50 protein-coding genes and 1 riboswitch (2 of these 51 running past the window's edge) are annotated in these 57,671 nt (G+C 52.8%); of the genes, 32 read left to right on the forward strand and 18 right to left on the reverse strand.

Annotated features, from left to right (window positions below; translation table 11 throughout):
• From ccoG to K7P01_RS31320, 7 genes are all read right to left on the reverse strand, one after another.
• Positions 1–844 carry the 5' portion of a cytochrome c oxidase accessory protein CcoG gene (gene ccoG / locus K7P01_RS31290; RefSeq protein WP_267298537.1) on the reverse strand. It extends 620 nt beyond the left edge of the window, so 844 of the gene's 1,464 nt are visible here — the first part of the coding sequence; it begins with the start codon at positions 842–844; its stop codon lies beyond the left edge, outside the window.
• An 11-nt stretch (positions 845–855) separates the two neighbouring features.
• A complete protein-coding gene (locus K7P01_RS31295) occupies positions 856–1,803 on the reverse strand; it encodes a cbb3-type cytochrome c oxidase N-terminal domain-containing protein (protein WP_267298538.1) in 948 nt (315 codons plus the stop codon).
• A gap of 4 nt (positions 1,804–1,807) precedes the next feature.
• The gene (locus tag K7P01_RS31300) at positions 1,808–2,002 is read right to left on the reverse strand and encodes a hypothetical protein (RefSeq protein WP_267298539.1); all 195 of its coding nucleotides are present in this window, start codon (positions 2,000–2,002) and stop codon (positions 1,808–1,810) included.
• A gap of 12 nt (positions 2,003–2,014) precedes the next feature.
• Entirely contained in the window at positions 2,015–4,159 is a 2,145-nt protein-coding gene (gene ccoN, locus K7P01_RS31305) for a cytochrome-c oxidase, cbb3-type subunit I (RefSeq protein ID WP_267298540.1), read from the reverse strand.
• Between the two features lie 296 nt (positions 4,160–4,455).
• The gene (gene hemN, locus K7P01_RS31310; protein WP_267298541.1) at positions 4,456–5,826 is read right to left on the reverse strand and encodes an oxygen-independent coproporphyrinogen III oxidase; all 1,371 of its coding nucleotides are present in this window, start codon (positions 5,824–5,826) and stop codon (positions 4,456–4,458) included.
• Positions 5,823–5,987 carry a cbb3-type cytochrome oxidase assembly protein CcoS gene (gene ccoS, locus K7P01_RS31315; RefSeq protein WP_267298542.1) on the reverse strand — a complete coding sequence of 55 codons (165 nt, stop codon included), beginning with the start codon at positions 5,985–5,987 and terminating at the stop codon, positions 5,823–5,825. Before ccoS ends, hemN begins: the two co-directional genes overlap by 4 nt.
• 10 nt (positions 5,988–5,997) lie before the next feature.
• Positions 5,998–8,400: a heavy metal translocating P-type ATPase gene (locus K7P01_RS31320; RefSeq protein WP_267298543.1), complete on the reverse strand. Its 2,403-nt coding sequence runs from the start codon at positions 8,398–8,400 to the stop codon at positions 5,998–6,000.
• A 481-nt stretch (positions 8,401–8,881) separates the two neighbouring features.
• On the opposite strand from K7P01_RS31320, the gene K7P01_RS31325 reads away from it, so the two are divergent.
• From K7P01_RS31325 to K7P01_RS31345, 5 genes are all read left to right on the forward strand, one after another.
• Positions 8,882–9,304, forward strand: coding sequence for a hypothetical protein (locus tag K7P01_RS31325; protein WP_267298544.1), 423 nt, complete (start codon positions 8,882–8,884; stop codon positions 9,302–9,304).
• A 17-nt stretch (positions 9,305–9,321) separates the two neighbouring features.
• Positions 9,322–10,134: a tRNA pseudouridine synthase A gene (locus tag K7P01_RS31330; protein WP_267298545.1), complete on the forward strand. Its 813-nt coding sequence runs from the start codon at positions 9,322–9,324 to the stop codon at positions 10,132–10,134.
• Positions 10,135–10,184: 50 nt separating this feature from the next.
• The gene (locus K7P01_RS31335) at positions 10,185–10,595 is read left to right on the forward strand and encodes a hypothetical protein (protein WP_267298546.1); all 411 of its coding nucleotides are present in this window, start codon (positions 10,185–10,187) and stop codon (positions 10,593–10,595) included.
• 81 nt (positions 10,596–10,676) lie between these two features.
• Positions 10,677–13,079 (forward strand): TonB-dependent receptor, encoded by a 2,403-nt coding sequence (locus K7P01_RS31340; RefSeq protein ID WP_267298547.1) that lies wholly within the window; start codon positions 10,677–10,679, stop codon positions 13,077–13,079.
• A gap of 13 nt (positions 13,080–13,092) precedes the next feature.
• Positions 13,093–13,734, forward strand: coding sequence for an SRPBCC family protein (locus K7P01_RS31345; RefSeq protein WP_267298548.1), 642 nt, complete (start codon positions 13,093–13,095; stop codon positions 13,732–13,734).
• 58 nt (positions 13,735–13,792) lie between these two features.
• Here the strand turns inward: K7P01_RS31345 and K7P01_RS31350 are convergent, their stop codons facing one another.
• On the reverse strand, positions 13,793–14,779 hold the full coding sequence (locus K7P01_RS31350; RefSeq protein ID WP_267298549.1) for a hypothetical protein: 987 nt from the start codon (positions 14,777–14,779) through the stop codon (positions 13,793–13,795).
• 131 nt (positions 14,780–14,910) lie between these two features.
• Between K7P01_RS31350 and K7P01_RS31355 the strand changes: the two genes are divergently transcribed.
• From K7P01_RS31355 to K7P01_RS31445, 19 genes are all read left to right on the forward strand, one after another.
• Positions 14,911–16,212, forward strand: coding sequence for a peptidoglycan DD-metalloendopeptidase family protein (locus K7P01_RS31355; protein ID WP_267298550.1), 1,302 nt, complete (start codon positions 14,911–14,913; stop codon positions 16,210–16,212).
• Between the two features lie 55 nt (positions 16,213–16,267).
• Positions 16,268–16,654 (forward strand): hypothetical protein, encoded by a 387-nt coding sequence (locus K7P01_RS31360; RefSeq protein ID WP_267298551.1) that lies wholly within the window; start codon positions 16,268–16,270, stop codon positions 16,652–16,654.
• A 9-nt stretch (positions 16,655–16,663) separates the two neighbouring features.
• On the forward strand, positions 16,664–17,416 hold the full coding sequence (locus K7P01_RS31365) for a DUF481 domain-containing protein (RefSeq protein WP_267298552.1): 753 nt from the start codon (positions 16,664–16,666) through the stop codon (positions 17,414–17,416).
• 158 nt (positions 17,417–17,574) lie between these two features.
• Positions 17,575–17,790, forward strand: coding sequence for a hypothetical protein (locus K7P01_RS31370; RefSeq protein WP_267298553.1), 216 nt, complete (start codon positions 17,575–17,577; stop codon positions 17,788–17,790).
• A gap of 96 nt (positions 17,791–17,886) precedes the next feature.
• Positions 17,887–18,106, forward strand: a riboswitch (cobalamin riboswitch).
• Between the two features lie 228 nt (positions 18,107–18,334).
• Complete coding sequence (locus tag K7P01_RS31375) at positions 18,335–20,020, forward strand: T9SS type A sorting domain-containing protein (RefSeq protein ID WP_267298554.1); 1,686 nt, start codon at positions 18,335–18,337, stop codon at positions 20,018–20,020.
• A 30-nt stretch (positions 20,021–20,050) separates the two neighbouring features.
• Entirely contained in the window at positions 20,051–22,489 is a 2,439-nt protein-coding gene (locus tag K7P01_RS31380) for a T9SS type A sorting domain-containing protein (RefSeq protein ID WP_267298555.1), read from the forward strand.
• A complete protein-coding gene (locus tag K7P01_RS31385) occupies positions 22,486–24,477 on the forward strand; it encodes a TonB-dependent receptor plug domain-containing protein (RefSeq protein WP_267298556.1) in 1,992 nt (663 codons plus the stop codon). The genes K7P01_RS31380 and K7P01_RS31385 overlap by 4 nt, the downstream gene beginning before the upstream one ends.
• Positions 24,474–25,574 (forward strand): YncE family protein, encoded by a 1,101-nt coding sequence (locus K7P01_RS31390; protein ID WP_267298557.1) that lies wholly within the window; start codon positions 24,474–24,476, stop codon positions 25,572–25,574. Before K7P01_RS31385 ends, K7P01_RS31390 begins: the two co-directional genes overlap by 4 nt.
• Positions 25,575–25,839: 265 nt before the next feature.
• Complete coding sequence (locus K7P01_RS31395) at positions 25,840–26,487, forward strand: TetR/AcrR family transcriptional regulator (protein ID WP_267298558.1); 648 nt, start codon at positions 25,840–25,842, stop codon at positions 26,485–26,487.
• A gap of 93 nt (positions 26,488–26,580) precedes the next feature.
• Entirely contained in the window at positions 26,581–27,900 is a 1,320-nt protein-coding gene (locus tag K7P01_RS31400; RefSeq protein ID WP_267298559.1) for a TolC family protein, read from the forward strand.
• Between the two features lie 21 nt (positions 27,901–27,921).
• Entirely contained in the window at positions 27,922–29,112 is a 1,191-nt protein-coding gene (locus K7P01_RS31405) for an efflux RND transporter periplasmic adaptor subunit (protein ID WP_267298560.1), read from the forward strand.
• Positions 29,113–29,145: 33 nt separating this feature from the next.
• Positions 29,146–32,319 (forward strand): efflux RND transporter permease subunit, encoded by a 3,174-nt coding sequence (locus tag K7P01_RS31410; protein ID WP_267298561.1) that lies wholly within the window; start codon positions 29,146–29,148, stop codon positions 32,317–32,319.
• Between the two features lie 118 nt (positions 32,320–32,437).
• A complete protein-coding gene (locus K7P01_RS31415) occupies positions 32,438–32,995 on the forward strand; it encodes a dihydrofolate reductase family protein (protein ID WP_267298562.1) in 558 nt (185 codons plus the stop codon).
• 29 nt (positions 32,996–33,024) lie between these two features.
• Complete coding sequence (locus tag K7P01_RS31420; protein WP_267298563.1) at positions 33,025–33,282, forward strand: hypothetical protein; 258 nt, start codon at positions 33,025–33,027, stop codon at positions 33,280–33,282.
• 326 nt (positions 33,283–33,608) lie between these two features.
• Positions 33,609–33,848 carry a helix-turn-helix domain-containing protein gene (locus K7P01_RS31425; RefSeq protein WP_267298564.1) on the forward strand — a complete coding sequence of 80 codons (240 nt, stop codon included), beginning with the start codon at positions 33,609–33,611 and terminating at the stop codon, positions 33,846–33,848.
• A gap of 241 nt (positions 33,849–34,089) precedes the next feature.
• Positions 34,090–35,277, forward strand: coding sequence for an MFS transporter (locus K7P01_RS31430; RefSeq protein WP_267298565.1), 1,188 nt, complete (start codon positions 34,090–34,092; stop codon positions 35,275–35,277).
• A gap of 36 nt (positions 35,278–35,313) precedes the next feature.
• Positions 35,314–35,787, forward strand: a complete 474-nt coding sequence (locus K7P01_RS31435) for a Dps family protein (RefSeq protein ID WP_267298566.1) — start codon at positions 35,314–35,316, stop codon at positions 35,785–35,787.
• A gap of 31 nt (positions 35,788–35,818) precedes the next feature.
• Positions 35,819–36,055 (forward strand): hypothetical protein, encoded by a 237-nt coding sequence (locus K7P01_RS31440; RefSeq protein ID WP_267298567.1) that lies wholly within the window; start codon positions 35,819–35,821, stop codon positions 36,053–36,055.
• A 250-nt stretch (positions 36,056–36,305) separates the two neighbouring features.
• Positions 36,306–37,727 (forward strand): glycoside hydrolase family 125 protein, encoded by a 1,422-nt coding sequence (locus K7P01_RS31445; protein ID WP_267298568.1) that lies wholly within the window; start codon positions 36,306–36,308, stop codon positions 37,725–37,727.
• Between the two features lie 109 nt (positions 37,728–37,836).
• Here K7P01_RS31445 and K7P01_RS31450 read toward each other — a convergent pair whose 3' ends face one another.
• Positions 37,837–38,064, reverse strand: a complete 228-nt coding sequence (locus tag K7P01_RS31450; RefSeq protein WP_267298569.1) for a hypothetical protein — start codon at positions 38,062–38,064, stop codon at positions 37,837–37,839.
• 232 nt (positions 38,065–38,296) lie between these two features.
• Between K7P01_RS31450 and K7P01_RS31455 the strand changes: the two genes are divergently transcribed.
• The 5 genes from K7P01_RS31455 to K7P01_RS31475 all read left to right on the forward strand — a co-directional run bounded on the left by K7P01_RS31455 (position 38,297) and on the right by K7P01_RS31475 (position 43,654).
• Positions 38,297–39,340 (forward strand): GNAT family N-acetyltransferase, encoded by a 1,044-nt coding sequence (locus K7P01_RS31455; protein ID WP_267298570.1) that lies wholly within the window; start codon positions 38,297–38,299, stop codon positions 39,338–39,340.
• On the forward strand, positions 39,337–40,209 hold the full coding sequence (locus K7P01_RS31460) for a hypothetical protein (RefSeq protein WP_267298571.1): 873 nt from the start codon (positions 39,337–39,339) through the stop codon (positions 40,207–40,209). The genes K7P01_RS31455 and K7P01_RS31460 overlap by 4 nt, the downstream gene beginning before the upstream one ends.
• Before the next feature lie 43 nt (positions 40,210–40,252).
• Positions 40,253–41,290, forward strand: coding sequence for a serine hydrolase domain-containing protein (locus tag K7P01_RS31465; protein ID WP_267298572.1), 1,038 nt, complete (start codon positions 40,253–40,255; stop codon positions 41,288–41,290).
• A 100-nt stretch (positions 41,291–41,390) separates the two neighbouring features.
• Complete coding sequence (locus tag K7P01_RS31470) at positions 41,391–42,317, forward strand: DUF1684 domain-containing protein (RefSeq protein WP_267298573.1); 927 nt, start codon at positions 41,391–41,393, stop codon at positions 42,315–42,317.
• Positions 42,318–42,328: 11 nt separating this feature from the next.
• Positions 42,329–43,654 (forward strand): amidohydrolase, encoded by a 1,326-nt coding sequence (locus K7P01_RS31475; RefSeq protein ID WP_267298574.1) that lies wholly within the window; start codon positions 42,329–42,331, stop codon positions 43,652–43,654.
• Positions 43,655–43,841: 187 nt separating this feature from the next.
• Here K7P01_RS31475 and K7P01_RS31480 read toward each other — a convergent pair whose 3' ends face one another.
• Entirely contained in the window at positions 43,842–44,519 is a 678-nt protein-coding gene (locus tag K7P01_RS31480; protein WP_267298575.1) for a DinB family protein, read from the reverse strand.
• A gap of 247 nt (positions 44,520–44,766) precedes the next feature.
• Between K7P01_RS31480 and K7P01_RS31485 the strand changes: the two genes are divergently transcribed.
• Entirely contained in the window at positions 44,767–45,471 is a 705-nt protein-coding gene (locus tag K7P01_RS31485) for a dioxygenase family protein (protein ID WP_267298576.1), read from the forward strand.
• Between the two features lie 9 nt (positions 45,472–45,480).
• On the forward strand, positions 45,481–46,164 hold the full coding sequence (locus K7P01_RS31490) for a pirin family protein (RefSeq protein WP_267298577.1): 684 nt from the start codon (positions 45,481–45,483) through the stop codon (positions 46,162–46,164).
• Between the two features lie 21 nt (positions 46,165–46,185).
• Here K7P01_RS31490 and K7P01_RS31495 read toward each other — a convergent pair whose 3' ends face one another.
• From K7P01_RS31495 to K7P01_RS31510, 4 genes are all read right to left on the reverse strand, one after another.
• A complete protein-coding gene (locus K7P01_RS31495; protein WP_267298578.1) occupies positions 46,186–48,798 on the reverse strand; it encodes an ABC transporter permease in 2,613 nt (870 codons plus the stop codon).
• Positions 48,795–49,145, reverse strand: coding sequence for a PadR family transcriptional regulator (locus tag K7P01_RS31500; protein ID WP_267298579.1), 351 nt, complete (start codon positions 49,143–49,145; stop codon positions 48,795–48,797). The genes K7P01_RS31495 and K7P01_RS31500 overlap by 4 nt, the downstream gene beginning before the upstream one ends.
• Positions 49,146–49,240: 95 nt before the next feature.
• Positions 49,241–49,906, reverse strand: a complete 666-nt coding sequence (locus K7P01_RS31505) for an energy transducer TonB (RefSeq protein WP_267298580.1) — start codon at positions 49,904–49,906, stop codon at positions 49,241–49,243.
• 69 nt (positions 49,907–49,975) lie between these two features.
• Entirely contained in the window at positions 49,976–50,401 is a 426-nt protein-coding gene (locus tag K7P01_RS31510) for a hypothetical protein (protein WP_267298581.1), read from the reverse strand.
• 319 nt (positions 50,402–50,720) lie between these two features.
• Here K7P01_RS31510 and K7P01_RS31515 point away from each other — a divergent pair, with 319 nt between their 5' ends.
• Positions 50,721–52,511 carry a cache domain-containing protein gene (locus K7P01_RS31515; protein WP_267298582.1) on the forward strand — a complete coding sequence of 597 codons (1,791 nt, stop codon included), beginning with the start codon at positions 50,721–50,723 and terminating at the stop codon, positions 52,509–52,511.
• On the opposite strand, the gene K7P01_RS31520 is transcribed toward K7P01_RS31515, so the two are convergent.
• From K7P01_RS31520 to K7P01_RS31535, 4 genes are all read right to left on the reverse strand, one after another.
• Entirely contained in the window at positions 52,508–52,930 is a 423-nt protein-coding gene (locus K7P01_RS31520; protein ID WP_267298583.1) for a hypothetical protein, read from the reverse strand. The two genes, K7P01_RS31515 and K7P01_RS31520, sit on opposite strands and share 4 nt — an antisense overlap.
• A gap of 110 nt (positions 52,931–53,040) precedes the next feature.
• Positions 53,041–54,609 carry a M61 family metallopeptidase gene (locus K7P01_RS31525; protein ID WP_267298584.1) on the reverse strand — a complete coding sequence of 523 codons (1,569 nt, stop codon included), beginning with the start codon at positions 54,607–54,609 and terminating at the stop codon, positions 53,041–53,043.
• Between the two features lie 300 nt (positions 54,610–54,909).
• Positions 54,910–57,366 carry a glycoside hydrolase family 95 protein gene (locus tag K7P01_RS31530; protein ID WP_267298585.1) on the reverse strand — a complete coding sequence of 819 codons (2,457 nt, stop codon included), beginning with the start codon at positions 57,364–57,366 and terminating at the stop codon, positions 54,910–54,912.
• A 166-nt stretch (positions 57,367–57,532) separates the two neighbouring features.
• On the reverse strand, positions 57,533–57,671 hold part of the coding region annotated (locus tag K7P01_RS31535; protein WP_267298586.1) for a hypothetical protein (this coding region is incomplete at its 5' end). Its footprint extends 1,003 nt past the window's final position; 139 of 1,142 annotated nt are visible.

The raw sequence follows: 57,671 nt of genomic DNA on the forward strand, positions 1-57,671 counted from the left end.
CGGTAGGGCAGACGTGAACACACAGCTTACAATCCACGCAGTCGCCTTTCGGCGCTTCCACCGTTTGTTTCTTGCGCAGCTGTCTGCGCGGCTCACCCCGCAGCCAGTCGTACGCCACGACAATCGACTCTTTGGTCAGAAGCACGCTTTGCAAGCGGCCGTAAGGACACACCGCTATACATGCCTGCTCGCGAAAGCGTGCATAAACCCCATAGAAGATTGCCGTGAAGGCCACGAGCCCAAGAAAGCCCGCCAGGTTGTTCATCGGCGACTGGCTCGCGATGGCCAGCGTTTGGTTCGTGCCGATCATGTACGCCAGGGCGGTATGCGCAATGATGACAGAAATGATAAGAAAGATCAGGTGCTTGGACGTCTTCTTCCATACCTTCTGGAAGCTGATCGGCGCCGCGTTTAACCGGCGTTGCGCCGGGGCGTCGCCCTCAATCCAGTATTCTATCTTGCGGAAGACCATTTCCATAAACAACGTCTGCGGACACATCCATCCACACCATACACGCCCGAAGGCCAATGTAAAGACGATGATGAAGATAAAGAATGCAATGAGAATGAGGGCCAGTAGCACAAAGTCTTGCGGCCAGAACGCCTGGCCGAGGATGACGAATTTCCGTTCGAATATATTAAATAGCAAGAACGGTTGACCACCAATGCGGAGAAACGGACCGGCGAAGAATATTGTCAGGAGGAGTATGGTGACGGCAATACGCCAACGGTGAAAGGTGCCGGCGGGTTTCTTGGGATAAATCCAGATACGTTTGCCTTGCCCGTCGACTGTGGCGATGGAATTCCGGAACTCTTCGTTGAATTGATATACTTCGTCGGTCATAACATGATGCTTTAGAGCGATGCTTGCGGCGCCGCCGCGGTGCTGTCAGTCGTCGCTTGTGTTTCCTGGAAGATCTCACCTTGTGGCGCCTTTCCGTTGGCAGGATTGCTGCCCTGCAGGCTCATAACATAAAAGGTCACATCGCGTACATCCTGCGGGCTAAGCGTTTTACCCCAGGCCGGCATGCCTTTCTCGACAACACCCGCCTTGATGGTGTTGAATATGTTTTGGACGCCACCACCGTGCAGCCAGTAGGCGTCGGTCAGGTTCGGACCGATCGTGTTACCACCGCCGTCGGCCCGGTGACACGATCCGCAGTTGTTATTGGCAAAAACGCCTTTACCTTTTTCCAGTGCCGCCGCGTCTGCGGTATATTTCAGTGTGTTGACGTCTATCTCTTCTACCGGCTGAGCGGCTTTGCGCGCACGCATTTGTTCGTCAGCAATCGCCACTTCCCGGTCATACTCTTCCTGCTGCAGTGGCAGGTTGCCATAGAGATGGTAGGCAACAAGGTAGGCCAGTGCCCAGACCACGGTACCGGCGAAGAGCCACTTCCACCATGGCGGCAAGTGGTTGTCCAACTCACGAATGCCGTCGAAGTCGTGTCCCAGGTCGATGTCCTGCTCTCGCGCGAGCGGTACCGAGGCATTTGCCTTCTGCACAACCCGTTGCCAGAAGCTGCTCGGGGGTACATACGTGATTCCCTGTTTTTCGGCGCGTTCTTTCGCGGTTAAGTTGATAAGTACATTCAACACGCGTAGCAGCGAGAAACATACTACCACGACCAGGATTGCCACAATGGCAGCAAAGAATGATAACGCGTAGAGGGGCATGAGGGGGTGATTGACGGGATCGTCCCAGAAGCCCGGTGCTGTAGCTGCGGGTGATGTATCTGCGGCCAGACCAGTGGTGGCCGCCAGCAGGCCTCCCGTGAGTAACGTAATAGATGAATATTTCATACCGCTATACATTAGAAGTGTTGGAGATCGTGTCGTCGTCGGTGGCTTCCACAGGCAGGTTCTTCATCTTGTCGATGAACTTCCTGTCGGCGGTGAACACATACCACAGCAGGCACAGAAAGAAGAGGAAGAAGATAACGAATGACACTACCGGCCAGATCGCTATGTTGTCGATGTTTTGCAATACGTTCTTATACATATAGGGAGTCGGTTATTGGTTGGCGCCTAGGGCTGCTTCGTCGGCAGGAGCTGCTTTGATGTCCGTGCCCAGTCGTTGCAGGTAGGCAATGAGCGCGATGATCTCGGCGTCCGATGCTACTTCAATGCCGTCGGCCTTCAGCGATGCCGTGATAGACAGGGCTTGTTTTTCGAGGTCTTCGTTGGCGATCTCTTCAAACCCTTCTTCATACGGCACACCTACTTTGCGCAGCGCGGTGATCTTGCCGCGGGTTTCGGTTTTGTCGATGGTTTGCTCCGACAGCCACAGGTATGCCGGCATGATCGAACCTGTAGACACCGCGTCGGGCGCCAGCATGTGGTTGTAGTGCCAGCTGTTGGAGTACTTGCTGCCGATACGGTGCAGGTCGGGACCGGTGCGTTTCGAGCCCCACAGAAACGGGTGGTCGTACACGAATTCTCCGGCCTTGGAATACTCGCCATAGCGCTCGGTCTCCGAGCGGAAGGGGCGAACCATTTGCGTGTGACAGTTCACGCAGCCTTCACGAATGTAGATGTCGCGGCCGTGTAGCTCAAGCGGCGTATAAGGTTTGACGCTACTGATCGTAGGGACATTGGACTTCACCAGGAACGTAGGGATCATCTCCAATGCGCCCCCGATCAGAATAGCGATCAAGGTCAGTACTGTAAAGAGTACGGGCTTGTGTTCCAGCAAGCGATGGTGCCAGCCACCACTGGTGGACACATAGCCTTTTGTAAGCGGCATGGCTTCAGCGTCTTCGTTTGCCAGGAAGCTACCGGCATAAGCCGTCTTGATCAGGTTATAGGTCATCAGGATGGCACCGCTAAGGTAGAGGGCGCCACCGACCGCACGCAGGGCGTGCAGGGGCAGTATTTGCACCGTCGTTTCCAGGAAGTTTTTATACATCAGCATGCCTTCTGGATTAAATTCCTTCCACATCAGGCTTTGCACGACGCCCGATACATACATGGGCAGCGCATAGAAGATGATGCCGAGCGTACCCAACCAGAAGTGCACATTGGCCATCCGCGTCGAGTACAGTTTGGTGCGCCACATGCGGGGAACCATCCAGTACAGCATGGCAAAGGTCATGAAGCCGTTCCAGCCCAGCCCGCCCACGTGCACGTGTGCCACAATCCAGTCGGTAAAGTGGGCAATCGCGTTAACGTTCTTCAGCGACAGCAGGGGGCCTTCCAGCGTAGCCATGCCGTATGCTGTCACGGCTACTACCATGAATTTCAAAACCGGATCTTCGCGTACCTTGTCCCACGCACCCCGCAGCGTCAGCAGACCGTTTAGCATACCACCCCAGGACGGAGCAATAAGCATCAGCGAAAACACAGTGCCGAGTGATTGTGCCCAGTCGGGCAGTGAAGTATATAGCAAGTGGTGCGGGCCCGCCCAGATGTAGATGAAAATGAGTGACCAGAAATGGATGATAGAGAGTCGGTAGGAGTACACGGGGCGATTTGCCGCCTTTGGCAGAAAGTAATACATCATGCCCAGGAAAGGTGTCGTGAGGAAGAACGCCACGGCATTGTGGCCGTACCACCATTGCACGAGGGCATCCTGCACGCCGGCATAGACCGGGTAACTTTTAAAGAGGGTTACGGGTATCTCAAACGAATTGACCACGTGCAGTACCGCCACCGTAATAAATGTCGCGATGTAGAACCAAATGGCTACATACATGTGCCGCTCGCGGCGTTTGATGATCGTGCCCAGCATGTTCCAACCGAATACTACCCAGATCACCGTAATGGCGATGTCGATGGGCCATTCCAGCTCGGCGTATTCCTTGGAAGAAGTGAACCCGAGCGGCAGTGTGACAGCTGCGGCGACAATGATAAGCTGCCAGCCCCAGAAGTGGAGCCAGCTGAGGCGGTCGCTATACATGCGGGTCTTGAGCAGACGCTGCATGGAATAATAGACACCGGCAAACATCGCGTTGCCCACAAAGGCAAAGATGATGGCATTGGTGTGCAGAGGCCGTATGCGTCCAAAAGACGTATACTGCAGATCGAAGTTAAAGACCGGGTAGACCAGCTGAATAGCCGCCGTCAGGCCCACCAACATCCCCACCAGCCCAAAGACCACGGTGGCAATGATAAAGGCTTTGACGATCCGGTTGTCGTAACTGAATTTGTCAAGTTCCATGCGCGTTAGCAGTTTGTTCTCTAATTTTTTGTGACCTAAAATTAGAGTACCCCCTCACCACCCCGTATGACCCACGTTAGTGGCCTCCCTGATTTTTATCAGTCCCTCTTTATATCGATTCTAAATGCGTGGATTTGGTGTCAGGTTTTGCTGGTTAGACGGCCGTTTCATGCACAAGGCAGCAACCATGCTGCGAATGTTTGCTGGCGCAAGAGTAAGCGCGAAGCGCGGCTCTTGTGACTACAACTGTTGCCAGTCTTAGACTGGCGAAGCCTGCATTTTAAACTATTCCCAACTCAAATAGCCCGACTAAAAACCGGTGTCATTCCGCTCTGCTGCCTTCTCATTCTCTTATCAAACACATAACAAACATTTCGTATAAACGCCCTTCCATTTTCAGTAACCCACAACTCATCTTCCCTGAACTCCACAATTCCATCCATCTCCAATTCCCGCAACCCCAGCGCTATCCCTTCATCCAAAGCCTGCGCTAATAATGCGCCACCAAGCTTCCCCTGACACGCAATTTCCAAAATACACCGCCGCAACAACCGATCTTCATCTGTTTGCAGGTGCCCCTTCAACAACGGCAGATGGTGCCCCGCCACGGCAGCTTCATACTCCTCCACGCTTTTACTATTCTGCGCGTAAGCATACCCCGCATCACTAATAGACGAAGCACCCAACCCCACCAACAGTTGCGTATGGCTTGTGGTATATCCCATAAAATTCCGATGCAACGACCCTTCCTGCGCTGCCCTATACAGCGCGTCGGACTCCAGCGAAAAGTGATCCATCCCGATGTCATGATACCCCGCCGCATGTAGCAAACGCCGGCCCGTCTCATAAAGCAGGCGCTTAGTAGCATCGTTCGGCAGGTTGGCATCCTCATATCCCCGTTGTCCCGGCTTCAACCACGGCACGTGCGCGTAGCTATAAAAAGCAATGCGGTCCGGCCGCAGCTGAATCACCTGGCGGAACGTTTCAGCAATCGTCTCCACCGTCTGGTAAGGCAAACCATAGATCAAATCAAAACCAATCGAATCATACCCAATCCCCCGGCTGTTCTGCACGGCCGTCTCGACATTTACAAAAGGCTGTATACGATGTATCGCCGTTTGTACCGTAAGATCGAGATCTTGCACCCCATAGCTCACGCGGCGAAAGCCCAGGTTGTACAGTGTCTGCAAGTGCTCTGCCGTCGTGTTATTTGGGTGCCCTTCAAAGCTAAACTCCCGCTGCGGATGCAGTGTACACGAATCAAGGATCGTATGCAAAAGCGTATGCAGGTTCTGCGGGCTAAAGAACGTTGGCGTACCGCCGCCCAAATGCAGTTCCCGTAATTGCGGTTTTTTACCAAAGATATAACGATACAGCTCCCACTCTGTCAATACACTGCGTAGATAACGTTCTTCCACTGCGTGGTTCTTTGTAATGCGCGTATTGCAAGCGCAATAGGTACACAGACTCTCGCAGAATGGTAGGTGTATATACAGGCTGATGCCCTGGCTGTCGTTGGTTTCATCAAACACTTTTTCAACGGCCTGTATCCATGGTTTAGCAGAGAAATCATTCACGTTCCAGCACGGCACGGTGGGGTAGCTGGTATACCGGGGCACCGGCACGTCGTATTTTTTGAGCAGCGAAGTTTCGGGAGCAGTGATCATGACACAGGTTTATTGTCGTCTTTTTTCTGATCAAAGAGCATGCGGACCGAAGGCGTATACATGTCGTCGTATTGGCCGCTTTTGATATTCCAGAAGAACACCACCAGGAATGCTACCGCGATAGTGAGACTGATCGAAATGAGCAATATAATGATCATCATGACGAGGAGATTAAATTGATTTGTTTTTTAAGATGCGCCGCGCGGCAATATTCACACCAATGGATGAAAAACCTACCACGCTCACGCTACTTAGCGGCATGAGGATCGCGGCGACGAGCGGCGTAAGATGCCCTGTCACCGCAAAACTCAACGCCACGGCGTTATACATAAACGATATGATAAAACCGGCCTTCAGGATTCGGGTAGAAACTTTTGATAACTGCATGAACCGGTCGAGTGACTGTATCTGGCTGCCGTGCAAAATGCCATCACACGCAGGCGTAAAGATGCCGGTATCGTCCGTCACCGCGAGGCCCACGTCGGCTTGCTTCAGCGCACCGGAATCGTTCAGGCCGTCGCCCACCATCAATACCTTTTTACCTTGCTGCTGCAGATTTCGTATATAGTCTAACTTGTCGTGTGGGGTTTGGTTGAAGTGCAGCTGCACGTGTTCGCCAAAAAGCGTTTGCATTTTATCCCGGTCGCCATCGGTATCACCCGACAGCAACGCCACGCAGCGACGGTCCAGGCGTCCAAGCATACCTTTCAGGTCTTTGCGCACCGAAGCTTGTACTGTCATGAGTCCGCGAAGCTCGCCGTTGATGGCTACGAACACCTGGCCCGACGGCGTCGGAATGAGACTGCGATTGTCCGTGGTAAATGATGCCGATCCGATGCGTATTACGTTGCCGGCAATAACGCCTTCGATACCTTTACCGGGTATCTCTTTAAACCCGGTCACGATATCGTTCGTATGCTGGCGAATAGTCGCCGAAATGGATTTGCTAAGGGGGTGTGTCGAGTAGCTGGTCAGTAGTTTAATCCAGGCATACTCTTCACCCGTCAGGCTTCCCGTGTGCGATACATCCGGCTTATCGCCCAGTGTAATCGTGCCGGTCTTGTCAAAGACAACAGCATCGACTGCCGCCAGGCGTTCGATCACGTCGGCGTTCTTGAGGTATAACGCATGGCGCCCCATCACACGCAACATGCTGCCATACGTAAACGGCGCCGCCAGTGCCAATGCACACGGGCACGCCACCATTAACACCGAGGTAATGACCAGCCACATATTGGCCGGTGCGGTATAATACCAATAGAAGGCCGTCAGTACGGCGATACCCAGCACAATCCACGTAAAACGCCGGGCTGCACGATCAATAATTTTCTGATAGTTGCGCTCGTCCGTTTTACGGAAAGCGTCGTTGTTCCAAAGGCTGGTGAGATGGCTTTGTGACGTGGGCTTTTCCACCAGAAATGTCGCCGGCGGCCCGATGACGCGTCCTCCTGCATACACCACGTCGTGCTGCCGCGCTTGCACGGGGCGCGCTTCGCCGGTCACAAAGCTATAGTCGATGTGTGCGGTCTCGTCCAGCAACAGACTGTCGGCAGGAATAATCTCCAGGTTGCGAATACGAATCGTGTCGCCTGGCGCCAGCTCGTAGATCACCACCGGTTTCCACTGTCCGGCTACCTGCTTTTGCACAGCCAGGGGGAAGTATGAAGTAAAGTCACGATCAAAGGCCAGGCTCTCATACGTCTTGCTCTGGAACCACCGGCCGATCAGGAGAAAGAAAACCAGTCCGGTAAAAGAGTCGAGGTAGCCCGGACCGGTGGCGGTAACAATGTCGTAGGTGCTGCGCAGAAACAATGCCAGCAGGCCCGCCGCGATTGGTACGTCAATGTTGACCTGTCGCTGTTGAAAGCTTTTCAATGATGCCTGAAAATATCCGGCTGCACTGTAGAAGAATACTGGTATGGAAAGTGCCAGGTTGAGCCAGGAGAAGACGCGCATCAGGCTGGCGTCGCTGGCATCGAGACCCAGGTATTCCGGAAAGCTGAAGAGCATAACATTACCAAAGCAAAAGCCGGCGAGTGCTAGTTTTAATACGGCCTGCTTGTTGGTGCCTGGCTTTTCACGCGTGGTATCCTCCAGGTTAACAGACGGCGCGTAGCCGATGTTGGCAAGCCATTGGCCGATACGACTGAGCGCGACCTTTTGTGGGTTGAAGTCGACCGATACAGTCTTACGTGCAAAGTTTACTTCCGAGCGCAGAATGCCGGCATCTACCTTTTGCAGATTTTCCAGCAGCCAGATGCAAGACACACAGTGAATGGCGGGAATATAGAATTGAACGCTGGCAAAATCGGGAGAGTCGAACTTCAGTAACTTCTTCCGGACGCTTTTCTCGTCGAGGTAAGCATACACATCATCGCCGACAACGTCGTGTTGATTGCCCGGCGTTTTGTCGAGACTATAATATTCGCACAGGTCGTGGGTATTGAGAATTTCAAAAACGGTCTGGCATCCATAACAGCAAAAAGTCTTTTCTTCCAGGTGTAGCACCTCCTTTTCGCAGGCCTGTCCGCAGTGATAGCAGGTCGTAACAATCTGTTTTTCCGTAGCAACCATAACCGGTGTGCTTTTTTGCACTGTCAAAAGTACCGGGCCCATCCTGTAAGCCCGGTGATGATACTCAACTGTGCGCCTGATCTTTATCAGGTTTTGGCCCGAAAGCCGTCAACCCCGGGATTTTTCCGTCCATCAACCAGGAAGTGTACCGGTTGACTCGCGTATAGCTAAGAAATGGAGGCATGTTTTTTTAGATAATATCTAATGGTTTTATAATGGGCAGATTATGACAACAGCATGGCCTGCCTGCCGGTAGGTGGGCGGTTTTATACAACATTCTGGCGTTAAACGCTAAAAATGAGTGTTTGGTCTCCTATCCGCCTGCAGGCAGATAGGGCAGAACTTTCGAGGTCCAGTTTTCGTTTTATCCCTAACAACAGTTATCTTTGTGGTTATAGGCCACCAGAATGGCCCAATCCCCCATCTTACTGTATACCTTCTTCAAACAGAAACGCTATTTTTTTCCTAGTCACTTTATCGCATGAATGATAATGTAATAACCGATACCCTATCGGATCTGAATCGCAAATTTTCGTTGCAAGAGTATAAGAACCTGAAGCCCGCCCTTCGTGTGGTGTTCAAGAACGATCTGAAGAAAGCGATGGAACGTCTCAAGAAAGGCTTTACCATCAAAATGCTCGAGGACGATTACCTTTTTGCACTGACCGCTACGCGTGCTAGCTTTAGCATGATGCAGATGATCAACGAATACCGCGAGGTATCGCACCGCCTCGGCCACAGCTGGAACAGCGCCCAGGAGAATGCAGAAAACTCGCGCAGCAAACGCGAGATTCGCGACAGAGTGCTGGAAGGATTGTTCCAGTCACGCGGCCTCTTATTCAACCGGGTAGACGATCGCACGATTGCCGTCGATCCCGAGATCTTAAGCCAATTCACGACGTAGCCACCCCGCGATTTTTCGTGCGCTACTTCTTTCACATCGGATATCACGGTCAAGCCTACAGCGGGTGGCAAAAGCTGCCCGGTATCATTAGCATACAAGAAGTACTCGAGACTACGCTGAGCCGGGTGTTAAAAGCACCCATTGCCATCAATGGCTGCGGCCGCACCGACGCCCAGGTACATGCCAGCCAGTTCTTTTTCCATGCAGACCTGACCGTACCCGAAGACGTCGACCTCTTATTCCGCCTTAACAAGGGACTGCCATCCGACATTGCCATCTTTGATATACTTCCTGTAGAGGGCACTCCGCATGCACGCCTCGATGCGGTACAACGGTCGTATGATTACTTTATTCATACCTATAAAGACCCGTTCCTGCATTCCGGCAGCGCGCTATACCTCGGAAAGATGCTTGACCTGTCGTTGATGAAACGCGCCGCGGCTTTGCTTACGCAATACAACGACTACCGCGCCTTTTGCGTCAGCCCCGATAAATATCGCACCACGATCTGTACCGTATCACGAGCCCAGTTATTTACCAATGAAGCCGGTGATCGCGTCCGGTTTCATATCTCCGCCAACCGCTTCCTGGGCAAGATGATCCGCATTATCATGCACCGGTTGCTGCAGGTGGGCGATGGCAGCATGAGCTTGCACGAGTTTGAACAATACCTGATCAATCGGGTGCCTCCCAAGACCATCCGGCCTGCGTATCCCCAGGGATTATACCTGTCACGAGTGGTGTACCCTTTTCTGGATTTACCCCGCCGAACAGAATTTTCCACCGTTTTCGGCCCTTCTGAATCGTATTGGCGCGAGGTTTTGCTGTAAAAACAGATGCACGCGCGTTGCATTTGTTGGGATTGTGTTACCTTTGAAAGGTGAAGCGGCGACACATCCATACAACAAACTCTGCACGACGGGCCAACAGCCTGCTCGCGTTACTGTTGTTGTTTCTCTATGTCGCCGGTAATATTCAACCCGAGGCGCTGCACCATCTCTCGCACAGTGACGAGGCCGAAGCACAACACACTGCGATCACGGAAAAAGATCCGTGCCACCGCACATTGTATCACGCCGCAGTAGGCGATGGTTGCGATCACGCTGCACACTACACGACTCAAAAGAAGTGTGCTGCCTGTCATCTGGTATTTCATGCTGCACACCTGGTGCCTGCACCGGATGATGCAGCCACTGCATACAACGTTGTACCCCATACTGTCGCCAATGCCACGGTACCATGCGCAGGCGATATCGATTTCTCATCTTCCCGGGCACCGCCGGTAGCCTAAAGCTCCTTTATCTTTTTAGCGCTTGGTGTCGGGAATATACTTCCCGCGCCGGGTATATTCTTTTCCAACAGTTTACAGACTATGACAAACAAAGTCGTAATGCTTTTCGTGGCATTACACCTGTGTGTGTCCGTGGTAGCACAGCCCTGTCGTGGTGTGCTGACGGGCCAGGTGCTCGATGAGACCGGTGCACTCATCGCGGGAGCTTCGCTTTCGCTGAAAGAGGTGTCGGGTGGACAATTGTCGGATGGCACAGGCCACTACCGGTTTAAAAGCCTTTGCAACGGCCGGTATACACTCGTAGCCCAGTTTATAGGCTACCAACCATTTGAGCAAACGATCACCCTAACCGACTCGGCCGCGCTCGTGGTACACCTGGTGCCCGATCTGCAACGCCTGGAGGAAGTGGTTATCGAAGAGCGGCCGCTGAATACGGAGCACGCCCACAACGTGGTGGTTCTCAACGAGCGCGACCTGGAAAAGACAGCCGGCAAGACACTGGGCGAGTCCTTGAAAGAGTTGCCGGGCGTGAGTACTATACAAACGGGTCCAGGTATTTTCAAGCCGGTTATTCATGGTGTGCATAGTCAGCGTGTTCTGATCCTGAACTACGGCATTCGCCAGGAAGGACAACAATGGGGCGCCGACCATGCGCCCGAGATCGATCCATTTATCGCCTCGAACATTGTTGTCATTAAAGACGCTTCGGCGATTAAGTATGGCTCGGATGCGCTGGGTGGTGTGATCGTCGTCAATCCGCCGGAGCTTCCGACGAAGGCAGGGCTGGGTGGCTCGATGAACACGGTACTGCAAAGCAACGGTCGCTCCGGCACCGTGTCGGGCACGCTCGAAGGCGGCATCACGGGGCATGACGGCTGGGGCTGGCGCGTGCAAGGTACCGCCAAGCGCGCGGGCGACTATCACACACCCGATTATGGTCTTACCAATACGGGGGTGAAAGAGCTGAACTTCTCTGCTGCTACAGGCTACCATCGTGATACCTATGGCATCGAAGCGTTCTTCAGCCGCTTTCAGACCGAGATCGGTATTTTGAAAGGAACATCCGTGGGCAACGTGGATGACCTGGGGGCAGCCATGGAGCGTCAGCCGCCGCAATACACAAGATCGTTTCGCTATGACATTGGCGAGCCGCGGCAGGAAGTGATGCACAACCTGTTTAAGCTCAACGGGCACCTGAACACATCGCGTGGTATACTGCGCATGCAGTACGGCTTTCAGAACAATGGGCGTACCGAGTATGATATACGTTTTGGTGGCTTGTCGTCTACACCGATACTGGATCTGATATTGAATACCCATACGCTTGAAACCGAGTGGGAGGTGACCACCGGCCGCTCGTCTACGGTATGTGTCGGGGTCACCGGTATGATGCAGAACAACAATAATCAACCCGGCACGAAGCGTATACCGTTAATACCGGATTTCACCACTTTGTCAGGCGGAACGTTTGCCATCATCAAGTTCCAGGGCGAGCATTGGGACGCCGACTTCGGTGGACGTTACGATTATCGTCACTACGATGTGGCAGGGTATAACTCGAAGAATATCCTCTACAAGGCGAATATTCATTTTCACAATCCCAGCTTTACCGCGGGTGCCACGGTGCGATTGCCACGAAAACAATCGCTGCATCTGAACGTCAGCACTGCCTGGCGTCCGCCGCATGTAGCCGAGCTCTACAGCACCGGCAAGAATCTGGGGACAGGCGCCTATGAATTGGGCTTATTGCTGGATACGGCAAGTAACGTGGTGGACATTCGCCGGTCAGATTTCAACGTGGAGCAGGCGTTCAAAGGCATCGTCACGTATCGCCGCGACTGGCAGGATTTTTTTGTAGAGGTGACACCCTATGTAAATTATATTGCTAACTATATCTACCTGCGTCCGGAAGGTGTCCTTCGGCAGGTCGCAGGACCCGCAGCCTATTTTCGGTATACGCAAACCGACGCATTGTTTACCGGAGTCGACATCACCGGCCAATGGCAGCTGGCCAAGGCGTGGAAGATTACACCCCGCGCATCGTTGCTGCGCGTGACAGACGAGCGTCAGCACGACTACCTGGTATTTATACCCTCCAACCGGTTTGACCTGGGTGTGCGGTATGAAAAACTGACGGTGTCACGCTGGAAGGACTTCTTTATAGAGTCGCAGGTGCGCTATGTGCTGAAACAGTACAATGCGCCGCGCGCGATAAGCCCGCGTCAGTTACTGGACGCAAAGGCGCAAGGAGAAAACCCTGTAAGTGATGGCAGGAACTTTGACTTCCAGGTCGCGCCGGTAAGTTACGCGCTGCTGAACGTCTCGACGGGCATCTCACTACCCGCTGAAAAGCTCCGGTATGACTTCAGGCTTGGTGTCGACAATGTACTGAATACCTCGTATCGCGAGTATACCAATCGGCTGCGCTACTTCGCCGACGAGATCGGTCGCAACTTTATCTTTTCTATGAAATGTATCTTTTAATGTAATACTTACTATGAAACAAACTTCCATTTTTCGATCACACGCGGTACGCTCACTCTTTTACTTCGCGCTTCCTCTGGCGGGCGCCATAACCTTCGTTGGCTGTAGCGACGATGACGATCCGGTAAAAGAAGACGTGCCCGAGCTGATCACCACCGTAGAGCTCACGTTCACACCCGTTGGCGGCGGAACCGCCGTAAAGGCTACCGCCACGGATCCCGACGGCGAAGGTACCGATGAGCTGAAAGCGGACGGCCCGATAGCGTTGAAGACAGGCACCGTCTATACGTTGGATCTAAAGTTGTATAACGGTTTGCTACCCGAGACGGACGAAGAATATGATGTCACGAAGGAAGTAGAAGACGAGAGCGACGAGCACATGTTTTTCTTCTCGTGGACGGCTGACCTGTTTGCCAATCCGACCGGCGACGGCAACATCGATAACCGCGACAACCCGGTAGTATATGCTGACCTGGACGAAAACGGATTACCGGTGGGTTTGACCACCACGTGGGCAACCAAAGAAGGATCATCTTCCAATGGCGCCTTCCGCGTAGTCCTGAAACATCAACCCGACCTGAAATCCGCTACGTCAGGATACAACACCGGTGAGACGGATGTGGACGTGTCGTTTGTCATTAATGTAGCAGAATAATACACTGGCACAACCGGACGGAGGCAACGTTGCCATGGCCTCCGTCCGTGTTGGCCGGTTATTTCTTATTGCCAATGAACCTGGCTGCTTGTTGCATGTTGAGAATGTTGGAGGTTAACCCAAAGCTCAATACGTAAATGTTGTTGATGAAATAAACGTTGTAATAGTCCTGTCCGCGATAATAACGCACAAAGAAAGCAATCTCATCGAACCAGGGCGGATAGTATTGATAATGGATATCGACGATCAGACGCTTGCTCGCTTCCACCGGGCTTGCGCCGTCCATGCGGCCGGCGATCCAGCCGAGCTGTAGCTCGAAGCTGGAGTGTTGCAGCCAGTTGTTCAACCACGTCTTTTTCGCTTCACGCCAGGGGCCTCCAAATCCGACCGCACCAAAAAAACGATAGTTGCCGTATATGTGTCGAATTTCCTCCGGCGACCACGATGGCGGATGTATTTCCGTACCGGCCTTGAGTAGCCGGTAGGCCACCATGCTTTTCATCACCTTCTTTACTTTATACGAGGAGATATTTGCCATGAAATAGTTGGTGGCGAAGTTTCCGTTTTCAAAGTCGATAGTGTTGGTAGTATCCCCGATGTAAAAACTACCAGCCTTGCCGTTGCTGTGGTGCCCCAATGACACAGACCACAACGCGTTTTCGTAAAACAATCTTTTGAGGAATGCACTGCGGTTCCAGAAATCAATCGAGTGAAAGAAGGTGAGGTGTGCTTTATACGAAGGCGTGCTGATGGGAAAGGACGCTTTGCTCTGCATGCGTATCTGCACTTGTGGATTTAATAAGATGGCCCAGGTCGTCTTCTTTTGAGAAAAAAAATAGCTCGGCGACAGTTTGGTCTCCATGATTAAAGGCTCGAGGTTGCTCACGCCGTCCGTAATGGTCATGTAACTCTGCTCGCGGTTGGCGTTGATCAGGAAATGGAACTTCTGGCGGTCAAGACTATCAGCTGCCAGTTGCGCAGGCGTCGGTTTTTCATCCTGTCCGAATAGCGTTGTGCAGCAGACGCACCAAAAAAACAGAAACACGAATAGCCGGTAAGAGCGCATACTTTTTTAACGAAGAATATAGGAACCATGGGCGTGGCTTCGTGAAGGGATAAAAACCTGTGCCCATCGCGCAATGTAAACTTAATTCAGTAGGTATGCGTTCTAAAAACATGTCTAAACTATATATTCTGGGAGTTGTCGTACTCCTCATAGCGTGTAATAGTTTCCACAGTTTGCAGTCAGGCTTTGTCAGAAAAAGCCCCTATGAGCAATACCGGAAGTCACTGGAAGATGCAAACTTGCTCGCGACGCCCATGGCCACCGCATGGGTAGACGCGGGCCGACGCTCTTTGTATGATTCCATTCAGATTAACCTGCCTTTCTCCGAAGCCGGCGTATTCCAGGCCGCAGAGCCCCAGGCGCGTTCGTACACCTTTGCCGTGAAAGATGGCCAGGTATTGAAAGTAACGGGCATGCTGAAGGCCCAGGCAAATGCTCGCATTTTCCTGGACTTGTTCGTTTGGAAGGATACTACCTGGACACAGGTCACCCATGCGGATTCCGCCCTGACGCTGTCATATGAATTTGATCGCGATGCGCAATGCCTGTTGCGTTTGCAGCCCGAGCTGTTGGTAAATGCCTATTATTCTGTCACGATTTCACTCACGCCGGTACTCGTCAATCCGGTAATGGGTGCCTCGAACCGCTCCATTGGAAGTTTCTATGGCGACACCCGCGATGGCGGCAAACGCAAGCATGAAGGTGTCGATATCTTTGCGCCCAAAGGCACGCCCATTGTAGCACCCGCCGCCGGCGTCGTGACACGTGTCGGCACGAGCAACCTCGGAGGCAAAGTGGTGTGGATGCAAGACGGTAAGCGCGGCCACTCGTATTACTTCGCACACCTCGACGAGCAACTGGTCAAACCCGGACAGAAGCTCGAGCAAGGTGACACCCTAGGCCTTGTCGGCAATACCGGCAACGCCCGCACCACGCCTGCCCACTTGCACTTCGGCATTTACCAGGCACGCGCGAAAGACCCCATACATTATTTGCTGACACAAGATGCGCTCAAGGGCGATTCACCATTGGATACATTATTCCAGGAGCAGGTGTACCGGGTAACAGCGAAGAAATCAATGCTGCGCACCGGCCCCGGTGTGAAGTACGCACTGAAAGAAATGCTTGGCAAAAATGACTATGTCAAAATCGTGGCGCAGAGCGATGCCTGGTATCGTGTGGTATTGGCAGACGAGCGTCAGGGCTATGTGGAAAAGAAGCTGGTAGGAGAGGCGATCAAAGGAAAAGCACGTAAGCTCGATGCACCCGCCGTACTGTTGTCTCACAACAACGGGCAGAGCGTTCCCCTGGCGTACCTCGACAAAGCCACTGCCGTGGAAATCCTGGCGAGCTATAAAAGCTCGCATTTTGTCCGCACCAAAGGCGGGCAGGTGGGGTGGCTGTTATTATAGAGGGTAGTCTCCGGCCCTGGCATAATTTTCTTATGCCCTACGGCAAATACCCGTCATGAAACGTCTGCTGTTAATTTTCTTTTTACTGCCCGGTAGTTATCTCTATGCACAGAAGGACAGTGCAGTGGTCGTGCGCGATACGATCAATACGAGGCGTGACATGCCGGATGCTCAGTCAGTATACAACAGTGAGCTTCCCAAAGATATTGGTCCGCCAAAAGACAGCGTGCTGGTCACGGGCAAGCAAGTGCCACGACGTGTACGCAAGGCTCTCACCGAAAACGACATCTACGACGGCTGGCAGGAGGGTGAAATATACCTGAACCGAAACACAGGGCTTTATATGCTCTACCTCACCCGCGGGGACCTGATAAACAAGTTTGGGTTAGATGCGGAAGGAAAACAAGTAACGTTTATATCTTTTAAGAAGCCCAATCCCTAACAATAGCGCATGAAGGTATGGGATGTCATGCCGAAGGTAATTGCATTGTTGCTGTCGTGGGTATATGGCCTGCCTGCCTTCTCGCAATACAATGATTCCACACACCACTACGTAAACTATGTATCCACCGGTACGATCAATAAGACGAACGAAGGTTCCTCCTATGTGTTGAATAATGCGTTGCGTTTCAGTATCAGTAAAAAGGAGTACGCGCTTAACACGACCAACAGCTGGGTATACGGAAAATCACTCAGTAATCTCAGTAATAACGATTTCTTTTCAGCCCTGGATGGCAACCTCTACAAAACGTGGGAGCATTTTTACTATTGGGGACTCGCCAGCTATGAGAAAAGTTTCTCGCTCAAGATCAACAACCGCTCGCAGGGAGGTTTTGGCGTGGGGTATAGCGTATTTGATCGCGAAGAGCTTCGGGTGGTGCTCAGTGATGGTATCTTATATGAGCGTAGTGACTTATATGATACACCTGAAGAGGGCACTAATCGTTACGATGTCTTTCGCAATTCGTTCCGTCTGAAATTCCGTATCGTGATCCGGGAAGTGATCATATTGGAGGGGTCTGACTTTTTGCAACATGCGTTGTCTGATCGTAAAGACTACATCATAAAGTCCAACACGAGCCTGTCCATCAAGTTAAAGAAAGGTCTAAGCATTACCAGCGCGATGGTGTATAATAAATTGAGCAAAACTCAGCGCGAAAACCTGCTGGTAACGTACGGACTAACGTATGAACGGTATTTCTGACACATATCTGTGTTGACACGCACCTGGGAAAAGACAATCCTGTTTTGGGAATAGAAAACACTTTCGCTTGCTTTTTCAGGCCAATAACGCCATTCCCAGCGATGGCACGGAATTCGGAAAGATAGGTTTACCAATATCTATCTAACCAACTTTTACCCATGAAACCCGCATTTCTTATTTCCTTCTTCATGATCGTCGTATCGTCCATGCTCTTCGGATTTGTTTATACCACGTGGACAGACTTCGTACAATCAAACCCTGCATTCTTCGCCATCGGCCTGGTTGCCATCATCACCATTGGCATGTGCGGCATGATCATCAGCATGATGACCGGTCCTGCCCTGGAAGCCCAGCAAATCACCGGCGATCGCTAATACAGACTGTTTAGAGTTGATAGTTTATAATAAAGTAAAGAACCGCCCTCCAGGACGGTTTTTTTATTGCTTTTTGTTTTCGCCCCGTTAATCAATACTTTTACCCCAGCATTTGGTTCACCCTGCGCCGCAAGCGCAAGGCGATTAAAAGGGAATGCCGTGAAAACCGGCAACAGTTCCCGCTGCTGTAATCCTGATTTCGCTTACGCGGAATAAAAGCTTTTAGACAAACATATCTCCACTGTCCCGATTAGGGATGGGAAGGAGCGTCAGAAGTCAGGAGAGTCAGAAGACCTGCCCGATGCCATCAGGATGTTGTAGCCTGCGGTGAACGGGTATACGGATCAGTGGAATCGCTGCGACGCGTCTTCTCTGTAATCGTACGTTACAATTTTCTGTTATTGTAATCTATGCGTACGATACCCATGCAACGACAAACACTTTTTCCAACGACTTGCTGACAACCGCCGGGCATTGCCTGTAGCGGGAGCTGTCAGTGCCTGGTTCTGTCATGTCGTGCTGCGTCATGCTTAACCAACAATCCATGTATAAACTTTACATTCGAATTTTCCTGGTATGCTTATGCTGCTACGCCGCCGCGCATCCCGCGGCCGCCCAAACAACAACCACACCACCCGTTGCAGTCTCAAAAGGCAAACAGGTTGTCTTTGTCAACGGCGGCCAGTTCGGAAACCTCAGCGGCAACATCCAGGTCTACGATCCCAAGACCAATACCACCAGCAAGCTCGCCGATCTTGATGCCGCCAACTCGGTACAAGATGTGGAAGCCCTGGGGCGCTACGTGTACATCTCCGCCGATTACTACATCCTCAAATACGACATGGCTACCGGTGCTGAAGTAACACGGCGTTATACCCAGGACACCCAGGAGACCGAAGCAGACGGTCAGGGCAAAGAGGCATATGGTGTAAACCACTCGATGACGTTGTATAAAAACTGGCTGATCGTCACCCGTCAGAACAGCGCAGCGGCGCCCGAAGACGGTTATAACGTTCGCATCTATAACAAACAAGATCTCTCGCTGGTAAAGAAAATACCGGTAAAGACACAAGCTGCCGATGTGGTTATTGTAGGTGACTCTGCTTTTGTAGCATTAAATGGTGGTTTTCAGGGTAACTCCGGGCAGCTGGCGATTATCGACCTGGTAAACCTGGAAAACAAAGAAGAATATGATTTTGGCAATGCAGGCACGGGGATCATGCAGATGTTTGCGCAAGACAATGTCCTGTATATACTGGCCCAAAGCAAACTGTTGAAATATTCTATCAAAGAACACAAACATGAAGCATACGACCTGCCGATCGGACACTCCGACGCCAGCTCATCACCATTCGCGGTCGGCATTATCGACGGCATGTTGTATTCTAAATTGATGGATGAATCGTGGAACAAGGGCTTCGGTCGCGTCAACCTGGAAACGGCTACCATTGACAAACTGGACGTTATTGGCATGAGCACCGATCCTGAGATCGTTGACAATAGCTACTCACTGATGGCATCGGCCTACGACCGCGAAGAAGAACGTTTCTACTTCACCTTTGGACAATGGTGGGGCTGGGGCATCGGCCTCATCTACGACAAAGAAGGTAATAAAGTCGGCAGCTTCGAGGGCGTGCAAGACTCGCCCGAGCGTATGGCCATCAGCTATGGGGTAACCAACAGCTCACCTTACAATGCTGTATTGTTAAAAACGGTTGACGCCCCCCGGGGACTTGGAACGAGCATTACGTTATCGGAATACTTCGGTGACGACGACAACGAGTCGTTGCGCTATACCATGACTACACCCGACAACTCGGCTACTTCCTGGATCACGCTCAAAGACGGTGTGTTGACCGCCTCGCCGGCAGCCAATGCCAGGCTGGATACGGTATTGATTACGATCACCGCCAACGACCAGTACTACGACGATCCTGCCGTGCAAAATGTTGAAGTGATCGTACGCGAGAAAGTCATCACGAGCCTGCCACAAGAACCGTTTGTACAAACGGTTTATCCGAACCCGGTAAAAGATGTATTGAACGTAAAGGTGACAGCCCTGCCGGCGGCCATGTACATCACCGATACGCGGGGCAACCGTGTAGCAGAACATGTTATGACCGAGAAGTCCGACGCAACGGTAGATCTGCGCGCGTTGCCCACGGGCCTGTATGTGCTCACCCTGCGCCAGGGCGCACACGTTGTACGAACGAAGATTGTAAAAGAATAGAAGGCTATGGTGCACCGCATAAAAAGGTGTATGAAAAAAGGGACACTGTGCCTGGCACTCCTGATGACAACGGTTGTATCAGGCGTACAGGCACAGAGCCCTTATATCAGCCGGGTGTTGGAGTATCGTCCGGCACCCGGTCAGTTTATAAATGACGGCGCCTGGGGAACCCCTCACAAAGCGAAGTCGCTTATCGGTAGCCTCAAGGGTGGGATAAGCCTCGGGGGCTATGGTGGTTATATTGTAGTAGGCTTCGACCATCGCATTGAAAATGATCCCAACAACCCCTATGGTATAGATTTTACCGTATTCGGAAACCCCCTGGCCACCGGCACATTTGTTACCTGGTCAGAAGCCGGCATCGTGCGCGTGATGCGCGACGACAACGGCAATGGCAAACCCGATGATACCTGGTACGAGCTGGCGGGCAGTGATCATGTCTTTTCATCATCACAGCATGGTTATACCATCACCTATACAAATCCCGAGCAACCGGTTGCGGCCCGTGTTCCCTGGGCGGATAACTACGGCCAAACAGGTGCCGTGCTGACCAATAAATATCACGCACAACCCTATTATCCTAAACGCGACTCATTTCCCGACATCACCCAACAAGGCATGAGCTTTACCGGTACGCGCATTCGCGCCGCGGTCGATCGCTCCGATCCGTCCTATATTCAATCATATCGCCGCGGCTTTGGGTACGCCGACAACGCGCTGTCGGGCGCTGGCCCGGTGACAGTTCCGGATAATCCCTATACACCCGCAGTAGAAGGCGGGGGAGGGGATGCCTTTGATATCGACTGGGCGATCGATGCCGCCGGAAACTCCGTGCACCTTGAGGGCATCGACTTCATTATGATCTATACCGGCGTCAATGCCGATGCCGGCTGGCTCGGCGAAGTATCGACAGAAATACGCGGCATTGTCGACGTCGCACCAAATGCGGCTATTACGGGCGTACTCGATCAGGTACTAAGCACAGACCTGCCTCCCAAGATGGACGTAGATGATATAACTCCAGTGGAAGCCTATGCCTTCTATAAAGGTATTCCACAAGACGAAGCCGTGGAGATCACCATTACCCCGGCAGCCCTGGCGGAGATAACGGATGGAGTGCTACAGGCGAAAGCCATCGGGTCCATCGCCGTGCGGGCGACACTACGCCGCAATCCTGCGATCTATGATGAGCGTACTGTGAAGATCGTGGCGCCTGACAATATTGAAATGAGCGATGTACCGCGCAATCTCCGTCTGAACAACCGTATTCCATTGTCCGCGCAAGTGCTGGATCAGCATGGAGATGTGTTGGACGGCATACCCCTGACGTGGCGTAGTACAGCACCCGACATACTGAACATCGTCCAGGACGAAGGGTATTGGTATGCAGAGGGCCATGCGATCGGCACGAGCTGGCTAGTGGTCGGGACCGAAAGTAAGCGCCACCTAAAAGACAGCATCCTGGTAACCGTGGCGCCCGAAGCATCCACACGGGAAGTATACCTGACTATAAAAGATGCGCAAGGCAATATTGTTCCGCGCCGGCGTGTCACCGTCAGGGGCTTTAATCTGACCCCGTACGTAGATCGCCCCGGGCAGCGTTATGACATCGACCAGGTAGCGGATATTACCGCCGCCCATGCCATCGCTACCCTGTTTGCCAACGACGCCTTTGTCAGTGACCTTCGCTTCCGCGATGACGGCCCGGGCGACGGCAAACTATACCTGTGGCGTGTGCCGAAAGCCGAAGGCGCGTCTACGACGTATGGCTACGGCTTTGGTGGCACCACCGCCGAAACAATGTCCCGGGCGTGGCTTGTCAAGATAAACCAATACACATACTGTAATAGTCTGCACACGCTGCGCCTGCGTGATGGCGACGAGATCGTGGTGTATCATATTGACAATATCGCACAGCCCTGGGAGATGACACAGATGACCATCGATAAAGACACGATCACGATTCAGGAGTCCGCGACGATACGCGTCGCCTGGTCGCAGCATAGCATCGATGCGCAACGCCAGGTTGCCACGCTCGCTTCGGATGCGGTGCAGGGGAAAACGGTAGTGGTAAATGGACAACCGGCAGTACAAAATGGAGCCGCCGTTAGTACCGATGAGTTGGGCAACGCCACACTGACTTTCCTGAATACCGGTCGTCAGCGCATCAGCGTGAGTAATGCATCGCTTGACCTTTGGGTACGCGGCGATGCGCCCGTGGGCATTCCGGAAGAGTATGCGAAGACCCTATATGTCTGGCCTAATCCAGTCGTTGATCAGATTACCATCACGGGGCTACCTCCGGGGCAACCTGCAACCTGGAGTATACGCGACGTGAGTGGCCGCGTGCTGCAACAAGGAATCATGGAAGGAGAAAATATACCAGTCGGAAACCTGCCGGCCGGTATATACGTGCTGACACTTGCGCAAGGCAACAACGTGCATCACCATAAAGTCGCAAAGCAATGAAGAAACTGACGGGAGCATTGTTGTTGGGGCTATACGCCCCGACTTCTTTGGCGCAGATTGCAGACTCGGTTGTCTTGCAAGAGGTGACGATCCTGGACCGACGGCTGTTCGACAAAGAGAATGCCGGCTCCAAAGAGACGCATGTCGACTCCGTGATTTTGTCCGAGCATCAGAACCATACGCTCTCAGAAGTATTGGCGCAAACCACGCCCATATTTATCAAATCCTACGGACGCGGCTCCATGGCAACCGCCTCATTCCGCGGCACCGCGCCGTCGCATACCCAGGTGCTGTGGAACGGCATGAGCGTCAACTCGCCGATGTTGGGCATGGTCGACTTCTCGCTCATACCCGTGTACTTCATGGACGAGCTCACGCTAAAGCACGGTGTCGCCTCGACGGAAGACATCAGCGGCGCCCTGGGCGGCAGTATCTCCATGAACAACAGGCCTGACTGGAGCAATACGCTTAGCGGCAACGTGGTCATCGGCGGCGGCAGTTTCTCCACAACAGAGGACTTTGCACAGATCAACGTCGGCACGTCCCGCTTCCAATCCAAAACAAGGGCCTACTATACCTATTCAAAAAATGATTTCCCGTTCCTGAATAATGGCGTAGGTGACATTGACCCTGTCACCGGTACCGTACAATACACGCGTCAGCGCAACGAGCACGCGTCTTACCGTATGTACAGCGTCATGCAGGAGCTCTACGGCAAGGTGACTGATCGCGACATCCTCTCACTCAAGGGCTGGGCGCATATTTCCAATCGCAGCTTGCCCCGTCTCAATACGTTCGAAGGCGCTGATAATGCCAATATCAACGAGCTGGAGGATCGCTCGTACCGGTTCATCGCCTCGTGGGATCACCTGTATGCCCAAGGATCTATTACCGCCGGGGCGGGGGGTAACATCCAGCATCTCGACTATTACCTGCGCAACTATGTAAACGGCCAGGGCATGATCCCTGCCGTATACTCCGTCAGTAAAGCCGTCAGCCTGATCAACCACGTGCAGTGGATGCACGACCTCTCTGCCAAATCTTCCTTCCGCGTGCGTGTAAACTTCAATCATCACGACGTTATGTCGGCGGACTCGGTAAAGAAAACCGGCTATGCCAAGGCCCGGGATGAGATCTTATTTTACGCCGGCTATTACCAACAGCTGGGTGATCGCGTAAACGTGCGGTTGTCCGTACGGCAAGATCACGTCGACGACCGCTTCATTCCCATCATCCCCTCCGCGGGCATCGATATCAAGCTGCTACGGGAGCACAAGGTCTACCTCAAGGCAGGTATCACGCGTAACTACCACGTGCCAACGCTCAACGACTTGTATTGGCAGCCGGGCGGCAATCCGTCGCTGCGGCCAGAGCAAGGCCTGCAGGAGGAAGCAACGCTCGCATGGGCACAGGGTATTAGAAAGCTCGTCGTTGAAACACAATTAACGGGTTATTACGCCGACATCACAGACTGGATCTTATGGGTACCAACCTTTCGACAGAACTGGGAGCCGCATAATGTAAAACGCGTTATCTCCCGGGGCCTGGAAGTAGCGGTAAAAGTAAAAGGCAAGATTGGCCCCATAGACGTAACGATAAACAGCAACTATGCCCTGACGCGCTCACTAAACTACGGCGATAAAAGAACCTGGGGCGATGAGTCATACGGTAAACAGTTGGTATACATTCCCGTGCACTCGGGTAACTTGTTTGCCAGCGCCACCTGGAAACACTATACGCTCACCTATCAATACAACTCCTACAGCACACGCTTCACCACTACCAGCAACGATCTTTCCGAGCGCGACTACCTGTATCCTTATTTTATGAGCAATGTCTTTCTTTCCCGTAAGGTGGACTGGAAACGGTTTTCGCTGGAGCCCCAGGTGAAAGTATACAATCTTTTAAACGAGCGATACCGGTCGGTGTTGGGGCGGCCCATGCCGCGGCGTTACTACATGGTGTTACTTATATTCCGCTTCAAATGACCCGCCTCATCCACCCGATCTATACATGGCTCATTCTGCTCGCGTTGCTGGCAGGCTGTATGAACGATGACCTGTGGGTAAAACGACATAGACCCGAGCCCGCGGGTGAAGGGCGGGGGCTGTTCATTACGAACGAAGGCAACTTCATGTACGGCAATGCATCGCTGTCCTATTATAATATAGACACACACGAGATTCAGGAAGACGTGTTCTTCCCTGCCAGCGGCCTGCCCCTGGGGGATGTTGCGCAGTCGATGGTGATCCGCGATAGCCTAGGCTACATTGTGGTAAACAACAGCGGCAAGATCTATGTCATCAACGTCAACACCTTCGCGCCGGTGGGTAAGATCACCGACCTTACCTCGCCGCGCTACATCCATTTCATTAACGACGAGAAGGCGTATGTCACGGATCTTTATGCCAAGGCCATTGCCATCATCAACCCCCGCACGTTTTCTGTTACCGGCCACATTGAGGTAAACAACCACGACCGCAAATTCTACCAACACCCCACCGAGCAGATGGTAGCCTACGGCCAATACGTATTTACCAACTGTTGGTCGTACGACAACCAAATCCTGGTGATCGATACGCATACCGATGCCGTGGTAGACTCCATCGAAGTGTTGTTACAGCCCACCAGTCTCATCCTCGACAAGAACAACAAGATCTGGACCGTGACCGATGGTGGCTATCCCGGCAGTCCCTATGGCTATGAAGCCCCGGGGCTGATCCGCATCGATGCTGTCACGCGCACGGTGGAGCAAGTGTTCCGCTTTGCCCTGGGGGACTCGCCCTCCGAGCTTTGTTTAAACGGCACGCGCGATACACTTTATTTTATCAACCGCCACATCTGGAAGATGCCCGTAGATGACACCCGTTTTCCGACGGAGCCTTTCATCACCAGTACGTATCAGTCGGGTTTTAGCGGTGGTTTTTATGGATTAACGGTAGACCCTGTAACATCAGAAGTCTATGTAGCCGACGCCATCGACTATGTGCAGCCGGGTATTATATACCGCTATACTCCCCGAGCGATACCGGTGGACACCTTCAAGGTGGGTATTATTCCCGGTGCCTTTTGCTTCAAACCGTAGAAAATGTAACTATTCGTGCTACCGTACAATATATTATAGGGTTGGTACATGTATTCGCCATCTTTATTTAATAACTTCCCTCACCTTACCTACTGAACGTTGCCCCGGAGACGTCCTACTGTTATCCCACGACCTGGGGTACGGTGCTCCAGACGCCGACCTTTATCCTTACCGTATCCAACAGGCTTCACACGATTGCGGCAAAATATTGTCCATACGCCGTAGGATTTGTGAACCCAAAAGCGATTCCTTTGCGTTAACAAATTTGTTAAACAAATTCGATAAGGTCGTGAGTGTCCGCGAGCAACAACAAACCGAGGCCCTGATAAAAGAGAAAGCACGCGTGCTTTTCTTTCAGAAAGGGTTCCTCAATGCGACCACCCAGGAGATCGCAGACGAAGCCGGTGTGAACCGCGCACTGATACACTATTACTTTCGGTCACGCGAGCAATTGCTCGACACATTGTTAGAGGAAGTGGTGACGGAGAAGCGCGAGCGGGTGCGCGCCATCTTTTCCAGCGACAGGCCGTTCCGGCATAAGATTGCACTGTACATAGAGAAGGTGATCGACGTCGGCATGGCCTATCCCTACCTGGAGAACTTCATCATCTCTGAAACGGCCCGGGATCCCGAGAAGACCAAGATCTTCTGCAGCAAAGACAAGCAGCGCTCCGCGGTCCTGATTCGCCAGCAGTTACAGGAAGAGATTGACGCCGGCCGCATGCAGCCCATTCCGACCGAGCACTTTATGGTTAACCTGGTATCGATGTGTAACTACCCGCTATTGGCTAAAAACGTATTGCAAAGTGTCCACGGCATGAGCGATACAACGTATCGTAAATTCCTCCAGGAACGGAAACGTATGATTTACTGCACCATATTCAACGAGGAGATGCCCGAGGGCATTTCCTGATGAAGCGCACACACTCACCTACTTATATACTTACTTCTGAAGAACTATTTAATTTTTATGCGACTATCCAAAAGAGAAAAAAGACCACTAACCTTGATACTGTTATTGGTACTGCTCGCGCCCGGTATACTCTTCGCTCAGGAGCAACCGCAACAGCAAGCAGTCTCCGACAGCCTTCTGCAGGAAGCTACCCTGGAGAAGATTGTGCAGTATGCTCTGGATCATCAACCGATGGTGAAACAGGCTCAGGCCGATCAGGAAATTGTAGAAGCCACCATCGACGGCAAACTGGCCGACTGGTTTCCGCAAATCAACTTTGTCTATAATTATCAGCACAATGTCGACCTGCCCGTAAACGTTATTGGCGGCAATGAGATCCGGCTGGGTGTAGACAACACATCTTCGCTACAGCTCACCGCCACGCAAACCCTGTTCAACCGCGACGTACTCCTGGCCAGCCGCACCGCGAACAAAGTGCGCATCCAGGCCGAGCAGCAGCTTGGCGCCACCAAGATCGACGTAGTGGTAAATGTATCGAAGGCCTTTTACGACGTACTGGCTACTACGCAACAGATCAAGATCGGACAGGAAGACATCATTCGTCTGGAGCGTAGCCTCAAAGATGCGCAAGCGCAATACAATGCGGGTGTGGTCGATAAGACCGACTACAAACGCGCGCAGATTCAGTTGACAAACGGCAAGGCTACACTCAAAGCCAACCAGGAAGCACTGAAATACAAGCTCGACTACCTGCGTACCCTCATGGGTTACCCGCCGCATGGTACCCTGAACATCCAATACGACACCCTGGCCATGGAAGGCGAGATTACGTTGGATACGGTACAGGCGTTGAGCTACAGCCAGCACATCGATTACAAACTGTTGTTCACCCAGCGCGAGCTGCAGAAGGCCAACCTGAAATACGCCTGGTGGGCATTCTTCCCGACGCTTAATGCGTTCGGTGCGTATATCGCAAACTATCAGAATAACGACTTCAACGAGCTGTACTCGCAACGCTTTCCGAACTCATACTTCGGCGCCACGCTGACACTCCCGATCTTCCAGGGCGGTAAACGCAATGCCCGCATCCGCGAGCAACGCTGGACACTCAAGAAGCTCGACTGGAACATGGTGAACCTGGAAAATAACCTGACGACCGAATACTCACGTGCGCTGGCCTCTTATAAGAGCAGCTTGTCCACGTACCTGGCGCTGAAAGAAAACGTGGTGCTGGCCGAAGAAGTATACAGCGTCATCCAGTTGCAGTACCGCAGCGGTATCCGCCCGTACCTGGACGTGACGATTGCTGAAACCGATCTGCGTAGCGTGCGCATCAACTACTTCAACGCCTTGTACCAGGTGCTGGCCGCCAAAATCGACGTACAACGTGCGCTGGGACAAATCAATTACTAATTAAAATTCTCAAACATCTATATGTCAGTGAACACAATACAGAACTATTCAGTACTCGGCCTGCTACTGCTGGCAGTGGCATGCGGTAAAAAAGATCAACCGGGTGCGATGCAAGGTCCGCCGCCGGCGGGTGTCGTACTGCACGAGGTGAAAGCTTCCGATGCTGTTTATTATGATGAATACCCCGCTACTATACGCGCCCTGAACGAAGTGGAGCTGCGCGCACAGGTAAGCGGATATATCACCGCCATCCATTTCACAGAAGGCGAAGTAGTAAAGAAAGGACAAAAACTGTACTCGATCGACCAGCAACAATACCAGGCCAACTACCAACAAGCACAAGCCAACCTGGCAGTACAGGAAGCAAACCTGATCAAAGCCCAGCGTGACGTAGAACGCTACCGCGAGCTGGCCAAAAGCGATGCGATCGCCAAACAACAAGTAGACTATGCAGAAGCTGCTTATTCCGCTGCCCTGAAACAGGTAGACGCCGCCAAGGCAAGTGTACAAGGTGTGCAAACCAACGTGCGCTACTCCACCATCACGGCGCCGTTTGAAGGTACTATCGGGATCTCGCAAGTACGCTTAGGCGCCGCAGTATCCGCCGGCCAAACCTTGCTGAACACTATTTCATCAGACAATCCGATTGCGGCCGATATTACGGTAGACCAAAAAGAGATTCTCCGGTTTACACAGCTGCAGGCCAAGGGCCAGAGCCCGAAGGACTCCACCTTCCGTCTTGCCTTCGGCGGTGAAGTATATAACAAGCCCGGCAAGATCAGCGTGATCGACCGCGCGGTAGATCAAAACACGGGTTCCATCCGCATGCGCCTCACATTCCCCAACGACGGTAACGTATTGCGGGCGGGCATGAGTGGCACGCTGCAAGTATTGTCGACATCCAACACCGCCGCGGTACTGGTGCCATACAAAGCTGTCACCGAACAATTGGGTGAGTTCTTTGTATACGTAACAATACCTGAAAACAAAGTGACGCAGCGAAAAGTAGTGTTGGGTCAGCAGATTGGAAACAACGTGATTGTGAAGAGCGGCCTGCAAGCCGGCGAAACGATCGTGGTGGAAGGCGTGCAGAACCTGCGCGAAGGTGCCTCCTATGCAGTAGTACAGCCTGGCGCGGCGCCGGGTGCTCCTGCGGCAGGCGCCCCTGCAGCGGGCGCGGCGAAGCCCGATGCCAAGGCAGAAAAGAAATAACCGAGACGGATTGAATTACCCTACGGAAAAGCAATGATAGCAGACGTATTTATAAAAAGGCCGGTCACTTCCATCGTTGTATCGGTGGTGATCGTACTGGTGGGATTGATCGCCATGACGACTCTTCCCATTTCGCAATACCCCGACATCACACCGCCCACGGTGTCGGTAACGGGTATCTATACCGGCGCCGATGCGCAGACGGTAGAACAGACCACGACCACGGCCATGGAGACCCAGATCAACGGTACACCCGGCATGGCCTACATGTCCTCCAACAGTACCGGTAGTGGTCAAAGTAGTATTACAGTAACATTCGACATCGGTACCGACATCAACATCGCCACCCTCGACGTGCAAAACCGCGTGAGCGTGGCCGAACCGACCCTGCCCGAAGTAGTGCGTCGTCTCGGTGTAACTGTGCGGAAACGTAACCCCAGTATCTTCATGGCGTTGGCGCTGTACTCACCGGAAGGCTCACACGACGCTGTGTTCCTCGGGAACTTCGCCAACATCTATATGAAGGACGCCTTGTCGCGTGTAAAAGGTGTCGGTGATATCTTTTCCCGCGGGGACGACTTCGCTATGCGCATCTGGCTGAACCCGGAAAAACTCGCCGCCCTGAACATGGCGCCTTCTGAAGTAACGGCCGCCCTGGCCGAACAAAACCTGCAGGTAGCAGCCGGTTCGGTAGGGGGTAACCCGCAACGCAATGTACAGGCGTTTGAATACAACGTACTGACCAATAGCCGGATCAACAAAAAGGAAGACTTCGAAAACATCATCGTGCGTACCACCCCGGCCACGGGCAACATGGTATACCTGAAAGATGTTGCCCGCGTCGAGCTGAAACGATTTGACTATGGCAACAATTCGTTTGTAAACGGCAAGCCTTGCGCCTTCCTGCTGATATACCTCGCGCCCGGTGCCAATGCCCTGGAGACAGCCGAAGGGGTGAACCACACCCTGCAGGAAATGAAGAAAAGCTTCCCGAAAGATTTGGACTACCTCATTCCCGTAGAAACAACCTCGGTGGTGGAAGTATCCATCGAAGAAGTATTGCACACCCTCGTAGAAGCCCTGTTGCTCGTGATCATCGTGGTGTTCCTGTTCCTCCAGAACTGGCGCTCGACCCTGATTCCGATCCTGGCGATCCCGGTATCGTTGATCGGTACATTCATCTTCTTTATACCGTTCGGCTTTACGATCAACACACTGACACTGTTCGCCTTCGTACTGGCCATCGGTATCGTGGTGGATGATGCGATCGTTGTGGTCGAAGCGGTGCAGCATAATATGGACCATGAAGGGCTTACACCGAAAGAAGCAACGCAGAAAGCGATGCGTGACATTAGTGGTCCGGTAATCGCCATCGCGTTGATCCTGACGGCCGTATTCGTACCCGTAGGCTTTGTGCCCGGTATCGTTGGTAAACTGTACCAACAGTTCGCCATTACCATTGCCATCTCCGTATTGATCTCGGCCTTCGTCGCCCTTTCGCTGACACCTGCGCTGTGTATGCTGATGCTGCGGCCTGCCGATAAGAACGGTAAGAAAAACTTCCTGGACCGCTTCTTTGATGCCTTCAACCGCTGGTTCGATCGCGTGTCACACGCGTATACCGGAGGCGTACACTCCTGGATCAAGCGCACCCCGCTGGTCATGATCATGATGGTGTGTGTATTTGTCGGACTGTTCCTGCTCTTTAAAAATAAACCGACAGGCTTTATCCCGACGGAAGATGAAAAGCGTGTTATCGTAACCTATGAGTTGCCCGAAGGTGCGTCTACCCAGCGCAGCATCGCGATGATGTTGGATCTGCAGAAACGCCTCAAACAAATCCCCGCTGTAGAGGTAGTGGGTGGTCTTGCAGGATTGAACGTACTGACGTTCTCCAACAAGTCTAACTCCGGTACGGTGTTTATTGCCTTGAAGCATTGGAATGAGCGTAACCTCAAGACCGAAAGTGTGCCCGCCATTATCGCCGAAATCCAGAAACGCACAGCCGACATTAAAGAGGCACGTGTTATCGCGATCTCGCCGCCCGCCATTCCGGGGTTGGGTCAATCGTCTGGTTTTACATTCGAATTACAACAAACGACCAGCACCGACGACGTGCAGAAATTTGAAGGCGTGATGCGCAAATTCCTCGGTGCTGTGAACCAGCGTCCGGAGATCGCCATGGCCTACTCGTTCTTCACTGCCCGCACGCCTAGCTACCAGGTTGACGTGGACAAAGAGAAAGCCAAGAAGCTCGGTGTATCCGTCGCGGAAGCGTACGGCACCCTGGCTACCTTGTTGGGAAGCTCGTACGTAAACGACTTTAACATCTACGGTCGTAACTTCCGCGTGATGGCACAGGCCGACTCGACATACCGTGGTAACATCAATGACATCGGTCGCTACCGCGTGCGCAACAGCGCCGGCGGCATGGTACCGCTCAGTGCGCTGATTACCTCACGCGTGATCGAAACCCCTGCCGTGGTATCGCACTACAACCTCTACCGCTCCGCGGAGATCATGGGTGCTGCGAAGCCCGGCTTCAGTAGCGGGCAGGCCATCGAGGCGCTGCGCGAGGTAGCAGACCAAACGTTGCCTGCGGGATACGGCTATGACTTCTCCGGCATGAGCCGCGAAGAGATCAAAGCCGGTAGCAGTACCGGTATGATCTTCGCCATCTCCATTGTGTTTGTGTTCCTCTTCCTGGCGGCCCTGTATGAAAGCTGGTCGGTACCCTTCTCGGTACTCTTTGCAGTACCCGTCGGCGCGCTCGGATCGATCCTCACGCTGACGTTCTTGCCCAGCCTGACCAACAACATCTACGCACAGATCGGTCTCATTACCCTCATCGGATTGGCGGCGAAGAACGCCATCCTGATCGTCGAGTTCGCCAAAGAACGTTTTGACCGGGGTATCGATGTGATACCGGCTACACTCGAAGCCGTGCAGCTGCGTCTCCGCCCCATCATCATGACGTCGCTGGCGTTCATCCTGGGCGTGTTGCCACTGGCCTTCTCGGCTGGTGCCGGTGCTGAAGCACGTAAGACCATCGGCTGGACCGTAGCCGGGGGGATGCTTGCCGCCAGCTCGCTGGCAATCTTTGTGGTCCCCGTACTGTACGTACTGGTAACCAAGATCGCGTACCGCAATCGGAAAATCGAAGAACCACCGGCATATGCCGTGGAACAACCGATAACGCCGCACTAACAAACAAATCGTATAACAGAGAGCTGCCCAGGGAAACCCGGGCAGCTTTTTTTATGACTACTGACATACCCTTGTCACACACCCTTGCCAAATTGGGATTCATAAAAACAACAGACGTATGCGAAAAGTAATCTTAGACCTTGCCGTGACACTCGACGGCTTTATCGAAGGCCCCCGCGGAGAAATCGATTGGTGCATCATGGACGATGAGGTCGGAGAGTACTTCCAGGCATTCCGCGCGTCCATCGACACCGTGTTGTACGGCCGCACCAGCTACCAGGAGTTTGGCAATCATCAGCCCGATGCCAACAGTCCCCAGGAAGTCATCGACTTCTACCGCGACATAAACCAGATGAAAAAATATGTCTTCTCCCGGACGCTCGACACCGCTGCCGGTAATACGACATTGATCAAAGACAACATCGCCGAAGAAGTAAACAAGATCAAAGAACAACCCGGCAAAGATATCTGGCTCTTTGGCGGTGCGTCGCTGATTACCACCTTTGTAAACCAGGACCTTGTGGACGAATACCGGTTGTCTGTACATCCTATTGTACTCGGCGGCGGCAAGGCACTCTTCCAGAACATACAACACCGGGTAGGACTTACATTCCTGAAAGCTGTACCCTATACGTCCGGTGTGGTCACGTTGTATTATCAACGCGCAAACGCGTAATGCTTTCCGGAAATTAGTACCTTTTGCCCATGAACAATACAGCCGACAATACCGCAACGCCCCACATCAGCACCGACAAGGCCCTGATCACGCTGCTGAAGTATAACATCGAGAACTCGATCAAGCTTACCTCCATCATGAAGCGGCAGCTGGAGCTCAAAGCCCTGCTACAGCACGGCACCCTCGACAACGAACAAGTTAACGAAGAGCTGTCTATTCGCCTGGCCCAGATCGATGAGCTCGTGCAAAAAGAATTTCGCAAAGACCTCGAATTTATAACCTCCTGAATATATAACTTACTGGCGAGTCTTAGGCCGTCCCGGCCCAGACCGCTTGCTGGCGCAAGTCTTAGCGCCGCCCCGGCGCGGGGACTTGTGCCTACACCTGGTGCCAGTCTTCAGACTGGCGTGGGGGTAACGTCGTAACCCCAGCCGCCATACATATACATCGTTCCAGTCGCCCCAAATAGTACTAATATATAGTATAGTAAAAATTAAACAATACCTTTACAGCCAGGTAATGATCCTCCCGCAAATCATCGCCTGGCTTTTTTCTTCTGAAAGGTTGCTCCCGCCCGCACCGAGAAAAAGAAACGTTTATTAAAATATACAGCATGAGCAAGTCAGAAGACCTGACACCTGCGCAACGGGTCATTCTACAACGCATAGGAACCAAACTAAAAGAGCTCCGCGAACAGCAGGGGAGGAGCATCGAATCCGTCGCCGCCGAGGCCGGTATTGCCGTTGAGCTATTGTGTGCCATCGAAGCAGGCCGGGAAGAAGTCGTATGGGAGTCCCTCGCCTGGATCAGTGCGCTCTACGGTACGTCGCAGGACGATGTGCCGGGGCGATAGTGTTGTATGCTTTTCGTAAAAAACTTGTATCGATCATCGCTCTTGCAAAACGGGACGATGCCGCTTGTTATATTGCTGCAAACGTTAGCTAACGAAATATTGATTCGTAGGCGAAGCAACATAATAAGGATCGGTAACGATGTCGGTGGTTTTTTATAGTCGCGGTGCGGGAATTATTCGAGGGGCAGAATATGTTCAGTATTTTTGCCTGTTGCAAGATTGCAGCCATACGAATAAAAAGATGAAGAAGAGTTTACTCGCATTGATGTTGGGCGGATTGGCCCTCGGTACGACAGAGTTTGTGATGATGGGCATCCTGCCGGACATTGCCAAAGACCTCGACATATCCATTCCCGTAGCAGGCCACCTGATCTCGGCGTATGCACTCGGGGTGGTGATCGGTGCACCGTTGCTGGTGATACTGGCGGGCACATATCCGCCGAAAAAGATCTTGCTGGCATTGGTCATGATGATCACCGGCTTCAACGCGCTCTCTATGCTGGCACCCGGCTACGACCTCTTGTTCCTGACACGCCTGTTGTCCGGATTACCGCACGGAGCGTTCTTCGGTGTAGGCGCCGTGGTAGCAAGCCGCCTGGCCGACAAAGGTAAAGAGGCGCAAGCCGTATCGATCATGTTTGCCGGTCTTACCGTTGCCAACCTCGCGGGGGTGCCGCTGGGAACCTATATCGGTCACCACATCGACTGGCGGTACGCATTTGTACTCATCGCCTTCATCGGCCTGGTCACCTTGCTGTGCGTACAGCTGTGGATGCCGCGCCTGGAAGCAAAAAGCGACGGCAGCCTGAAAGAACAAATGAAGTTCTTCCGCAGTGCCGACGCCTGGCTGATCATCTGTATCACCGCCATCGGCACCGGCGGACTGTTCTGCTGGATCAGCTACATCGCACCGCTGCTGACAGAGGTCTCGGGCTTTGCTCCGGAATCCGTCCCCTATATTCTGGCCTTCGCAGGCCTGGGCATGGTGTTCGGCAACATTCTCGGCGGCTGGCTCGCCGACCGGTTTTCACCGGCCAGGACCTCGGCAGCCTTGTTAGTCGCGATGGCCGTATCACTTATTCTTGTATATTTCGTATCGTATAACAAAGCCTTCGCCCTGATCATGACGTTTCTCACCGGCGGCATTGCATTTGCCCTGGCAGCGCCCATTCAGGTGCTGATGATCCAGGCAGCGAAGGGTGCCGAGATGCTGGCCGCGGCGGTATCGCAGGCATGCTTTAACCTGGGCAATGCGTTGGGTGCCTACTTAGGCGGTTTGCCCATCGCAGCGGGCCTGGGGTATACCGCACCCGAGTGGGTAGGCGTGCTCATGGCGCTGACCGGCGCACTCGCGGCGGCGGGGCTGATCCGCATCCAGCAAAAACGTGAAACGGAAGTGCCCGACCCGACACCTCAAACCGTATACTAGTATAATAGTAAAGATGATATACTAACCAACCCATTTATGAAAACAAACATCGGAATTCAGGAAGATCGCACCCAGGCAGTAGCCGTCCAATTGTCCAAGCTGCTGGCAGACGAGTATGTACTCTACACCAAGACGCGCAACGCGCACTGGAACGTAGAAGGTCCGGACTTTCACAACATGCACCTTTTCTTCGAGAGCCAGTACGAGCAGCTGGATGAGATCATCGACAACGTAGCCGAACGCGTGCGCGCCCTGGGCCACTACGCCCCCGCTACACTCAAGAGCTTTCTGCAGCTCACACACCTGACCGAATACAGCGAGCGTGAAAACACCAGCAAAGGTTTTCTCGAAGAGCTGCTGACCGACCACGACAGCATCATCACCTTCCTGCGCGAAAACATCGAACCGTTCGCCAACGAATACCGCGACGCCGGCACCAGCGACTTCATCACCGGGCTGATGGAAACGCACGAAAAGATGGCCTGGATGCTCCGAGCACATTTGAAGTAATCTTTGTAGTATAGGCGTAGATGAAGACGATTTGCTTCATCTACGCCTGTACCAGCGGAACGCCTTCTTACAGGCCGTTCTGTTGCTGTCCAACCCGTTACGCCGACACCGGATAGCCAACCGGCGGCCGGGCATCACCATCCTTTCATTAGCCTGTGCGTTATCCGACCAGCAGGGTTGTCCTTCAGACTCGCCCGTACCCACCACCCAACGCGACAGCCTGCGACTAACAGGCACCATCGGCCACATCACGGCCAGTCTGCTTTGAGTAAGGTAAAATGTTAAAATAGGGCACCAGCCCAACGAGCAGCTCAGTCCAAACCATAGAAAAATGCTAAATCGTGCCACCTGACAGTAAATCACACGATCCACAGCCCCTAATCCGCAGGAAATTTTTCTTTTGATGCCCCAACGTCAAAAACGGATTATTACATTTGAGCTTTGCGGATTCCAACGCCCACCCGCAGGGTGCGGCAGTAGGACAATCCGTTTTCCACTAAGCAACCGAAACACCAACTATGAACAGAAGAACATTTATGCAGCAGGCCGGAATGGCAGGAACAGGCATTCTGTTAAGCAGCCAACTGGCACTGGGTGCAGAAGATGCGGGCTTCCCCATCGTACGCACGGCGCCGTCCAAACGTAAATTCACGAGCAAGGCCGTGGAACAAGCCATCGCCGAGTTTCGCAAAAACGTCAAGAACAAAGAGCTGGCCTGGTTGTTTGAAAATTGCTTTCCCAATACGCTCGACACCACCGTATTCCACACCACCAAAAACGGTCGCCCCGATACATACGTCATCACCGGCGACATCGACGCCATGTGGCTCCGCGATAGCAGCGCGCAAGTGTGGCCCTACCTCGACTTCATGAAAGCCGACAAGCCCCTCCAGCAGCTCATCGCCGGCGTCATCAACCGCCAGACAGCGTGTGTACTGAAAGATCCTTATGCCAACGCCTTCTACGGCGACGAAAGTAAGGTAGGGGAGTGGGCAAAAGACCGCACCGATATGAAGCCCGGCGTGCACGAACGCAAGTGGGAGATCGACTCCCTGTGTTACCCCATTCGCCTGGCCTACCACTACTGGAAGATCAGCGGCGACACCGCGCCTTTCGACAACAACTGGCAGCAGTCCGTCAAGGCTATCCTGAAAACATTCAAAGATCAGCAGCGCAAAGAAAACCTCGGCCCCTACAAGTTCCAACGCGAGACAGCGGTGGCAACCGACACGCAGCCGATGAGCGGTTATGGCTATCCGGTAAAACCCGTAGGCCTCATCTGCTCGGCGTTCCGCCCCAGCGACGACGCCACCGTACATTCGTTCCTCATACCGTCGAACTACTTCGCCGTGGTCAGCTTGCGCCAGGCAGCAGAAATGTTCGTGGCCATTGCCAAGGACAATCAAACAGCCGGCGAGCTGAAAGCACTGGCCGACGAAGTGGAAAAAGCACTGCAGCTCTATGCGACAACCGAACACAAAGACTTCGGCAAGCTCTACGCGTTTGAAGTAAACGGCTTTGGTAGCTACCTGCTGATGGACGATGCCAACATCCCCAGCCTGCTGGCCCTGCCGTACCTGGGCGCCGTCGCGAAGAACGACCCGGTATATGTCACCACCCGCAAGTTCCTGTTCTCGTCCGAGAACCCCTTCTTCTTCAAAGGCACGGCCGGCGAAGGTATCGGTGGCCCGCACGTAGGACAGGACATGATCTGGCCCATGAGCCTCATCATGCGCGGCCTCACCAGCGACGACGAGCAGGAGATCAAAGCGTGCATCGATATTCTGAAGCGTTCGCACGGCGACACCGGCTTCATGCACGAGTCGTTCCACAAAGACGATCCGAAGAATTTTACCCGTTCCTGGTTCGCCTGGACCAACACCCTCTTTGGTGAGTTCCTGTGGAAAGTATATAAGCAGAAACCGCAGCTGTTGGCCTAAGGCATCAACGCATAGGCATCACGATAAAGCGGCACCCCGGCAAAATGTCGGGGTGCTTTTTTTATAGCATGCCTGTGTGGGAAAATGGAAACAGCTTAGGAGAGAAACGCTACTGTAAGACGGCGTGCTCTTCCAGGATACAGTCGCCCTTGGTGACGGTCATTTCGCGGCGTACAGCCTCGCTGGTCATACGCACGATCCAGTTCTTCCAGATAGGATGTAATACCACGGTATAGGTACGGCCCGCCGAAAGAAAGTCGGGAAACTCGTCCAGAAAGACGACGTAGAGGTGATTAAAATACCGGACCTTTTGATGAATTTCAGGATTGAATTCCATAGAGAACGAAAGACATGTTCGTTTTTATCATACTGTAATGTTAGCAAATCCCGCCAACACCTGGCCGTAAAGGCATAGTACTATTTTACCATTCAATACCCGGAAATACCCCCGTAATGATTCAGGCCGGGTTCGAAGATAAGCTGATTATGAATGTTTTAGGGAAAATGAGTGATTCCGCTTAATTTTACGAAGCAGGCGCCGGTCTGCCATTATACGCACCAGGAGCACTATGTTTTCACACGTACATTTCCCACAAAAGCTTGCTCCCGAAGACCTCGATATGTACCTGGCCGCAGGCTGGTTTCGCATGGCCCAAAGCATCTTTACCACCAACTTCCTCAACTTTAAAGGGCAGTTCTATAGCGCCATCTGGCTGCGCGTAGCATTAGAGAAGTTTACCGCCGATAAAACCCAGCAAAAGATCATCAAACGCAACAGCGCCTTCCGTACGGAGATACAACCCGCTAAGGTTACCCTGGCGCAAGAGGCCCTCTTCACTACTTACCGTGCCAGCGTATCGTTCGAAGCCGCCACGTCACTGAATAGCCTGCTATATGGAAAAGTATTCTATGCAATATTCGATACCTACGAAGTAAACATATATGATGGCGACCGCCTCATTGCCAGCGGCTTCTTCGACCTCGGCCGTAACAGCGCCGCCGGCATCACCAGCTTCTACGATCCCGAGTACCGAAAATACAGCCTGGGCCGTTACCTGATATACCTTAAGATGGCATACTGCCAACAGCAGGGTCTCGAGTATTTTTACCCCGGCTACTTTGTGCCCGGCTATACCTTGTTCGACTACAAGCTCGACATGAACCGCGACCTGCTGCAGTTCTTACCGGTAGGCACCGGCCAGTGGACGCCCATCGGGCTGTTCTCGCCTGCCGTAAACCCCTTGCTGGTCATGCACCAGAAGCTGGAGGCCATACAAGAGGAACTTCAGCAGGCCGGCATTGCCATGGCGTTATATCAATACGAATTCTTCGACGGCAACCTCATCCCCGAGCTGAGCGACATCGACCTGTTCGACTTCCCCCTATTCCTCAAAGGCGCCGACCCCGCCCTGGGCGAGCTGGGTTCCTGGATCGTCTACGACGTACGTGACGAACAATACCACGTCTTCCAGTGCACCATCGTCGGCACCCCCGCCATCCCTGGCCAGACGCCCGGCAACTATACCGACCACCTGGTCAAGTTTGACCACGACATCGCCGCCGCACCCCATGCCGAAGGCATCATTCCCATTATCAAAGCACAACTCGCATGAACTATATCGTCTATCTTTCGCACTCCAGCAAAGACATCTACTACGAAGCTTTGTACTCCATTTACTCCCTGGCCATACGCCAGGACCTGCGGGGCGTATCATTCATCATTTATACCGACGACCCCAGCGCCTTTCAAAAATACCTGGGCCACGCGCAGGTGCACTACGAGACCATGACGCCGGCGCTCATGCGCGAGTGGCGTGGCAAACACAACTTCGTACACCGCGCCAAGGTCCGGACGCTACAAGATGTATTGACCAAATACACCGGCAACTTCCTCTTCCTCGATTCAGACACCTACGTCCAGCAAAACCTCGCGCCCATTTTCAGTCGCATCCAGGCCGGCGAGCTTTTCATGGACCGCATGGAAAAACACCTGGACCGTTCGAAGATCTATAAGGCGCTGCTGAATCATACTGTCGCCATAGACGGCATCCCCGTGACCTTTACCGAAGAGGTGGAGATCTGGAATACGGGCGCCGTCGGCTATACCAATGCCACCGCCCCGCTGTTGGAAAAAAGCCTGGCCTTAACGGATCAACTGCTGGACTATTACATCCGCCACATCATCGAGCAGTTCGCCATCTCCTATACCTTCCAGCGCGACAGGCGCTTGAACCCGCTCGATGCCTACGTCTTTCATTATTGGAACGTAAAAGAATTCCGCGGCTACCTGCGTCAGATCTTTGAGCACCCCGCCGCCGAAGACCGCCAGTCGCTGGAAATGATCGTGCGCAAAATCGACCCATCGGTATTGTTAAAACAAAAGCTGGACTGGAAATACAACGGCGGCATAGTACGCGCCATCGAGCGAATGTTCGGAAAGAAGTTTGCCCTCGCGCCACTAAAGATTGAGGAGTTGCTATAAAAACTCCTTACCATTGTATTTACACCTCCGATCATTACCCAGCATGACTTTCCGCACCTTCTTTCTGGCTAGTATAGTATTCGTGGCCGGCAGCGCTGCCGCGCAAACGCCCTTTCAGAAATCCACCGACATCCTGCTGTTCCTGCAAAAGCGCACCCCCTTTAGCGGCATGGTCTTGATCGTACAGGACGGTAAAAAAATCTATGAGAACGCAGGAGGCTACGCCGACCGGGAGGCAGAAAGTTTATTTAAACACCATGACCAGTTTGTAATCGGCTCCATCAGCAAACAATTCACGGCGGTTCTCATCTTACAAGAATACGACAAAGGCCACCTCAAGCCCGAAGACGCGATCAGCAAATACCTGCCGGACCTCAAACAACCTTGGGCCGACTCCGTCACTATCCACCAGTTGCTCACGCATACCCACGGCATCGTAGGCCTCGACAAGCCGTTGAAATTTAAAGCCGGCACAAGCTATTCTTATTCGCAGATCGGCTACGAGCTATTATCACAGATCGTCGCCAGGACCTCCGGAGAAAACTTCCCCGCGCTCTCCGCCGCATTATTCCGCCGCTGCGGCATGGAACACACCACGCACCCGAGGAGTGCGCACCCTACCCTTGTCAAAGGCTATACCGGTGACAAAAACTATATACTACACTACGAAACCGAAAGCCTCGTAAACTACCCGGCCGCCGGCGCTTTCATCTCTACTACCGAAGACCTGGTAAAATGGAATGAGTGTCTGCATAGCGGCAAGCTCCTCAAACCCGCCACCTACACACGCATGTTCACGATGAAAGAGGGCGCCGTCCGCGACCACCCCCTCTTCGGCAAAACCTACTACGGCTACGGCCCCACCATCACCGAAGAAGACGGCATCACGTGGGTCGGCCAAACCGGCTTCTGCCCCGGCTTCGTCTCCATGAATTATTATTACCCCGCCACTAAAACCAGCGTCATCATGCTCAGCAACACCGTGTATAACGAAGACGACCTCCCCGAAACATTTTACTACCACGTGCAAATGCTGAAGGAAATGAAAAAATATCTGCTCGATCAGCGCGCAAAGAAATAGACGTCGCACACGCAACCATTACGGGGCGAGACGAGCCGTAGTGCACAAAATTCCCACCTGCATTCAATTCTGTAGTGTATATTTGTTTAACGCAGATTATATGCACACACAACGCCTGTATTATATTTTCCTACTGGCAGCCCTGACCACCTGCTCCCCCAAAAAGCTCACCTCCGAAGAGCTCCAATCCTACCAGTCCGAAATCGAAGCCTGGCACCAGGACCGCCTCGACGAGGTAAAGTCTCCCCAAGGTTGGCTCAACCTCGTCGGCCTATATTGGCTGGAACCCGGCATCAACACCTTCGGCACCGCGCCCGACAACAAGGTCATCTTTCCCGAAGGAACAATCGCGCCTAAAGCCGGCTACTATAGAGTGAACCAGCATGACATAACCTTCATGCCCATAGACGCCGCCATCGCCATCAACGGCCAGCCCATAGTAATCGAAACGACCATTCCCTTCGACTCCCTCCGCGGCGCCATCTTCACCAGCGGTTCACTGGAGTGGTTCATCCTCCGCCGCGACACCCGTCTGGGCATCCGCTTACGCGACCTGAACAGCCAGGCCGTAAAAACATTCAAGGGCATCGAGCGATACCCCGTCAATCCTGCCTATCGCATCGAAGCGACCTTTGAGCGTGCCGACTCCACGCACACCATCAACATCACCAATGTCATTGGCCAGACAACAGCCCAGTCCTCGCCAGGCACCCTGGTCTTCACATTACACGGCCAGGAACATCGCCTGGACGCTCTCGAAGAAGGAGATGAGCTTTTCGTCATCTTCGGTGACGAGACCAGCGGCAAAGACACGTACGGCGGCGGCCGCTTCGTATACACCGACAAACCGAACGCCAAAAACAAAGTGTACATTGACTTCAATAAAGCCCACAATCCACCCTGCGTCTTCACCCCTTATGCCACGTGCCCGCTACCACCCGCGCAAAATATAGTGAAGGTATCTATAGAGGCCGGTGAGAAAAATTATCACGCCGAAGGCCAGTCAGGGACAGCAAAGGGTATATAACGATAATCGACATGTATAAAAAGAAAAACGTTCTTCTCACGATTGCATTTCTCCTCGCCGGTGTTGCCTATGCTCAAACACCCGCCATGAAGAAGGTAGCGGAAAGCATTGCTACTGAGCAAACCAACCTGGAACAACTCTATCGTTATCTGCATGAACATCCCGAACTATCCGCACAGGAAGAGAAGACCTCCGCGCGCATGGCGCAGGAGTTAAAACAACTCGGCTTCGACGTCGTTGAAAAGATCGGTGGCTACGGCCTTGCGGGGATATTAAAGAACGGCGACGGTCCCGTAGTATTGATCCGCACTGACATGGATGCACTGCCGCTGGAGGAGAAGACGGGGTTGGCATATGCCAGCAAGGCTCGGGGTATCAACGCAGCGGGGCAGGAGGTAGGTATTATGCACGCCTGCGGCCATGACCTGCACATGTCCGTATTCATCGGCACGGCACGGGCGCTGGTACACGCGCGAAAACATTGGCATGGAACATTAGTGATGGTGGCACAGCCGTCCGAGGAAAACGGTTTTGGTGCCGAGAAGATGTTCAGCAACGGCCTCTACGAAAAGATCCCTTATCCTGATGTAGCCCTGGCGTTACACAACCACGCCACACTACCCGCCGGAAGCGTAGGCTACAATCCCGGCAACTTCATGGCCAGCGTCGACATGATGAACATCACCGTCCACGGTCAGGGTGGACACGGCGCCGCCCCGCACCAAACCATCGACCCCGTCGTCCTCAGTGCCCAGATGATCTTAGCTTTTCAGACAATCGTCAGCCGCGAAATAAATCCTCTTGAACCGGCCGTCATCACCGTCGGGTCGATCCACGGCGGCACCGTACACAACATCATCTCCGACGAAGTAAAATTACAGCTCACACTCCGCTCATATTCCCCCGCCGTACGCAAACAGATCATCGCCTCCATCGAAAACAAAGCAAAACACCTGGCCCTCCAGGCCGGCCTCCCCGAAACCAAGCTCCCCGAAATCACCATCAACGAACCCCGCGTCCCGGCCACAATCAACGACAAAGACCTTACCCTAAAACTGGTCAACGTCTTTCAAAACACCTTCGGCAAAGACCGCGTCTCCGAAGTTCCGTCCGCCATGGTAGGCGAAGACTTCAGCTGGTTCGCCCTCCAACAAAAGAAAGTCCCGATCTGCATGTTCTGGCTCGGCACCGCCGGCGAGGAGGCACTAAAGACGTCTCAGCAAACGGGTAAATCTTTATCGTCACTACACGCGGCTACATTCGCACCGACAGTGAACCCAACGCTACAGACAGGCATCACTGCGATGAGCGCGGCAGCATTATCGCTGTTGCGTTAATATATTGTGTTAAAATATATATGTGGGACATGTGGCGCAAGGTACGCGGCACCTGGCGCAGGTCTTAGCCCCGCCTCGGGGCGGAGACCTGTGCCCAGTATGGATGCAGTCTCCGACTGCAGTTTCAGTCACAAGAGCCGCGCTACGCGCTAACTCTTGCGCCAGCAGCACCAGGATTTAACAGCAGTTACTCCTTCGAAGCCTTCGCCCCCGGCAACCGACTCTTCAGAAAAGCAATCTGCCCGCGGTGATTCGATTCATGCTCACACACATGAAACCATTTCCAATAGGTATTGAGTGGTTCCTCCTTCGACCACTCCGGATCCACCGCCAGCAACCATGCATCATCTTTCGTCTTCAATGTTGCCAGCGTCTTCTCCCGCACCGGCGTGATCTTATCAACATAATACTTTATCTCGTTCCCCTTAATCTGCTTCCGCCCCTCATCACCAAGTTCCATCGCCGCGCCCCATTCCTTCTTCTCTGCGTCATTAAAATCCTGACGCCCTTCAAATGTATTCGCCTGATAAAAAGTCTCTGTAGCACCCAGGTGCATCAGTAACGCCCCAATGGTATTTGCCTTCGGGTCAAGCAAGAAATCCAGTTCCTGTTTCGTAAACGCCTTCGTCATATTCAAAATCGTAAACCGATTATAATTCAACATCGACACGAGCGTGCCGATCTGCGGTGAATACCCGGGTGTGGGCCCGATAACATAGACACCATCTTTCATCGCTGGCACAGCGGCATCGGCTGCCGTCGCAAATGTGCCGAGTCCGGCGGTCAATCCGGCGAGTCCGGCCGTTAGTTGTGTTGTCGTGCGCAGAAAGCTTCTGCGGCTTTGGGAGGGGGCGGTCGTGTTCATGGGTTTTGGTGGTATGGTTAACGTAATAAAGGGAAAGCGGAATTTAGTGTATCACGTGCATTTATCATAGCGGCCGCGCGCATACTTCCCCTCCGCATTGTCTATTTTTTTCTGAAGAAGTACGTAACTTGGTCTACACAAAGGCCTGACTTGTCGCAAGCCCGTGACCCTGCACACACGAAATCGGTTACAAAAGGCGTAATGCAGATATGCATAAACGAAAAGACTTACCTAACCCAAAACGAACATGCAGCGAAAGCAATTTTTGAAGACCCTGGGAATGACAAGCATGCTGATGCCCTTGCTGCATGCATGCGGCAGTGATGACGACGCCAGCGCGGGCACCGAAACGGGCGACTGCGCCCTCACCGACAGCGAAACCGCCGGCCCATTTCCCACCAAGAGCCCGGCTTCCCTCGTCCTGACCGACATCCGCTCCGACCGCACCGGCGTACCGTTTAATTTTACCATCACGGTACAAAACAAAGCCGAAAACTGCACCGCCCTCGAAGGCGCCATCGTCGACGTATGGCACTGCGACAAAGACGGCTATTATTCGGAATACGGCGGCACACAAATGCAGCAAGAGGATTTCACGAGTGTGCACTTCCTGCGCGGCCGCCAGGTAACGAATGCCGACGGAAAAGTAGGCTTCACATCGATCTTTCCCGGCTGGTACCAGGGGCGCGCCACGCACATCCACGTGCATATTTACAACGCTGATGGCGATTCACTCCTCGTGACGCAGATCGCGTTCCCCGAAGGCTCCAACAGCGCCGTAAGCCAGGTGAACGCCTCGACGGCCAACGGCTACACCAAAGGCATGAGTGGCTATACCACCAACGCCAGCGACAACATCTTTGCCGACTCTCTCGACAACGAGATCGGCACGATCACAGGCAGCGTCGCCGACGGCTTTGAGCTCACGCATACCATTGTTGTCAATGCCTAAGCCGTCCGCATGATGTCGGCAGCCGAAGCAACGATCTACCTGGCAGGACGCCGCGGCTGCTCGCAAACGGATATATACCGCAGCGATCACACGCTAAGTTTTGAAAATTATATACGCGAGGGGAGAGGCACCTTCGGCAACCTCCAGTCCCTCAATGACGATACCCTCGGCGCCGGCGGTACGCGCCTGCTTACCGCCCGCGCCGACAGTATCGTCTGGCTGATACCGCTCATCGGTGGCCTCCAATACGAAACCACCGCCGGCACACAGGCTTCAGTCGAACCAGGCCAAACGCACCGCCTCTGGCTTACCAGCGGCACGCAGCTAAGCATCACAAATTTCTACGAAGACGAGCGCATAAACTTTCTGCACGTATGGTTCAGCCCAATGCCAGCGACAGACGCTATCGAAATAAAGGAATATAGTATAGAATTCGAGCAACAGAACAAACTAACCTCCATCGGCGATCCGGCTATATCTGGCCTTTACATCGGTCAATACCAGGGCCGCGCCGAGGGGATCTGCATTCCCCGCGACGTCGCCAAAGGTATCTTCGCCTTCGTGATCCATGGCGCTTTCGAAATCGAAAACCGCCTACTCGAAACCCGCGACGCAATCGCCCTCTGGAACACCTCCGAAATAGCCTTCGAAGCCCTTTCCAACGATGCGATCGTATTATTCATCGAGCCGTAAATAAATATCACGATATGTCGGTTATTCGATCTTCAACGTATTGGCAGGATTAATTCGCGCGACCTTGATCACATGCCAGCTGACCGTCAGCATCGTAATGATCAGCGTCCCGGCCGTGGCACTAACGAAAATCCACCAGGGCAGGTTAACCCGGTATTTATAGCCCTCCAGCCAGGATTGAAGCATCCAGTAAGCAATAGGAACGGCAAGGAAACAGGAAATGGTAATTAGTACGATAAAGTCCTTCGACAGCAATATCCATAACTGCGAAAGATTGGCGCCGAGTACTTTGCGTACGCCGATCTCCTTGGTGCGTTGTTCGGCAATAAAAGAGGACAAGCCGAAAATTCCCAGACAACTGATAAAGATGGCGAGGCCGGCGAAGATGCTGGCCAGCGTACTGACACGCTCTTCATTACCGAACTTTCGTGCCTGGTCGGTATCGATGAACTCATAACGGAACGGGTCACCATTCATGTGGGGTTTTATAGTCGCTTCGATCGCGGCCAACGATTCCGATACGGGTTTTTCAGGGTTTAATCGCAACGTGAGGATATTCAACGGATCTTTGCTCAGGAAATAGAGCGATGGCCATACCGGGTTATACGGGCCAGCGAAGACAACATCACGCACAACGCCGACGACAGTAAAGGGAATATTACGGCTTCGCAGTGTTTCGCCGATGACATCCTTTTTACCTAAGTATTTTGCCGCTTCCTCATTGAGGATTACCGCGGCGGAATCCGAAGGGAAATCGCGGGAGAAATCACGACCGTGTATAACCTCCCATTGAATTGTTTTTCCATATTCATATGAACCTTCGAATATGGTAAAGTCGATAGACAAATCAGGGTCCTTTCCACTCCAGTCGATGCGGCTGCTGCTACCCCACGAACCCGTAACAGGAGCAATAGATTCGGTCAGCTCCACAATTGCGTCCGCGTCGATCAGCGACTTTCGGATGACGTCATAATGATCGTGCACACCTTTTGATATTCCCGGAATCATTACCAGTCCATCCATACTATATCCCAGCGGCCGGTTCTTGCCATGTCGCAGCTGTAAGAATACGGCGGTAGTGCCGATAATCATCATTGCCGATACGCTGAACTGAACAACGACCAGAATCTTGCGGGGCAGGGAAGCGCCTGTTCCTGCTTTGAATACACCTTTCAAGGCACCTGCGGGACGGATCGACGATAGATAAAGTGCCGGGTAACTTCCCGCGAGCAACCCGATCACCACCCCGGCGCCCGTGATACCGACCCACATCAACGGATGGCGCCAGGGAAGGCTCATATTCTTTTCGGCAAGCGAATTAAAAAGAGGAAGTAACAGGTACGTCATTCCCAAAGCCAGTATAAGCGACATAAACACCGTGAAGATCGATTCACTAAAGAATTGCGTAATGAGCTGACTGCGATAAGAACCAATAGCTTTTCGAATGCCAACCTCCTTTGCACGTTTCTCGGATCGCGCCGTGCTGAGATTCATAAAGTTGATACAGGCCATCAGCAAAACGAATACGCCGACAATTCCGAACATCCACACGTATTGAACTAGCCCGGCGGCCTGTTTTCCATCGGAAAACTCGCTACGTAAATGCCAGTCGCGCATGGGGAGAAGAAACAGCTGCGGTTTCTTCACGGCCAGCGCCGCGCTCAGATTCTTGAGTCGTGCATCTTTTATACGGGTGGATGCCGACGCAAAGTCCGCCCCGTCAGCCAACATGACATACATTTCAAACGCATTGGGCCGCCACGGATCATCCATCTTTTCAAGCTCGGACATCACGGCATACTTCGACCACTGGCCAATGAAGAGAACTTCGGCCCATTGCGATCGCTGCGGAAAATCCTGGTATACCGCTCCGACCTGGAAAGAATGGCCATCCATAGTAATCAACTGACCGATCGGATCCTTATCACCAAAAAAACCTGTTGCCGTCGACTCCGAAAGCATGATCGTGGAGGGATCTTTTGCAGGCAACGTTCCTTTCACCAATGTGACGTCAAACATGGTATAGAAATCCGGCTCACAAAACAGACCGGTTTTGGAATATTTCTCCGTGCCGGCGTTAATTTCCAGCGTGTGTTGGTGGACTTGCGACACCATGGAAACATATTGGAAGTCTGCTCCATAATGTTGCCGGACCTCATTTCCCAACGGCCAGGGTACGTTTGGCCAGGTGCTGACTTCGCCATTGGCAGTGACGTTCTGAAACGTCCGTCCGATGCGGTCGTAGTGCGAAAAATTTCTGTTGTAAGACACTTCATCATAAATCCATAGACTAATGATGAACGCAACGGCAATGCCGGTCGCCAGACCCAAAATGTTGATGACAGCATGCAGTTTATTTTTTACCATGTTCTGCATGGCCGCGCGGAAGTAACTTCTGTACATAGCGGTAGAAAAGTTTGGAGTACCTTTTAATTTTCGTATGGCAAAGGGGCGCAGGTATAAAAAAACCTGCTTCCAATAATTCAGTTTTGCACGGAAGCGTGATCCTGCTTCGAGATCATAATCGAAATTTTCTTTCAGGTCTCCTACAACTTCATCCTGAAGATCATCTCTCAGAAATGACAAGAGCACCTTCGTGGCGAAGCGGGGCGGTATAGGACGCTGTTTTTTCAACTCAGTCCGGTTAGTCCCAGTTTACCGGCGAATGCCGGATACTCCTTCCACAATTGTACTTTGAACTCCATCGACTCCTTTAGCACGCGCTTTCCGGAAGCGGTAATGACGAAGATTCTTTTTTTGCGGTCGCCCCGTTCAGAAGTCGCATTTTGCAAAGAAGAACGTACAAACCCTTTCGTTTCCAACCGGTCAAGCGTAGAGTGAATGGAACCTATAGATATAGAGCGGCCCGTGCGCTGCTCGAACGCCTTTGCGATCCGAAAGGCATAAGCGTCCGATTCCCCCAGGATACCGACAATGAGCATCAATGTCTCCTCAAAATCGCCAATGCGTGTTTCGATCATATTCGTTACTAAATTGTAGAACGAACATACGCAAAAGAAGTTACACTTCCTTCTACATTTTAGGAAGGAATAAAAGAATAGTGGATTATCCGGCTTTAGAATCCTGGCTTTAGATTCATCGGAATAAGTATCCGAGAATCAACCGCCACACCATTAACCTTCAACGGCAACCAATCATCGGGTAGCAACTGCGCCACGCGCAGCGCTTCTTCGTCCAATCCATGTCCGAGACCGGACACTACTTTCTCATTCACCATCTTTCCCTCCTTGGTAATCGTAGCACTAACCACAACGGTCCCCTTAATTCCTGCCTGCCGGGCAGCAGCAGGATATCTAAATCCGAGCATATAGTACGCCAGCTTACTCCGTCCGCCCAATAGCAAAGGTGTCTTGCCTGTATTATTCGCCCTGGCCTCCGCACCGTCCAGGATCTTTACATCCGCCGGATTCGGGAAGCCATCACTTAACAACACCGAGTCCTTACTGAAATCAATTCGTTGAATCACCTTTCCCTTCACATCCGAATACTCCCAAATCCCCGTCCGCACATTGTGATCATACTGCCCTTTCTCTTTATATGCTGCCGGCCCCTGCACTTGCTTTTGGTAGGAACCGTGCTTGATCGAAGGCTTATACTTCAGAACATAAAATACCTCTTTCGAGGCGGGGATATAATACGTGTGAACCCGGATCTCGGTCTCCTCTTGGGCATGGCCGTGCAGGAACAGCACGCCCAGCAGCAGCGAAAGAAAAATTCTCATGAAGTGGTCTTTTTGACATCGCGTGGATGCGCTGTCAAGATGACCAGGATTGGCGGATTTTACAACTTTTTAGTAGTAGACATATCCGTCGCCGCTCGTGATCAGCGCAACGTCTGTTTCGTCGGCATCGCGTATGGGCATCGTCACCAGCTGACCGTTGACTTCCTTCCAGAAGGCGTGTTGTGAACGAATCAGGTCCAGTTGTTTGCGTGACGTGATCTCCTCGAGCTGTAGCTCGCCGGCCATGTTGCCGGAGCTGGCCGTGGCCGGTATAAAAAACACCAGCTTGTCGGCCATGATCCTGGAACGGACCGTCATAAAATACAACGGCAGGTTCTCTTTGTCAGCATACCGGAAACGTATAAAATACCGGTTGCCTGTCTTTACGATCGTAGGGCATTCGGTAAAGTGAGCCTCGTCGCGAAGATCGACGATGGCCATTGGGGAGCAGCTCGCCAAAAGGGCGAGGATGAATAAACAACATGAAAAGCGCATAGTACAAAGGGTATAGGTTTCAATCTGCTGTATAAGCAATCAACCGGCCCCGGGCCGCATAGAATTACTGTCGAACGGGCGATAAAGCGGATGAAAGGTTGCCAATGACCGACTAAGCGTCTGACCCCTGCACCATTGGTCGAAATCGCAGATTTATACCACCCATACCCCCGACGTGCAGGCAGAAGATATATAGTAAATATAATTTTAAGGAAACAATCGATTGATTCGTTTGGTTTTGTCGCAATTATTTGACATTGGAGACCATTGTGTCTATTTTTATTTCACCAACTCATTTAACCTAAACCTACCTTGACCCATGAAATGGACCATTCGGAACAGACTGTTCCTGTTAGTCTGGATTATTGTTGGCATCTACGGAATTGCCATCGCCTTCACCATCGTCAACTTTCGAAAAAACTTAACAGAACGCGCACGGCAGGTAGCCCTGTCGCAACTTGCCGAAAAGGCCAGTAGCGCCCGCGTGATTGTACAGGGAGACTTCGAAATTGCCCGCACTTTGTCCGAGACGTTTACGCGCACGACGTCATTGGAAACGAATGTGCGCGAACAGGTTGTAGAAGCAGCGCTTACCGGTGCCGTCGCGCAGAGTCCGCGATACCTCAGCGCCTGGCTCAGCATGGAGCTCTCGGCCGTGGACACCGCCTGGACAAGCCCCTATGGCCGGAAGCGCTATACCTACTACCGCACCGGCGCACCGCTGATCGACACGGTAAACATCAACGGCGATATCCCTGGCAGCCTGTACGCGACGTTAAAGGCTGCGAAGGAGGAAGCCCTCACCGAACCGTATATACTGTCGTCCACGTCGTCGGTAAAGGATCAACGCAACAACTACCTGGGCACGTCGGTTTGCGTACCCCTGTTAAAAGACGGCCGCTTCCTCGGCCTGGTAGGTATGGACATCACGCTGGATGCCCTCGATTTTATCGCCCGCATCAAACCTTTCGAAGGGGCCACCAGCTTCCTGGTATCCCACCAGGGCATCATCGTCTCGCACGAAGTACCTGAAATGATCGGCAAGCCTTTGTCAGCCGTCATAAAAGGCGATACCACGGCCGTCCTCGCCAGCATCCAGCAAGGCAAGATCCTGTCGTACAACGACAGCACGGCAGACGATGCGTTGATAGCCTTCACACCGCTGCACATTGGCCGCTCCGACAACCCCTGGTCCATTGGCACCATCGTACCGACAGCGTCCATAAACGGCGGCATCAATACCATCCTGCTCCGCACGTTGCTGCTCAGTACCCTGGGCCTTGTCCTCCTGATCGTAAGCGTCGTCTTAATAGCAAACAGCATCACGCATCCCATGAATGCCATCAATGCACACCTCAAGGCGCTGGCACGCGGGCAGATCGGCATGGCGCGTACAACGCGAAGGCTGCGGGGTGAGCTACGCGAAATGACCGAATCTGTTTATGCGCTGGAAGCAAACCTGAAAGACAAGATCGACTTTGCCGTCGACATCGGGAAAGGAAAGTTCGACAGCGTCTTCCAGGTATCCGGACAGGATGACACGCTGGGCCTGGCGCTGGAATCCATGCGTACCAACCTGAAACGCTTCCGCGAAGAAGAAGCCAAAGGCGTATGGCAAAACGATGGTCTGGCACGCCTCAACGACGTCATTCGCCGCCATGCGGGCAACACCGAAGGCTTCTACGACCACGTACTCAAAACCCTGGTACAAATCCTCAAAGCCAACCAGGGCGGTCTGTTTATCATCCAGGGCGATGACGATGATCGTTACATCGAGCTGGTGTCGGCCTATGCCTACGAGCGCAAAAAATACCTTACGCGTCGCCTCGGCTGGGGCGAGTCGCTCATTGGTCAATGTATATTGGAAGGGGAGATCATACACCTGAAAGACATCCCCTCAGGCTACATTCGCATCACGTCCGGTCTGGGCGAAGCAACCCCGGCGATGCTGGTATTATTGCCGCTGCGTACCGAAACACATGCCGTCGGCGCCATCGAGCTCGCGACATTCGCGACGCTCCAGCCGCACGAAATAGAATTTCTGAAACGCGCCGGCGAGATTATTTCTGCTTCGATCTATAACCTGCGCGTGGCAGAGCGGGTGGTTTAATATACCTCCTGTACCCCGGCTTCGATCAGGGCAAGGTCTTCCTCGGTAGGGGGTTGCAACGTCAGCGGCACCAGCGCGTTGTTCACTTCCTTCCAAAAGAACTTGCCCTGGTCGATCAGGGTGATCTGCCTGGTTTCGGTGATCTCTTCGATTTGCAGCCGGCCCGCCATGCTGCCATCGCTGGCCATGGCCGGGATATAGAATAGAAGCGTGTCTTTTTGAATCCGGGTACGGATCGCCATAAACGTCAACGGTGGACCTTCCTCCTTATCCGCATACCGGAAACGGATAAAATACCGGTCACCCGACTTAATGATCGTCGGCGACTCCAGGAAACGATTGACATCGTGCAGGTCGACAAACGCCATCGGGCTGCAAGCCACCAAAACAAGAAGACAGAGAGGAAGAAATGAACGCATAGAATAAAAACGCAACAGTGAATCTATGCAAATTTTGCAAATATCTGCACAGTTGCAAGAAGTGTCAAAAAACGGATGGTACGCCGGCAGGTGTCAGCCCTGTAATACTTCTATTCTCCCAACCAGCTTTTCAATATTGCCGACTGTTGCGCATCAGGCGTAGCGAGTGGTGTAATGGCAAAAGAAGCCTTTCCTTCCCGTACAGTAATATCGATGGCCAGGCCCGCATAGGCGAGATATTTGACATAGTCAACAGGCTTAGTAGTATACACATACTCAAACAGCTCTTTCAAGGGCGTACCGGCGGCAGCCTCACACGCCTGCTGAAACTCGGCATCCGTAAAACCGCGTTTCAGGTCCTGATAATAATGCCGGTATAAGTATCGCATGACATCGTCAAGCGATTGTTTGTTTCCGCTGGCCTGCCGGATGCCCAGATCCAGCAACAGGCCCATGGCGGTGCCCTTGTCATAATACGAAACGGTCTTCGACACATCCGGCCGCTCAAAAGGATTACCATCCCAGGTGTTGTAGCTGGCTTGCACCAGTGACTGGTATAAACGCCCCGCGTTATTTTCATACGATGCAATGGTCCGCTGAAAAGCCGACAGGAACGCCTCGCGTGTAATGAGCCCGGACCGGCGCAGCATGATATACTCGTAATACGACGTGAACCCTTCTGAAACCCACAGCAGGTTGGTACGGTTCTCACGCTCATAATCAAACGGTCCCAGCTCCACCGGGCGAATGCGCTTTACATTATAATGATGAAAATATTCATGGGAGAGAAAGCTCAACATGCGCTCACGTCCCTCCGGATTATTTAATTCGTTCCCATCAAAGCTTACAGCCGTCGAGTTCAAATGCTCGATGCCACCGCGTCCGGGGCCGATGGCGATAAACGTATAATGCTTATACGGAATATCCCCGATCAAATCTGCCGCCAGGGTAACGGATCGCTTGAGCTCTTTCATAAACACCTTGCGGTCAAAGCTCCCAAGCTTATACCCAATAAACCGGTGCGGAACACCATGCACCGTAAACGCCGGCAGCTCTTCCAGGTTACCGAGCAGAATGGGGCTGTCGTACAAAACATCAAAGTCCGGCGCAGTATACGTATACTTCTTTCCCGCCACCGAGTCGAGCCCGGTCGCTACGCGATTCCACTGCGGCGCCGGCTTTAGCGTGACGGTTACGGGATGTTGCAGAACCCCGTCCGCGTGCATAAAAAGTCCGGTAGGAGCAATATACCCATGCGTGTCGTAAAGGAAGTTAGCCGCTACAAACGACATCGTAGCCTTAACAGAATACTGGAGCGTGATCCGTTTCGCCCGTTGACTAAACACCCGCCATCCGGAGCGTCCGGCTTTCTCCCAGCGCACGGCCTTGCCGTTGCCATCCTTCACGCTGAAGCTCAGGACATGGTCCGCATAATTCCGCACCTGGTAAAGCCCCGGCATCCACGCCGGCATTTTAAACACCACCGTATCACGCGACAGATTCTCACACACCAACTCCACCTCAAACACCTGATTCGCCGGCTTTGGCATCGACACCGTAAACGCCAGGCTACTTTTTTCACCTTGCCCTTGGCAAGCACTCAGCACAAAAACCAAAAGAAGCGATAGGAGCAGGCTCGCGGAGAAGCGCAGCCGCATAGGAGAGAAGCGTGATACCATGTTTGGAATAGTATGATAAAACGCAATATACAAATCCACTACGATACATGTGGACTTTCACTTTAACCAAGGTAATATTTGCCAACAGCGGGGTAAAATATGGCTATCAGGTAGATTCCTACTTCCGCGTCAACACCCCCGCGTGCAGCACCCCCTGCATCACCGCCCCAACCGGTACGAAGATCGTCTATGAGATTTACGATAGTGTGAGACCAGCTTTATTAACATATTAGGATATGCGCGCAATGTGAACGCTATCCGGGAATAAACGATGGTGGTATTTAAATTGAGTTAACGAACCTAAAACGAGAAAGTATAAAATTTCCCGGCCTCGGTGGCCAAATCATACTCATACACCCGCCGCACGTGCTCCCCTTGACCTGGCGCAGCAACTACCCCCGGCGCTTTCACGTCCGCTACGGCAAAGAACGGATTGCCATTCGCACCTTGCGCAACCTGAAAACCTGCGTGCTTCAACGCGTCATATACCCGTAACCGGCACTTCCCACCCAGCGCCGATTTCACTACCAATCGGCTAATCTTTCCATCCTTCCAATCCAGATCAATCGTAAAGCCTCCACGCGTCTTCAACCCCTTCACCTTCCCGGTATGCCAGGCATCCGGCAACGCCGGCAGCAAATGTACCGCCCCGTCATGGCTCTGCACCAACATCTCGGCAATCCCCGAGGTACACCCAAAATTGCCATCAATCTGAAACGGCGGATGCGCATCCAACAAATTCGGATAGGTCCCACCTTCATTGTCACGCGAAGGCGTCAGCTGATCCTGCATCAACTTGTACGCGCGATTACCATCTTGCAACCGCGCCCACCAGTTCACCTTCCACCCCATAGACCACCCGGTGGACTTATCCCCCCGATACACCAGCGACGTTCGTGCAGCTTGAAACAAGGCCGGATTTCGATACGGCGACACCTGGTTGCTTGGATACAGTCCATACAAATGAGACACATGCCGATGCTTATCATCCGGTCGATCCAAATCCTCCAGCCACTCCTGCAACTGCCCATGCTTCCCGATCTGCATTGGCGGCAGCTTCCCCAGCTTCACACGAATGGAATCCGCCAGTGCCTGATCAGCACGAAGCAATGCCGCTGCTCCCAGGAAATTCGAAAACACATCAAACACCAGTTGATTATCCATCGTAGCGCCCGCGGTCATCGACACCCCCCGACGATGTTCATTCTCCGGCGACATGGACGGGACCACCACCAGCCAGCCATGCGAAGGCTCCGTCTGCAAAGCATCGGCATAGAATAACGCCGCGCCCTTCAGAACATCGTATACACTTTTTAAGAAATTCGCATCGCCCGTATACTGATAATGCTGCCAAAGATGCTGCGACAACCACGCACCCCCCATGGGCCACATGCCATAGAACGCACCATCTACCGGACCCGTAATGCGCCACAGGTCCGTGTTGTGATGCGCCATCCATCCACGCGCGCCATACATCTCTTTTGCGCTCGCCTGCCCGGTAACAGCCAATTCTTTTAGCATGGTAAACAACGGCTCGTGCATTTCCGGCAAGTCCGTAACCTCCGCCGGCCAGTAATTCATTTCCGTATTGATGTTGATGGTATACTTACTATCCCATGGCGGCATCAGTTGATGATTCCATAAGCCTTGCAACGTCGCCGGCTGCGTACCCGGCTGCGAAGCAGAGATCAGCAGATAGCGTCCAAATTGAAAGTATAGCGCCGCAAGCTGTGGATCATTCCCCGTTGCAAATTGTTGCAAGCGGGCGGGGATCGGCTGCTTCGTAGCAGGCGTTGTGCCCAGGTCAAGCGACACCCGGTGAAAGAATTTTTGGTAATAAGCAGTGTGATTGCTTTTCGCCCTGGCATAGGGTTGCTTCAAGGCCGTTGCTAGATAACCCAACGTCTTTTGATGAGCATCACCACTCAGGTCATGGTAATTCCGGAAGTTCGTTCCCATCGAGATATATACCGTCACAGCCCTGGCCTTCGATACGATCAGGGTGCTGTCCGTCGTGGTCAGTTTGCCGTCGTCCAGCACAGGCGTTACGAGTGCCTCAAATTTTACCTGTCCTGTTTTACCCTCATGACTGCTCGAAGTTCCCGTCAAGACTAACCGTTGCCCTTCAGTATAGATGCGCTTACTTGTATGCGGACTCTTCAGCCGGATCGTACAATCTACCGTACCGCCCTTTCCCGCCGTCACCTTCATCACAATCACCTGGTCCGTAAATGAAGCGAACACTTCGCGTGTATACTGCACATTACCCACCCTATACGCCGTCGACGCCACCGCCTGATCAATATTCAAGTCGCGTGTGTACCCCGTAGCCGCATCGTGTCCAGGGAAGTCGATGAGAAGATCACCCACCGTCTGATAAGGCATGCCGTGATTGACATTCGGCCCAGCCACCTTCTGCGTCGCCAGGTCCTGTGCCTCCTGATACTTGCCCTCGAAGATCAGCTTGCGCAGCTCCGGCAACGCCTCCCGAAATCTGTTGTCAGGCAGATTGTTCCCCGGTCCACCGGCCCACACCGTCTCTTCGTTCAGTTGTAACCGCTCCTGCGCCGCCCCGCCAAACACCATGGCCCCCAGCCGCCCGTTGCCAATGGGCAGTGCCTCATTCCAATTCGCCGCCGGCTTGTCATACCATAGCCGCAACAGCTCTGCCTGACTCGCGGATTGGGCGTGGCAAACGCTCCCCCAACAGGAGAGTATGAAAAGAATGAAGACGATCGTGCGTGTAGGTTGTAGCATACAAAGTTGTTTGGTTTCAGAATATACACAATACTAAAACACACCACTTAATAACCCGTTAAAATCTGCTTAACGCTAATACGAACAGCCAAATAACAGGATGACCGGCAGAAGAGGCAGTGTGAGTGTGAAGTGTGAGAGCGGACCAACGTAGCTGGCGCAAGTTTTAGCACCAAGCGTTAGCGTAGGTGCGGAACTTGTGCCTGGAACTGTCTTCAGCCTCCAGATTGCCGGAGGACCAGGTACAATTTAAACCCGTGGTCATCGCGTACGAATATGTTGCCTCTTTTACCGTCGTACCAGGC

Origin of the sequence: Parachryseolinea silvisoli, from assembly GCF_021190955.1 — a bacterium.
Taxonomy (GTDB): domain Bacteria; phylum Bacteroidota; class Bacteroidia; order Cytophagales; family Cyclobacteriaceae; genus Ohtaekwangia; species Ohtaekwangia silvisoli.

Excerpts from the sequence above, each read along its gene's own strand:
- K7P01_RS31530 (WP_267298585.1), bottom strand. The coding sequence starts at position 57,366 with ATGCTACAACCTACACGCACGATCGTCTTCATTCTTTTCATACTCTCC.
- ccoS (WP_267298542.1), bottom strand. The coding sequence starts at position 5,987 with ATGATGATCATTATATTGCTCATTTCGATCAGTCTCACTATCGCGGTA.
- hemN (WP_267298541.1), bottom strand. The coding sequence starts at position 5,826 with ATGATCACTGCTCCCGAAACTTCGCTGCTCAAAAAATACGACGTGCCG.
- K7P01_RS31380 (WP_267298555.1), top strand. The coding sequence starts at position 20,051 with ATGAAAAAAGGGACACTGTGCCTGGCACTCCTGATGACAACGGTTGTA.
- K7P01_RS31370 (WP_267298553.1), top strand. The coding sequence starts at position 17,575 with ATGAAACCCGCATTTCTTATTTCCTTCTTCATGATCGTCGTATCGTCC.
- K7P01_RS31430 (WP_267298565.1), top strand. The coding sequence starts at position 34,090 with ATGAAGAAGAGTTTACTCGCATTGATGTTGGGCGGATTGGCCCTCGGT.
- K7P01_RS31490 (WP_267298577.1), top strand. The coding sequence starts at position 45,481 with ATGATGTCGGCAGCCGAAGCAACGATCTACCTGGCAGGACGCCGCGGC.
- K7P01_RS31365 (WP_267298552.1), top strand. The coding sequence starts at position 16,664 with ATGAAGGTATGGGATGTCATGCCGAAGGTAATTGCATTGTTGCTGTCG.
- K7P01_RS31505 (WP_267298580.1), bottom strand. The coding sequence starts at position 49,906 with ATGAGAATTTTTCTTTCGCTGCTGCTGGGCGTGCTGTTCCTGCACGGC.
- K7P01_RS31410 (WP_267298561.1), top strand. The coding sequence starts at position 29,146 with ATGATAGCAGACGTATTTATAAAAAGGCCGGTCACTTCCATCGTTGTA.
- K7P01_RS31375 (WP_267298554.1), top strand. The coding sequence starts at position 18,335 with ATGTATAAACTTTACATTCGAATTTTCCTGGTATGCTTATGCTGCTAC.
- K7P01_RS31445 (WP_267298568.1), top strand. The coding sequence starts at position 36,306 with ATGAACAGAAGAACATTTATGCAGCAGGCCGGAATGGCAGGAACAGGC.
- K7P01_RS31390 (WP_267298557.1), top strand. The coding sequence starts at position 24,474 with ATGACCCGCCTCATCCACCCGATCTATACATGGCTCATTCTGCTCGCG.
- K7P01_RS31405 (WP_267298560.1), top strand. The coding sequence starts at position 27,922 with ATGTCAGTGAACACAATACAGAACTATTCAGTACTCGGCCTGCTACTG.
- K7P01_RS31500 (WP_267298579.1), bottom strand. The coding sequence starts at position 49,145 with ATGATCGAAACACGCATTGGCGATTTTGAGGAGACATTGATGCTCATT.
- K7P01_RS31415 (WP_267298562.1), top strand. The coding sequence starts at position 32,438 with ATGCGAAAAGTAATCTTAGACCTTGCCGTGACACTCGACGGCTTTATC.
- K7P01_RS31360 (WP_267298551.1), top strand. The coding sequence starts at position 16,268 with ATGAAACGTCTGCTGTTAATTTTCTTTTTACTGCCCGGTAGTTATCTC.
- K7P01_RS31515 (WP_267298582.1), top strand. The coding sequence starts at position 50,721 with ATGAAATGGACCATTCGGAACAGACTGTTCCTGTTAGTCTGGATTATT.
- K7P01_RS31470 (WP_267298573.1), top strand. The coding sequence starts at position 41,391 with ATGCACACACAACGCCTGTATTATATTTTCCTACTGGCAGCCCTGACC.
- K7P01_RS31525 (WP_267298584.1), bottom strand. The coding sequence starts at position 54,609 with ATGGTATCACGCTTCTCTCCTATGCGGCTGCGCTTCTCCGCGAGCCTG.
- K7P01_RS31480 (WP_267298575.1), bottom strand. The coding sequence starts at position 44,519 with ATGAACACGACCGCCCCCTCCCAAAGCCGCAGAAGCTTTCTGCGCACG.
- K7P01_RS31340 (WP_267298547.1), top strand. The coding sequence starts at position 10,677 with ATGACAAACAAAGTCGTAATGCTTTTCGTGGCATTACACCTGTGTGTG.
- K7P01_RS31385 (WP_267298556.1), top strand. The coding sequence starts at position 22,486 with ATGAAGAAACTGACGGGAGCATTGTTGTTGGGGCTATACGCCCCGACT.
- K7P01_RS31485 (WP_267298576.1), top strand. The coding sequence starts at position 44,767 with ATGCAGCGAAAGCAATTTTTGAAGACCCTGGGAATGACAAGCATGCTG.
- K7P01_RS31510 (WP_267298581.1), bottom strand. The coding sequence starts at position 50,401 with ATGCGCTTTTCATGTTGTTTATTCATCCTCGCCCTTTTGGCGAGCTGC.
- K7P01_RS31460 (WP_267298571.1), top strand. The coding sequence starts at position 39,337 with ATGAACTATATCGTCTATCTTTCGCACTCCAGCAAAGACATCTACTAC.
- K7P01_RS31300 (WP_267298539.1), bottom strand. The coding sequence starts at position 2,002 with ATGTATAAGAACGTATTGCAAAACATCGACAACATAGCGATCTGGCCG.
- K7P01_RS31320 (WP_267298543.1), bottom strand. The coding sequence starts at position 8,400 with ATGGTTGCTACGGAAAAACAGATTGTTACGACCTGCTATCACTGCGGA.
- K7P01_RS31420 (WP_267298563.1), top strand. The coding sequence starts at position 33,025 with ATGAACAATACAGCCGACAATACCGCAACGCCCCACATCAGCACCGAC.
- K7P01_RS31325 (WP_267298544.1), top strand. The coding sequence starts at position 8,882 with ATGAATGATAATGTAATAACCGATACCCTATCGGATCTGAATCGCAAA.
- K7P01_RS31450 (WP_267298569.1), bottom strand. The coding sequence starts at position 38,064 with ATGGAATTCAATCCTGAAATTCATCAAAAGGTCCGGTATTTTAATCAC.
- K7P01_RS31455 (WP_267298570.1), top strand. The coding sequence starts at position 38,297 with ATGTTTTCACACGTACATTTCCCACAAAAGCTTGCTCCCGAAGACCTC.
- K7P01_RS31425 (WP_267298564.1), top strand. The coding sequence starts at position 33,609 with ATGAGCAAGTCAGAAGACCTGACACCTGCGCAACGGGTCATTCTACAA.
- K7P01_RS31295 (WP_267298538.1), bottom strand. The coding sequence starts at position 1,803 with ATGAAATATTCATCTATTACGTTACTCACGGGAGGCCTGCTGGCGGCC.
- K7P01_RS31355 (WP_267298550.1), top strand. The coding sequence starts at position 14,911 with ATGTCTAAACTATATATTCTGGGAGTTGTCGTACTCCTCATAGCGTGT.
- K7P01_RS31435 (WP_267298566.1), top strand. The coding sequence starts at position 35,314 with ATGAAAACAAACATCGGAATTCAGGAAGATCGCACCCAGGCAGTAGCC.
- K7P01_RS31465 (WP_267298572.1), top strand. The coding sequence starts at position 40,253 with ATGACTTTCCGCACCTTCTTTCTGGCTAGTATAGTATTCGTGGCCGGC.
- K7P01_RS31475 (WP_267298574.1), top strand. The coding sequence starts at position 42,329 with ATGTATAAAAAGAAAAACGTTCTTCTCACGATTGCATTTCTCCTCGCC.
- ccoN (WP_267298540.1), bottom strand. The coding sequence starts at position 4,159 with ATGGAACTTGACAAATTCAGTTACGACAACCGGATCGTCAAAGCCTTT.
- K7P01_RS31345 (WP_267298548.1), top strand. The coding sequence starts at position 13,093 with ATGAAACAAACTTCCATTTTTCGATCACACGCGGTACGCTCACTCTTT.
- K7P01_RS31520 (WP_267298583.1), bottom strand. The coding sequence starts at position 52,930 with ATGCGTTCATTTCTTCCTCTCTGTCTTCTTGTTTTGGTGGCTTGCAGC.